This is a genomic window from Acidimicrobiales bacterium, from assembly GCA_035540975.1.
Taxonomy (GTDB): Bacteria; Actinomycetota; Acidimicrobiia; order Acidimicrobiales.
On record DATLFN010000029.1, the window covers coordinates 1 to 54,181 of the forward strand.

64 protein-coding genes are annotated in these 54,181 nt (G+C 73.5%); 35 read left to right on the top strand and 29 right to left on the bottom strand.

Translation table 11 applies throughout. From position 1 onward, the window contains the following. Positions 1-1,988 (top strand): heavy metal translocating P-type ATPase (locus tag VM242_03555; protein HVM04228.1); only part of this gene is annotated, 1,988 nt, incomplete at its 5' end. Between the two features lie 54 nt (positions 1,989-2,042). On the opposite strand, the gene VM242_03560 is transcribed toward VM242_03555, so the two are convergent. Both VM242_03560 and VM242_03565 read right to left on the bottom strand, forming a co-directional pair. Next, the gene (locus VM242_03560; protein HVM04229.1) at positions 2,043-2,411 is read right to left on the bottom strand and encodes a hypothetical protein; all 369 of its coding nucleotides are present in this window, start codon (positions 2,409-2,411) and stop codon (positions 2,043-2,045) included. A gap of 96 nt (positions 2,412-2,507) precedes the next feature. Next, entirely contained in the window at positions 2,508-3,536 is a 1,029-nt protein-coding gene (locus tag VM242_03565; GenBank protein HVM04230.1) for an FAD-dependent oxidoreductase, read from the bottom strand. A 140-nt stretch (positions 3,537-3,676) separates the two neighbouring features. On the opposite strand from VM242_03565, the gene VM242_03570 reads away from it, so the two are divergent. Next, on the top strand, positions 3,677-4,762 hold the full coding sequence (locus tag VM242_03570; protein HVM04231.1) for an S-(hydroxymethyl)mycothiol dehydrogenase: 1,086 nt from the start codon (positions 3,677-3,679) through the stop codon (positions 4,760-4,762). 13 nt (positions 4,763-4,775) lie between these two features. Further along, entirely contained in the window at positions 4,776-5,384 is a 609-nt protein-coding gene (locus tag VM242_03575) for an MBL fold metallo-hydrolase (GenBank protein HVM04232.1), read from the top strand. Positions 5,385-5,487: 103 nt separating this feature from the next. Here VM242_03575 and VM242_03580 read toward each other — a convergent pair whose 3' ends face one another. Beyond that, positions 5,488-5,706, bottom strand: a complete 219-nt coding sequence (locus VM242_03580; GenBank protein HVM04233.1) for a hypothetical protein — start codon at positions 5,704-5,706, stop codon at positions 5,488-5,490. Continuing rightward, entirely contained in the window at positions 5,703-6,578 is an 876-nt protein-coding gene (locus tag VM242_03585) for a formate dehydrogenase accessory sulfurtransferase FdhD (GenBank protein HVM04234.1), read from the bottom strand. The genes VM242_03580 and VM242_03585 overlap by 4 nt, the downstream gene beginning before the upstream one ends. A 68-nt stretch (positions 6,579-6,646) precedes the next feature. On the opposite strand from VM242_03585, the gene VM242_03590 reads away from it, so the two are divergent. Together VM242_03590 and VM242_03595 are read left to right on the top strand one after the other, a co-directional pair. Continuing rightward, positions 6,647-7,447 (top strand): hypothetical protein, encoded by an 801-nt coding sequence (locus tag VM242_03590; GenBank protein ID HVM04235.1) that lies wholly within the window; start codon positions 6,647-6,649, stop codon positions 7,445-7,447. A 13-nt stretch (positions 7,448-7,460) separates the two neighbouring features. Then, positions 7,461-7,892 (top strand): Rieske (2Fe-2S) protein, encoded by a 432-nt coding sequence (locus tag VM242_03595; GenBank protein HVM04236.1) that lies wholly within the window; start codon positions 7,461-7,463, stop codon positions 7,890-7,892. A gap of 5 nt (positions 7,893-7,897) precedes the next feature. Here the strand turns inward: VM242_03595 and VM242_03600 are convergent, their stop codons facing one another. The 3 genes from VM242_03600 to VM242_03610 all read right to left on the bottom strand — a co-directional run bounded on the left by VM242_03600 (position 7,898) and on the right by VM242_03610 (position 10,002). After that, entirely contained in the window at positions 7,898-8,713 is an 816-nt protein-coding gene (locus tag VM242_03600; protein ID HVM04237.1) for a GAF and ANTAR domain-containing protein, read from the bottom strand. 141 nt (positions 8,714-8,854) lie between these two features. After that, positions 8,855-9,877 carry an LLM class flavin-dependent oxidoreductase gene (locus VM242_03605; GenBank protein ID HVM04238.1) on the bottom strand — a complete coding sequence of 341 codons (1,023 nt, stop codon included), beginning with the start codon at positions 9,875-9,877 and terminating at the stop codon, positions 8,855-8,857. Further along, positions 9,874-10,002: a hypothetical protein gene (locus tag VM242_03610; protein ID HVM04239.1), complete on the bottom strand. Its 129-nt coding sequence runs from the start codon at positions 10,000-10,002 to the stop codon at positions 9,874-9,876. Before VM242_03610 ends, VM242_03605 begins: the two co-directional genes overlap by 4 nt. 100 nt (positions 10,003-10,102) lie before the next feature. Here VM242_03610 and VM242_03615 point away from each other — a divergent pair, with 100 nt between their 5' ends. Continuing rightward, a complete protein-coding gene (locus VM242_03615) occupies positions 10,103-10,624 on the top strand; it encodes a GNAT family N-acetyltransferase (GenBank protein HVM04240.1) in 522 nt (173 codons plus the stop codon). Between the two features lie 10 nt (positions 10,625-10,634). Here VM242_03615 and VM242_03620 read toward each other — a convergent pair whose 3' ends face one another. After that, positions 10,635-11,207, bottom strand: a complete 573-nt coding sequence (locus VM242_03620; protein ID HVM04241.1) for a molybdenum cofactor guanylyltransferase — start codon at positions 11,205-11,207, stop codon at positions 10,635-10,637. Positions 11,208-11,394: 187 nt separating this feature from the next. Here VM242_03620 and VM242_03625 point away from each other — a divergent pair, with 187 nt between their 5' ends. Continuing rightward, positions 11,395-11,616, top strand: a complete 222-nt coding sequence (locus VM242_03625) for a hypothetical protein (protein ID HVM04242.1) — start codon at positions 11,395-11,397, stop codon at positions 11,614-11,616. Between the two features lie 67 nt (positions 11,617-11,683). Here VM242_03625 and valS read toward each other — a convergent pair whose 3' ends face one another. Beyond that, positions 11,684-14,197, bottom strand: coding sequence for a valine--tRNA ligase (valS, locus tag VM242_03630; protein HVM04243.1), 2,514 nt, complete (start codon positions 14,195-14,197; stop codon positions 11,684-11,686). Positions 14,198-14,217: 20 nt separating this feature from the next. Here valS and cysS point away from each other — a divergent pair, with 20 nt between their 5' ends. Then, positions 14,218-15,579: a cysteine--tRNA ligase gene (gene cysS / locus VM242_03635; protein HVM04244.1), complete on the top strand. Its 1,362-nt coding sequence runs from the start codon at positions 14,218-14,220 to the stop codon at positions 15,577-15,579. Between the two features lie 126 nt (positions 15,580-15,705). Further along, positions 15,706-15,906 carry a cold-shock protein gene (locus tag VM242_03640; protein HVM04245.1) on the top strand — a complete coding sequence of 67 codons (201 nt, stop codon included), beginning with the start codon at positions 15,706-15,708 and terminating at the stop codon, positions 15,904-15,906. A 103-nt stretch (positions 15,907-16,009) separates the two neighbouring features. Here the strand turns inward: VM242_03640 and VM242_03645 are convergent, their stop codons facing one another. Then, positions 16,010-17,497, bottom strand: a complete 1,488-nt coding sequence (locus VM242_03645; protein HVM04246.1) for a sigma-70 family RNA polymerase sigma factor — start codon at positions 17,495-17,497, stop codon at positions 16,010-16,012. 276 nt (positions 17,498-17,773) lie between these two features. Between VM242_03645 and VM242_03650 the strand changes: the two genes are divergently transcribed. Continuing rightward, positions 17,774-18,994: an acyl-CoA dehydrogenase family protein gene (locus VM242_03650; GenBank protein HVM04247.1), complete on the top strand. Its 1,221-nt coding sequence runs from the start codon at positions 17,774-17,776 to the stop codon at positions 18,992-18,994. A 146-nt stretch (positions 18,995-19,140) separates the two neighbouring features. Here the strand turns inward: VM242_03650 and VM242_03655 are convergent, their stop codons facing one another. The 3 genes from VM242_03655 to VM242_03665 form a co-directional block, all read right to left on the bottom strand. Then, positions 19,141-20,310, bottom strand: a complete 1,170-nt coding sequence (locus VM242_03655; protein HVM04248.1) for a hypothetical protein — start codon at positions 20,308-20,310, stop codon at positions 19,141-19,143. 312 nt (positions 20,311-20,622) lie between these two features. After that, the gene (locus tag VM242_03660; GenBank protein ID HVM04249.1) at positions 20,623-21,189 is read right to left on the bottom strand and encodes a dihydrofolate reductase family protein; all 567 of its coding nucleotides are present in this window, start codon (positions 21,187-21,189) and stop codon (positions 20,623-20,625) included. A gap of 110 nt (positions 21,190-21,299) precedes the next feature. Beyond that, a complete protein-coding gene (locus tag VM242_03665; protein ID HVM04250.1) occupies positions 21,300-21,878 on the bottom strand; it encodes a helix-turn-helix domain-containing protein in 579 nt (192 codons plus the stop codon). Positions 21,879-21,951: 73 nt separating this feature from the next. Between VM242_03665 and VM242_03670 the strand changes: the two genes are divergently transcribed. After that, entirely contained in the window at positions 21,952-23,541 is a 1,590-nt protein-coding gene (locus VM242_03670; GenBank protein ID HVM04251.1) for a bifunctional NAD(P)/FAD-dependent oxidoreductase/class I SAM-dependent methyltransferase, read from the top strand. 151 nt (positions 23,542-23,692) lie between these two features. Here VM242_03670 and VM242_03675 read toward each other — a convergent pair whose 3' ends face one another. From VM242_03675 to VM242_03685, 3 genes are read right to left on the bottom strand one after another with little or no spacing between them, the layout of a single operon-like run. Beyond that, on the bottom strand, positions 23,693-23,953 hold the full coding sequence (locus VM242_03675; protein HVM04252.1) for a DUF5985 family protein: 261 nt from the start codon (positions 23,951-23,953) through the stop codon (positions 23,693-23,695). Next, on the bottom strand, positions 23,950-24,207 hold the full coding sequence (locus tag VM242_03680; protein HVM04253.1) for a DUF5985 family protein: 258 nt from the start codon (positions 24,205-24,207) through the stop codon (positions 23,950-23,952). Before VM242_03680 ends, VM242_03675 begins: the two co-directional genes overlap by 4 nt. A 1-nt stretch (position 24,208) precedes the next feature. Then, entirely contained in the window at positions 24,209-24,502 is a 294-nt protein-coding gene (locus tag VM242_03685) for a hypothetical protein (GenBank protein HVM04254.1), read from the bottom strand. A gap of 302 nt (positions 24,503-24,804) precedes the next feature. On the opposite strand from VM242_03685, the gene VM242_03690 reads away from it, so the two are divergent. Beyond that, positions 24,805-25,167 carry an inorganic diphosphatase gene (locus tag VM242_03690; protein HVM04255.1) on the top strand — a complete coding sequence of 121 codons (363 nt, stop codon included), beginning with the start codon at positions 24,805-24,807 and terminating at the stop codon, positions 25,165-25,167. A 109-nt stretch (positions 25,168-25,276) separates the two neighbouring features. Here the strand turns inward: VM242_03690 and VM242_03695 are convergent, their stop codons facing one another. Continuing rightward, positions 25,277-25,696: an NUDIX domain-containing protein gene (locus VM242_03695; GenBank protein ID HVM04256.1), complete on the bottom strand. Its 420-nt coding sequence runs from the start codon at positions 25,694-25,696 to the stop codon at positions 25,277-25,279. Positions 25,697-25,800: 104 nt separating this feature from the next. Here VM242_03695 and corA point away from each other — a divergent pair, with 104 nt between their 5' ends. Beyond that, the gene (gene corA, locus VM242_03700) at positions 25,801-26,769 is read left to right on the top strand and encodes a magnesium/cobalt transporter CorA (protein HVM04257.1); all 969 of its coding nucleotides are present in this window, start codon (positions 25,801-25,803) and stop codon (positions 26,767-26,769) included. A 76-nt stretch (positions 26,770-26,845) separates the two neighbouring features. Here the strand turns inward: corA and VM242_03705 are convergent, their stop codons facing one another. Continuing rightward, positions 26,846-27,529 (bottom strand): hypothetical protein, encoded by a 684-nt coding sequence (locus VM242_03705; protein ID HVM04258.1) that lies wholly within the window; start codon positions 27,527-27,529, stop codon positions 26,846-26,848. Further along, positions 27,526-28,335: an alpha/beta hydrolase gene (locus tag VM242_03710; GenBank protein ID HVM04259.1), complete on the bottom strand. Its 810-nt coding sequence runs from the start codon at positions 28,333-28,335 to the stop codon at positions 27,526-27,528. Before VM242_03710 ends, VM242_03705 begins: the two co-directional genes overlap by 4 nt. 45 nt (positions 28,336-28,380) lie before the next feature. Between VM242_03710 and VM242_03715 the strand changes: the two genes are divergently transcribed. Then, a complete protein-coding gene (locus VM242_03715) occupies positions 28,381-29,028 on the top strand; it encodes a winged helix-turn-helix transcriptional regulator (protein ID HVM04260.1) in 648 nt (215 codons plus the stop codon). Positions 29,029-29,104: 76 nt separating this feature from the next. Here the strand turns inward: VM242_03715 and VM242_03720 are convergent, their stop codons facing one another. Further along, positions 29,105-29,341, bottom strand: coding sequence for a hypothetical protein (locus VM242_03720; protein HVM04261.1), 237 nt, complete (start codon positions 29,339-29,341; stop codon positions 29,105-29,107). Here VM242_03720 and VM242_03725 point away from each other — a divergent pair. From VM242_03725 to VM242_03745, 5 genes are all read left to right on the top strand, one after another. Then, positions 29,253-29,963: an AraC family transcriptional regulator gene (locus VM242_03725; GenBank protein HVM04262.1), complete on the top strand. Its 711-nt coding sequence runs from the start codon at positions 29,253-29,255 to the stop codon at positions 29,961-29,963. The two genes, VM242_03720 and VM242_03725, sit on opposite strands and share 89 nt — an antisense overlap. A 526-nt stretch (positions 29,964-30,489) precedes the next feature. Then, positions 30,490-30,993 carry a hypothetical protein gene (locus VM242_03730; GenBank protein ID HVM04263.1) on the top strand — a complete coding sequence of 168 codons (504 nt, stop codon included), beginning with the start codon at positions 30,490-30,492 and terminating at the stop codon, positions 30,991-30,993. After that, positions 30,939-31,370: a hypothetical protein gene (locus tag VM242_03735; GenBank protein HVM04264.1), complete on the top strand. Its 432-nt coding sequence runs from the start codon at positions 30,939-30,941 to the stop codon at positions 31,368-31,370. The genes VM242_03730 and VM242_03735 overlap by 55 nt, the downstream gene beginning before the upstream one ends. A gap of 315 nt (positions 31,371-31,685) precedes the next feature. After that, a complete protein-coding gene (locus tag VM242_03740) occupies positions 31,686-32,060 on the top strand; it encodes a DUF6027 family protein (protein ID HVM04265.1) in 375 nt (124 codons plus the stop codon). Positions 32,061-32,268: 208 nt separating this feature from the next. Then, positions 32,269-32,607, top strand: a complete 339-nt coding sequence (locus VM242_03745; GenBank protein ID HVM04266.1) for a TfoX/Sxy family protein — start codon at positions 32,269-32,271, stop codon at positions 32,605-32,607. A gap of 74 nt (positions 32,608-32,681) precedes the next feature. On the opposite strand, the gene VM242_03750 is transcribed toward VM242_03745, so the two are convergent. Beyond that, on the bottom strand, positions 32,682-32,999 hold the full coding sequence (locus VM242_03750; GenBank protein ID HVM04267.1) for a hypothetical protein: 318 nt from the start codon (positions 32,997-32,999) through the stop codon (positions 32,682-32,684). 349 nt (positions 33,000-33,348) lie between these two features. Between VM242_03750 and VM242_03755 the strand changes: the two genes are divergently transcribed. Beyond that, positions 33,349-33,618, top strand: a complete 270-nt coding sequence (locus VM242_03755) for an antitoxin (GenBank protein ID HVM04268.1) — start codon at positions 33,349-33,351, stop codon at positions 33,616-33,618. An 84-nt stretch (positions 33,619-33,702) separates the two neighbouring features. Here VM242_03755 and VM242_03760 read toward each other — a convergent pair whose 3' ends face one another. Further along, entirely contained in the window at positions 33,703-33,879 is a 177-nt protein-coding gene (locus tag VM242_03760; protein ID HVM04269.1) for a KOW motif-containing protein, read from the bottom strand. 186 nt (positions 33,880-34,065) lie between these two features. Here VM242_03760 and VM242_03765 point away from each other — a divergent pair, with 186 nt between their 5' ends. The 3 genes from VM242_03765 to VM242_03775 all read left to right on the top strand — a co-directional run bounded on the left by VM242_03765 (position 34,066) and on the right by VM242_03775 (position 36,180). Next, complete coding sequence (locus VM242_03765; GenBank protein HVM04270.1) at positions 34,066-35,463, top strand: hypothetical protein; 1,398 nt, start codon at positions 34,066-34,068, stop codon at positions 35,461-35,463. 159 nt (positions 35,464-35,622) lie between these two features. Then, positions 35,623-35,970 (top strand): hypothetical protein, encoded by a 348-nt coding sequence (locus VM242_03770; GenBank protein ID HVM04271.1) that lies wholly within the window; start codon positions 35,623-35,625, stop codon positions 35,968-35,970. 54 nt (positions 35,971-36,024) lie between these two features. Beyond that, positions 36,025-36,180 carry a hypothetical protein gene (locus VM242_03775; GenBank protein ID HVM04272.1) on the top strand — a complete coding sequence of 52 codons (156 nt, stop codon included), beginning with the start codon at positions 36,025-36,027 and terminating at the stop codon, positions 36,178-36,180. 51 nt (positions 36,181-36,231) lie between these two features. Here VM242_03775 and VM242_03780 read toward each other — a convergent pair whose 3' ends face one another. Further along, complete coding sequence (locus tag VM242_03780; GenBank protein HVM04273.1) at positions 36,232-37,020, bottom strand: VOC family protein; 789 nt, start codon at positions 37,018-37,020, stop codon at positions 36,232-36,234. Between the two features lie 194 nt (positions 37,021-37,214). Between VM242_03780 and VM242_03785 the strand changes: the two genes are divergently transcribed. The 3 genes from VM242_03785 (at position 37,215) to trxA (ending at position 39,780) form a co-directional block, all read left to right on the top strand. Further along, positions 37,215-37,619, top strand: a complete 405-nt coding sequence (locus VM242_03785; GenBank protein HVM04274.1) for a hypothetical protein — start codon at positions 37,215-37,217, stop codon at positions 37,617-37,619. A gap of 28 nt (positions 37,620-37,647) precedes the next feature. After that, on the top strand, positions 37,648-39,324 hold the full coding sequence (locus VM242_03790) for an AarF/UbiB family protein (GenBank protein HVM04275.1): 1,677 nt from the start codon (positions 37,648-37,650) through the stop codon (positions 39,322-39,324). A gap of 84 nt (positions 39,325-39,408) precedes the next feature. After that, entirely contained in the window at positions 39,409-39,780 is a 372-nt protein-coding gene (gene trxA / locus VM242_03795) for a thioredoxin (GenBank protein ID HVM04276.1), read from the top strand. Between the two features lie 66 nt (positions 39,781-39,846). Here the strand turns inward: trxA and VM242_03800 are convergent, their stop codons facing one another. Continuing rightward, positions 39,847-40,899 carry a winged helix DNA-binding domain-containing protein gene (locus VM242_03800; protein HVM04277.1) on the bottom strand — a complete coding sequence of 351 codons (1,053 nt, stop codon included), beginning with the start codon at positions 40,897-40,899 and terminating at the stop codon, positions 39,847-39,849. Between the two features lie 55 nt (positions 40,900-40,954). Here VM242_03800 and VM242_03805 point away from each other — a divergent pair, with 55 nt between their 5' ends. Continuing rightward, positions 40,955-41,836 carry a hypothetical protein gene (locus VM242_03805; protein ID HVM04278.1) on the top strand — a complete coding sequence of 294 codons (882 nt, stop codon included), beginning with the start codon at positions 40,955-40,957 and terminating at the stop codon, positions 41,834-41,836. Between the two features lie 125 nt (positions 41,837-41,961). On the opposite strand, the gene VM242_03810 is transcribed toward VM242_03805, so the two are convergent. Next, on the bottom strand, positions 41,962-42,468 hold the full coding sequence (locus VM242_03810) for a DinB family protein (GenBank protein HVM04279.1): 507 nt from the start codon (positions 42,466-42,468) through the stop codon (positions 41,962-41,964). 299 nt (positions 42,469-42,767) lie between these two features. Here VM242_03810 and VM242_03815 point away from each other — a divergent pair, with 299 nt between their 5' ends. Further along, on the top strand, positions 42,768-44,192 hold the full coding sequence (locus tag VM242_03815) for a glycosyltransferase (protein HVM04280.1): 1,425 nt from the start codon (positions 42,768-42,770) through the stop codon (positions 44,190-44,192). Then, positions 44,189-45,643 (top strand): polysaccharide deacetylase family protein, encoded by a 1,455-nt coding sequence (locus tag VM242_03820; GenBank protein HVM04281.1) that lies wholly within the window; start codon positions 44,189-44,191, stop codon positions 45,641-45,643. The genes VM242_03815 and VM242_03820 overlap by 4 nt, the downstream gene beginning before the upstream one ends. Before the next feature lie 347 nt (positions 45,644-45,990). Here VM242_03820 and VM242_03825 read toward each other — a convergent pair whose 3' ends face one another. Next, positions 45,991-46,212, bottom strand: a complete 222-nt coding sequence (locus tag VM242_03825; GenBank protein ID HVM04282.1) for a hypothetical protein — start codon at positions 46,210-46,212, stop codon at positions 45,991-45,993. A gap of 125 nt (positions 46,213-46,337) precedes the next feature. On the opposite strand from VM242_03825, the gene VM242_03830 reads away from it, so the two are divergent. From VM242_03830 to VM242_03850, 5 genes are all read left to right on the top strand, one after another. Next, complete coding sequence (locus tag VM242_03830) at positions 46,338-47,237, top strand: rhomboid family intramembrane serine protease (protein ID HVM04283.1); 900 nt, start codon at positions 46,338-46,340, stop codon at positions 47,235-47,237. 94 nt (positions 47,238-47,331) lie between these two features. Then, positions 47,332-48,762 carry an FAD-binding oxidoreductase gene (locus tag VM242_03835; GenBank protein ID HVM04284.1) on the top strand — a complete coding sequence of 477 codons (1,431 nt, stop codon included), beginning with the start codon at positions 47,332-47,334 and terminating at the stop codon, positions 48,760-48,762. Between the two features lie 67 nt (positions 48,763-48,829). Then, the gene (locus tag VM242_03840) at positions 48,830-49,966 is read left to right on the top strand and encodes an AI-2E family transporter (protein HVM04285.1); all 1,137 of its coding nucleotides are present in this window, start codon (positions 48,830-48,832) and stop codon (positions 49,964-49,966) included. An 88-nt stretch (positions 49,967-50,054) separates the two neighbouring features. Next, positions 50,055-50,249, top strand: a complete 195-nt coding sequence (locus VM242_03845) for a hypothetical protein (GenBank protein ID HVM04286.1) — start codon at positions 50,055-50,057, stop codon at positions 50,247-50,249. 97 nt (positions 50,250-50,346) lie between these two features. Beyond that, entirely contained in the window at positions 50,347-51,411 is a 1,065-nt protein-coding gene (locus VM242_03850; GenBank protein HVM04287.1) for a sigma-70 family RNA polymerase sigma factor, read from the top strand. 27 nt (positions 51,412-51,438) lie between these two features. Here the strand turns inward: VM242_03850 and VM242_03855 are convergent, their stop codons facing one another. The 3 genes from VM242_03855 to VM242_03865 all read right to left on the bottom strand — a co-directional run bounded on the left by VM242_03855 (position 51,439) and on the right by VM242_03865 (position 53,350). Next, positions 51,439-52,077 carry a phosphoribosyltransferase gene (locus VM242_03855; protein HVM04288.1) on the bottom strand — a complete coding sequence of 213 codons (639 nt, stop codon included), beginning with the start codon at positions 52,075-52,077 and terminating at the stop codon, positions 51,439-51,441. Positions 52,078-52,336: 259 nt separating this feature from the next. Continuing rightward, positions 52,337-52,942, bottom strand: coding sequence for a cation transporter (locus tag VM242_03860; protein HVM04289.1), 606 nt, complete (start codon positions 52,940-52,942; stop codon positions 52,337-52,339). Between the two features lie 114 nt (positions 52,943-53,056). Next, a complete protein-coding gene (locus VM242_03865; protein ID HVM04290.1) occupies positions 53,057-53,350 on the bottom strand; it encodes a hypothetical protein in 294 nt (97 codons plus the stop codon). A 394-nt stretch (positions 53,351-53,744) separates the two neighbouring features. On the opposite strand from VM242_03865, the gene VM242_03870 reads away from it, so the two are divergent. Beyond that, positions 53,745-54,181: low temperature requirement protein A (locus VM242_03870; protein HVM04291.1), on the top strand; the 437-nt coding region annotated here is incomplete at its 3' end.

A 54,181-nucleotide genomic window follows, 5' to 3' on the forward strand; every position in this document is an offset into this window, starting at 1 on the left:
CCCACGCCGCCCACGCAACCCACGGGGACCATGCGGCGATGTTCCGCACGCGGTTCTGGGCGAGCCTGGCGCTCACCATCCCGGTGGTGCTCTACAGCGAGATGCTGATGGACCTCACCGGGTGGATGCCCCCGGCGTTCAGCGGAGACCGGTGGGTCGCCCCTGTCCTCGGCACGCTCACGTTCCTCTACGGCGGCCCCGTGTTCCTCCGCGGCGGCCTCGACGAGCTGCGGCGCCGCCGGCCGGGGATGATGCTCCTCGTCTCCATGGGCCTCCTGGTCGCCTTCGGCGCCTCGGCGGCCACGCAGCTCGACCTGCTCGACGTCGACCTGTGGGCCGAGCTGGCCACCCTCACCACCGTCATGCTGCTGGGCCACTGGCTCGAGATGCGGGCCCTCGGCCAGGCCAAGGGTGCCCTGGCGGCGCTCGCCGCCCTCCTCCCGGACGAGGCGGAGCGCGTGACGGGAACCGGCACCGAGACGGTGGCGCTGGCCGACCTCCGGGCCGGGGACGTCGTCCTCGTGCGCCCCGGCGGCCGTGTCCCCGCCGACGGCGTGGTGACGGAGGGCGACGCCGAGCTCGACGAGTCGATGGTCACCGGCGAGTCGCGGCCCGTGGCCAAGCGCCCGGGCGACCGGGTCGTCGCCGGCACGGTGGCGACCGACTCGTCCATCCGCCTCCGGGTGGACGCCGTGGGCGAGGACACCGCGCTCGCCGGCATCCAGCGCCTGGTCGCCCAGGCCGAGGCGTCCCGGTCGCGGGCCCAGGCGCTGGCCGACCGGGCCGCCGCCCTGCTGTTCTACGTGGCCGCCGTCGCCGGCACGGCGACCTTCCTGGCCTGGTACCTCTCGGGCGACACCGAGCACGCCTTCGTGAGGACGGTCACCGTCCTGGTGATCGCCTGCCCGCACGCCCTCGGCCTGGCCATCCCGCTGGTGGTGAGCCTGTCCACGTCGATCGCCGCCCGGGCCGGGATCCTGGTGAAGGACCGCCTCGCCCTCGAACGGATGCGCACGGTCGACGCCGTGCTGTTCGACAAGACCGGCACGCTGACCAAGGGCAACCACGGCGTCACCGGCGTCGCCACCACGACCGCCGCCGCGGCCGACGAGGACGAGCTGCTCGGCCTGGCCGCCGCCGTGGAGTCCGATTCGGAGCACCCGTTGGCCAAGGCCATCGTCGCCTTCGCCCGCACGCAGGGGGTCGCACCCCGCACCGCATCCGGCTTCCGGTCGATCACGGGCCGGGGCGTGGAGGCGATCGTCGACGGCGAGCGGGTGGCGGTCGGGGGCCCCAACCTCCTCCGCACCCGCGGCGTGGACGAGCCGGCCGCCCTGGCCGCCACCACCGACGGCTGGCGGGCGCGGGGGGCGGCCGTCCTCTACGTCCTCCGGGGCGACGAGGTGGCCGGCGCCCTGGCGCTGGAGGACGAGATCCGGCCCGAGTCGCGTGAGGCGGTCGACGCCCTGCACCGGCTCGGCGTCAAGGTGGTCATGATCACCGGCGACGCCCGCCAGGTGGCCGACGCCGTGGGCGCCGAGCTCGGCATCGACGAGGTGTTCGCCGAGGTGCTGCCCGAGGACAAGGACTCGGCGGTCACCGGCCTCCAGGCCCGGGGGCTGCGGGTGGCCATGGTGGGTGACGGGGTGAACGACGCTCCTGCCCTGGCCCGGGCCGACGTCGGCGTCGCCATCGGGGCGGGGACCGACGTCGCCATCGAGTCGGCCGGGGTCGTCCTCGCCTCGTCCGATCCCCGGGCCGTCCTCGGCGTCATCCGCCTGTCGCGGGCGAGCTACCGCAAGATGGTCCAGAACCTGGTGTGGGGCGCCGGGTACAACCTGTTCGCCATCCCCCTGGCGGCCGGCGTCCTGGCGTGGGCGGGCGTCACCCTCGCCCCGGCGGTGGCGGCGGTGCTGATGAGCGCGTCGACCGTGGTCGTCGCCGTCAACGCCCAGCTGCTGCGCCGGGTCGACCTGTCGCACCGCTGACCTCCCGGCTCGTGCGGCGCCGGCCCTTCGGGCGGCCGGCGCCGTACCGGCGCGTCAGGGCGACAACCGGTCGAGCAGCCAACGGGGGCCGACGACGCCCGCCCCCACGGCGCGCACGCGGGCCGCCAGGGCCCGGTCGGCGGACACGACGGTCACCACGCCGGCCGGAGCCGCCGAGGCGGCGGCGGCGATGGTCTCGTCGCCCTCACCCGGCGCGTGGACCACCCGGACGCCGTCCTCGTCGCCCTCCTTCGCCCCGCCCCGGGCCGCGCCCTCGAGGACGACCACGACCGGTGCGCCGACCCGCCCGTCGGCCACCGCCACCCGCACGGCGTGGACGAGCCCGGCGGCGGCCCCCGCCCGGTCGCGCCACCACCCGTCGGGCCGGGAGCCGACCACGTTGGCGGCGTCCACGACGAGCACCGGCTCAGGTTCGCGCGTGCACGGCGACGACGGCCGGTGCCGGTATCCGCCCGGTGACGTGCCGGCACGTGACCACCGCCCGGCGGGTGGCGGCCGCTACGACGACCGGCGGGCGCCGCCCGCCCCCCGATCCGCCGTCTTCGGCATGCGCACGACGAGGTCGGACGGTGCCGTGGGGTCGGCGTTGCCCCGCTGGGCCCCGAGCGGGCGCTCCAGCCGGAACAGGGCGGGCATGCCCTCCTGGTGGGCGACGGGGGAGAACAGGTCCCGGGCGACGAAGCGGGACCGGATGGCGGCCAGGGTGGCCGGGTCGGGGACGTGCTTCTGGTTGAAGTAGTGCTCCTGGTAGATGAACTCCTCGGCCGCGCCCATGTCGGAGAGCGCCGTCGCCATGTCCTCCGTCATCGCCCCGTTCCCGCACAGGTAGAAGCGGTTGCCCCCGAGGGCGGGGAGCAGAGGCGGGACGGACTCGGTGAGCCTTCCCCGCAGCCCACGCCACGCCGGGGACGGCTGCGACAGCGAGACGTGGTACGAGAAGCCCGGGAAGCGGCGGGCCACCTCGTCGAGGTCGTCGGTGAGGCAGATGTCGTCCTCCAGCCGGAGCCCCCAGTAGAGGGTGACCCGGCGCCGGAAGCCGGCGTCGGCCAGGTAGGAGACGAGGGCGTGGAACGGACCGACGCCCACGCCGGTGGCCAGGAGGACGAGGTCCCGGTCCTCGTCGCGGGGCACCATCGCTCGCCCCGTCGGGGCCCGGAAGGCCAGCACCTCGCCGGGCTGCATCGAGCCGAGGTAGCGGGACACCGGCCCGTCGGCGACGACCCGCACGATCAGCTCGAACGTCCCGTCGTCGCCCGGAGGAGAGAAGATGCAGTACGGGCTGCGGGCGTACCCGACCCCGTCGACGTGGTACTCGACGCCGACGAACTGGCCGGGCAGGTGCTCGAACGGGCCGCCGTCGACGACGCGGAAGCGCAGGCGCACGGTGCCCGTGGGCGCCACCGTGGTGGCGGACAGCACCTCGGCCCGGCGGTCGTAGCGGCTCTTCCGGCTCCACCCGCCGGCCACCGCGGCGGCCGCGGCCTCGCTCGGCGTGAGGCGGCCGGGAACGGACGCCGGCGGTGTCACGGGACTGGTCCTCCTCGGCGAGCGGGGTCCGCCCTTCCCGCCGATTCTACCCGCCCTGCCCGCGAAATCCCGGTCGGGACGCCGGCGGGCGTGCCCCGCGCGACGATGGCCGGGACCCGGCGAGCGAGGGGAGCGGCGCGATGGCACGCGAGGTGCGAGGGGTGGTCGCCCGGGCCAAGGGCGAGCCCGTCTCGGTGGAGACGATCGTCGTGCCCGACCCCGGCGAGGGGGACGTCGTGGTCCGGGTGCAGGCGTGTGGGGTGTGCCACACCGACCTCCACTACCGGGACGGCGGGATCGCCGACGACTTCCCGTTCCTGCTGGGCCACGAGGCGGCGGGCGTGGTCGAGCAGGTCGGACCGGACGCCGGGGACCTGGCGCCGGGTGACTACGTCGTCATCGCCTGGCGGGCGCCGTGCGGGACGTGCCGGTCGTGCAGCCGGGGCCGGCCCTGGTACTGCTTCGCCAGCCGCAACGCCTCCCGGCCCATGACGCTCGCCGACGGCACGCCGCTCAGCCCCGCCCTCGGCATCGGCGCCTTCGCCGACCTCACGCTGGTGGCCGCCGGGCAGGCGGTGAGGATCGACCCCCGTGCCCGCCCGGAGGCGGCCGGGCTGATCGGCTGCGGCGTGATGGCCGGGTTCGGCGCGGCGGTGAACACCGCCGGCGTGGGCCTGGGCGACACGGTGGCCGTCATCGGCTGCGGTGGCGTGGGGAGCGCGGCCGTCGCCGCCTCGGCCCTGGTCGGGGCGCGGAGGGTGATCGCCGTGGACGTCGATCCCCGCAAGCTGGAGTGGGCGACGCGCTTCGGTGCCACCGACACCGTCGACGCTCGCAGCACCGACCCGGTGGAGGCGATCCGGGCGCTCACCGACGGGTTCGGGGCGGACGTGGTGATCGACGCCGTCGGCCGGCCCGAGACGTTCCAGCAGGCGTTCTACGCCCGGGACCACGCCGGGGTCCTCGTGCAGGTCGGCGTCCCCACGCCGGCCATGCGCCTCGACGTGCCCCTCGTGGACGTGTTCAGCCGGGGCGGGGCCGTCAAGCCGTCCTGGTACGGCGACTGCCTGCCGTCCCGTGACTTCCCCCGCCTCATCGACCTCTACCTGTCGGGGCGGTTCGACCTCGGCGGCTTCGTCACCGAGACCGTGAAGATCGACCAGGTGGAGCAGGCCTTCGAGAAGATGCACGCCGGCGACGTGCTCCGTTCGGTCGTGGTCCTCTGAGGCGGCCGCCGGCGTGAGGATCGACCTCGTCCGCACCGCCGGCGTGTTCTCGCTCGACGGCGAGGACTTCGACGTGGAGAACAACGTCTGGGTCGTGGGCGACGACGAGGAGTGCGTCGTGGTCGATGCCGCCCACGACCCTTCGCCCATCGTCGACGCGGTGGGCGGCCGGCGGGTGGTGCTGCTGGTGTGCACCCACGGCCACAACGACCACGTCAACGCGGCCCCCGGCGTGGCGGACGCCACCGGCGCGCCCGTCGCCATCCACCGGGACGACCGCATGTTGTGGGACGCCGTCCACCCCGACCGGGAGCCCGACGTCGACCTGGCCGACGTGCCGTCGATCGATGTCGCCGGCGCCCGCCTCGAGGTCCTCCACACGCCCGGCCACTCGCCCGGCGGCGTGTGCCTGCACGTGCCGGCCGAGGGCGTGGTGTTCTCGGGCGACACGCTGTTCCAGGGCGGGCCGGGCGCCACCGGGCGGTCGTTCTCCGACCGGGGCACGCTCGTGGCGTCCATCCGGTCGAGGCTGCTCGTCCTCCCGCCCGAGACGGTGGTGCACACCGGCCACGGGCCGTCGACCACCATCGGGGCGGAGGCGCCCGGGATCCCGGGCGGTTGACGGTCGGCTCCCGTGCTTCTTTGTCGAGAAACCGACCTGGGAGGTGGAAAGGTGACCGAAGAAGCGCGGGCCGCCCTCGCCGCCTGCCCGACTCAGATCAGACTCACGCCGCCCGGCGGGCGCCGGTGCGCCACTCCCAGGCGTCCACCACCGCCGAGGCGCGGACGAACACGTCCGTGCCGGCGGCGAAGAGCCACACCGTGCCCGGGGACGGCCGGGCGGAGACGAGCGTGGCGTCGTCGATGCGTGACCCGTCGGCCAGGGAGACGCCCACCTGGCGCCCCTCGAGGGTGCGGAGATCGGAGATCCGGCGAGGCGTCATGGCTGTCCTCCCTCGTTCCATAGCAACGTAGGTCCGTCGCCGGAGGGATGCGCGGATGGCCCGTCCTGATACGGCGCATCCGAGAACGGCGCCGGCGCGTAGACGTTCATCGACGACGGGCGCAGGAACCCGACGAGGGTGAGGTTGGCGCGCCGGGCGGTCTCGACGGCCAGCGACGACGGGCCGCTGACGGCCGCCACCAGGCCGAACCCGGCCGCCCATGCCTTCTGCACCATCTCGAAGGACGCCCGGCCGCTGACGAACAGCGCCGCCCCGCCCGCCGGGAACCGGCCGTCCAGCAGGAGACGGCCCACGACCTTGTCCACGGCGTTGTGCCGGCCGACGTCCTCGCGCACGACGCCCACGTCGCCGGTCGCGGGGTCGAAGGACGCGGCGGCGTGCACCGAGCCGGTGGCCTCGAACAGCGACTGGGAGGCGCGCACGGCGGCGGGCACGGCGGCCAGCACGACCGGGTCGGCGGCAAGGGGGGCGGGCAGCGGGGCGAGGCGCGCCGCCAGCGACTCGATCGACGCGTGGCCGCACAGGCCGCAGGCGGCGCCGACGGTGCCGAGCCTCGCCGGCGCGGCGGGGGCGACGCCGCCCGTGTCGACGTCCACCACGTTGAAGCCCGTCCCCGCCGCCGGTCCCGTGGCGCAGTACCGGACCCGGCGGACGGGCGCCCCCGCCAGCAGCCCCTCGGCGGACAGGAAGCCGACGGCCAGCTCGAAGTCGTGGCCCGGCGTGCGCATGGTCGTGGCGACGAGGCGGCCGTCGAGGCGGACCTCCAGCGGCTCCTCCACGATGACCGAGTCCGGCCGCACGCCCCTGCCGGGCGTCGAGACGAGCACCTCCCGGCGACGGCCCCGTGCCACGCCGCCCACCGTAGGGGACCTCCGACGCCGCGACCGCCCGCCCCGGGCAGCGCGTTATCGTCGGCCGAGTGAACGACCGCGAGGTGATCGACGCCTTCCTGACCGGCGGGGCGAAGCGGGCCTTCGGCCCCTCGCTGCACATCGAGAACAACTCGTTGATCCTCAACGGCTGGTGGCACGCCGCGCTGCGGATCGCCGACGGCGTCTACGTCGTCCGCAACGAGGAGCCACGGGAGGACCGCGCCCCGCTGGACGAGCTGCTGGGGGCCCTCGTCGGGCTCGGGCTCTCGCAGGTGGCGCTCGACCATCCGTACATCCAGCCCATCACCTACACCGAGATCTCCCTCGGCCAGGTCTCGTGGTCGCTGTGGGCCACCGACCTGGCCACCGGCGAGGCGGCGCTGGCGGACCGCGCCTCGGCCGAGACGTTCTTCACCGACACCGACACCGACAGCGCCTTCTTCGACGCCTCGGGCGATCCCAGGGACGCCGACTTCAGCGCCGAGCTGGGGGGCGCGCGCCGGGTGGCCGGGCTGCCCGCGGCCCTCGTGCTCACCGTCGGCGTCGAGCGCGAGCGGGCCGAGCAGCTGGGCGCCGAGCTGGACGACTGCCGGATCGTCACCAAGTCGTTCGCCGAGTTCCCGCCCAGCGCCTGTGGCGCCCTCATCCCCGGCGTGGTGGTGGTCGACGCCAGCGACCGCACCGGCATCGAGTTCATCATGGAGCTCCGGGCGGAGGCGTGCGGTCGCTACGTGCCCGTGGTGGCGCTCACCGAGACGCCCGAGCTGCCGCTGGGCGCCGATTCGGTGGTCGACCTGCGCCAGCCGCCGAGCGCGTGGGCCGAGCCGGTCCGGGCCCTGCTCCCCTGAGGGCTCGGCCGGCGTGACGCCCGAGCCGCGCTGGGAGGCGGTGCTGCGCAGCGGGGACTGCGTCGCCGGCGACGACGACGGGCCCGCCTTCGCCGCCGTGCGGGTGGGCGACGCCGACCTGCTCGTCGCCCGGCTGCCCGGCGGGGAGGTGGTCGCCTTCGCCGCCGAGTGCCCGCACCTGTCGACCCCGCTGGACGGGGCCACGCGGCGAGACGGGCGGCTGCGCTGCGCCCGGCATCTCTACGAGTACGACCTGCGCACCGGCGAGAACGTGGTGCCGGCGCGCGACGCGCCGCCGGCGTCGCTGTGGAGGCTCAGGCCCGGCTACCTGTCACGGCACCGGGTGCAGGAGCGCGACGGGTGGATCCTGGTGGCGGACCGCCCCGAGCCGCCGCCCGCCGCCTACGACGCCGGCCTCGAACGGAGCCCGACCCGGGCGGGGTGACGCGATCAGCCGGCGAGGCCGGCTCGGCCGACGTGCGAGCTGTCGGCGTTGCGCCGGTCGACGATGGAGCGGGCCACCTCGCTGAGCTTGCGGTTGGACCGCTGCGACGCCCGCCGCAGCACGTCGAACGCCTGGTCCGACGACACGTTCTGGCTCGCCATGATGATGCCCTTCGCCTGGCCGATGATGTCCCTGTTCTCCAACGCCTGGGTCAGCTGCCGGGCCAGCAGCTCGGCCCGTTGGAGGGCGCACGCGTTGGCCAGCGTGATGGACGCCTGGTGGCCCAGGAGGCACGCCTGCTCCTCCGCGTCACCGAGCGCCCGCTCCCGGCGCGAGTAGAGGTTCAGCGCGCCCAGCGCCTCGTCGGCCACCGCCAGGGGAACGGACAGGGAACCGGCGATGCCGCTGGCGGCGGCCGGGCCGGCCAGCTCCGGCCAGCGCTGGTCGGTCGCGAACGAGTCGACCCGGACGACGTGGCGCTGCTGGACGGCGTCGAGGCAGGGGCCCTTGCGGGCCGCGTACTGCGCCCGGTCGAAGTCGACGGCGGCCGCAGCCGACGAGACCGACGTCGACACGCGGCCGTCCCGGGCGAGGGTGACGCTCGCCGCGTCGCACCCGGGGATGGCGGCGACGGCGACGGAGGTGACGCTCTCCAGCATGCGCTCGACGGTCGTCTCGCTGAGGAGCACGCCGGCCAGCTCGCGGAGCCCGCGTTCGAGGGGCCGGTCGTCGCATGCGGACGCCGGCGACATCCGCCCGTCGCTCTCCGGCCCCGGCGCCCGGCCCTCGGGGAGGTGCTGCGGTCCCGCGGGAATGGCCACTCCGTGGCGGTACCCACCTCGGGTCCGTTCCTATCGACTCAGCGGTCCCGCACGGTGCCGGTCACTCTGCGTAGCCGGTGGCCCAGCCCCTCGTCGACGTCCCGGTCGGGCTCCCTGGCCGGCGCCGTGCCCGCCGGCTCGTCACCGGGAGCGCAGCCCGGCGGCCGAGGCCAGCAGCTCGTAGGAGCGCAGGCGGGCCGCCGGGTCGTGGCAGACGGTGACGACGAGCACCTCGTCCACCCCGAACGCCGCCGCCAGGCGGGCCAGCTGGCCGACCACCCGGTCGGGCCCGCCGACCACGAGGCGGCCGCGGTCCTGGGCCAGGCGGGCGCGGCGGGCCGGGTCGAGGGCGGCCACCGCGGCCTGCGCGTCGTCCACCGAGGGAACCGGCCCCCGCTGCTCCTCGGGCGAGAGGCGCCACACCAGGCCGCTCAGGGCCAGCCGCTCGGCCGCCTCGTCGGTGTCGGCGCACACGGCGGCCACCGCCACGTTCACCCGGGGCTCGGTATCGGCGGCCGACGGGCGGAAGTTGCGGCGGTAGCGGCCGACGACCTGCGGCCCGAAGTCGGGGGTGATGAAGTGGGCGAAGGAGTAGGGGAGGCCCAGGGCGGCGGCCAGGCCGGCGCTGTGGGGACTCGACCCCAGCAGCCAGACGTCGGGCCCGTCGCCGGGGCCGGGCATGGCCCGCACGGCGGCGGCGGGATGGCCGGGCTCGAGGCCGCCGCCCAGCCACCCGAGGAGGTCGACCACCCGGCGGGGGAAGTGCTCGTCGCCGTACGCCGTGGGGCCGGGCCGGAGGGCGGCGGTGGCCACCGGGTCGGCGCCGGCGGCGCGGCCGATGCCGAGGTCGATCCGCCCCGGGAACAGGGCCGACAGGACGCCGAAGGCCTCCGCCACCTTCAGCGGGCTGTAGTGGGAGAGCATGACGCCGCCCGAGCCGACCCGGATGCGGGAGGTGGCCGACGCCACCTGGGCCGCCAGCACCTCGGGTGCGGTGCCGGCCAGGCCGACGACGCCGTGGTGCTCGGCCAGCCAGTACCGCGAGTAGCCCAGCTCGTCCGCCGCCCGGGCCAGGTCGACGGTGTGGCGCAGGGCGGCGGCCGGCGTCGTCCCCGCCGGCACCGGCGACTGGTCGAGGACCCCGAGGCGCAGGGGCGCCGTCAGGAGGCGGGCTCGCTGGGCAGCCGGGCCCGGATGGCGGCGTCCACCAGCCGGCGCGCCCGCCCGGCGCCCGCCAGCGCGGGAGGCAGCTCCAGGCGACGGGTGTTCGACGTCACCTCCGCTTGCACGTCCGCCAGTGTGGCCGACCGCAGCGCGTACGGGCGCCCGCCGACCGGTGCCAGAGCGGCGCGGCTGCCACCCGGGCCGCCCATGGGCCACGCTGGCGCGGTGGTCGCCGAGCGCGCCTCGCCCCGCTTCACCGTCCGACGGGCCACCGCGGCCGACGTCGAGCCGCTGGTGGACCTGTTCGTCGCGGTCGCCGCCGAAGGCCGCTGGATCGGCCGTGAGGTTGTCGACCGGAGCGAGCGTCACGCCGAGCTCATGGCCGCCCTGGCGTCCCCCGACGACGGCGTGTTCGTGGCCGAGGCGGCGGGCGGCGTGATCGGGCACCTCGGGATCGTCCGGCGCCGCTACGGCGTGGCCGACCTGGGGATGATGGTCGCCGAGGGATGGCGGGGCCGGGGAGTCGGCTCCGCCCTGCTGGCCGCCGGCCTCGGGTGGGCGCGGGAGGCCGGTGCCCACAAGGCCGCCCTCCGGGTGTGGCCCCACAACGAGGCGGCGCGTCGCCTCTACCGCAGGTTCGGCTTCGTCGAGGAGGGCCGGCTGCGCCGGCACTACCGGCGTCGCAACGGCGAGCTGTGGGACGCCGTGGTGATGGGGCTGGTGCTGGACGAGGGCCCTCGCGGGTGAGGGCGGCGGCTCAGCCGGTCGGCGCACGCAGGCGGGCCCGCTCCAGGTCGTCCGCCGTGTTGACGTTGAACAGCTCGTCGCCCTCGACGGCCACCGTCGTGGCTTCCAGCTCGTCCAGGAGGGTGGTCATGCGGCGGACGCCGCGGGCGATGAGGCGCTCGCACGCGTCGAGGGCGGCGGTGCGCGGGTAGCGGGCGCACAGGGGCTGGGGGCGGGCGTCGGCGGCGGCGACGGCCAGCCCGGGCGGCACGGCGAGCAGCCGGTCGAGGACGGGGCCGGCGAAGGGGAGGTCGCAGGCGAGCACGAGCACGTCTTCCGCGTCCACCTGCGACAGGCCGGTGGCCAGGGCGTTCATCGGGCCCCGTGCCCCTTCGCGGTCGAGCACCACGGGAACGTCCAGGGTCGGCAGGAGGACGCCGGGCCGGGACACCACGACGACGGGTTCGCAGCGGGCGCCCACCGCGTCGACGGCCCGCTCGACCAGGGTGCGTCCCCGCATCACGACGCCGGCCTTGGCGCGGCCGAGGCGGGTGCCGCCGCCCCCGGCCAGGACGAGCCCCGCCACGGGTGGGTCGGCTGCCATGGCCGCGACGGTAGCGAAGGGCCCCGGACGGGCGGGCGACCCCCGGGGGATCGCTGGCTCGGGGCGGCCGGGGGGTCTAGGGTGCGGCCGAGCAGCGTTGGTGGCGCTGTCGACCGGATCACCGGGGCATCGGGCCGCGGCACGACCGGCTGGCTGCCCTGCCCGCGAACCGTCCGGAGGCCCGACCGTGAGCACCGCAGTGCAGCCCATCGAGCCCCCGGCCGGCCGCCGCCCCTTGCCCTGGGCGCCCATCGCCGCCGTGGTCCTCGTCGTGCTGGCACTTCTCCTCGCCATCCCCATGGCGCCGCCGCCCGACGACCGGCCCCGCCCGGCCGCCTCGGTGGGCGGTCCCGCTGCCGGCGCCGGCGCCGCGCCGGCGCCCGCCGTGCGTCCCGCCCCCACTCCCTGACCCTCGGTGGTCGGCAGCCGGAGGGGGCCCGGCTGCGGCGGCGAGCGGGGCCCACGGGCCCTGGCCGTCACGTGGTCGGCTGGGAAACCGCCGGAGGGGCGAGGGTCACGTCCAGGGACGGCTCCTCGGCCTCCTCGAACCGCAGCTCGGCCAGCGACCCGGCGTCGCGCAGGTCGCCCTCGGCGGCACGCAGGGCGGCCAGCCGGTCGGGCCGGTCCCGCACCACCAGCAGCTCGACGCCCGCCCGCTGCGAGAGCTTGGCCTCGCTCTTGGCCTTGCGGAGGGCCCGCAGGGCGGCGCTGGCGGTGTCGAGGACCGACGGGTCGGCGCCGTCGCCGGCGGACAGCTCGGCCGCCTCGGGCCAGCGGGCGCGGTGGACCGACCCCTGCTGCCACCAGGACCAGACCTCCTCGGCGACGAAGGGCAGGAACGGTGCGAACAGGCGGTGGAACACCGACAGGGCGAGGCGCAGGGTGGCCGTGGCCGAGGCCCCGTCGGCGCCACCCCGGTAGGCGCGGTTCTTCACCAGCTCCACGAAGTCGTCGCAGAAGGCCCAGAAGGCGGACTCGGTGCGCTCCAGGGCGCGGGCATAGTCGTAGCCCTCGAAGGCGGCCGTGCAGTCGTCGACCAGGCGGGACAGCCCGCCCAGCAGCGCCCGGTCGACGGGCGCCGCCGGGTCGCCGCCCCCGTCCGGCAGCGACAGGACGAACTTCGAAGCGTTGAGGACCTTGATGGCCAGGCGCCGGCCGTTCTTCATCTGGTTCTCGTCGAACGCCGTGTCGGTGCCCGGCCGCCCGCTGGACGCCCAGTAGCGCACCGCGTCGGACCCGTACTTCTCCAGCAGGGCGATGGGCGTCACGACGTTGCCCTTCGACTTGGACATCTTCTTGCGGTCGGGGTCGAGGATCCACCCCGAGATGGCGGCGTCGGTCCACGGCAGCGACCCGTGCTCGTGCCACGAGCGGACGACGGTGGAGAAGAGCCAGGTGCGGATGATGTCGTGGCCCTGGGGGCGGACGTCGTAGGGGAACACCATGGCGAAGAGCTCGTCGTCGTCCCCCCAGCCTCCCGCCAGCTGGGGGGTCAGCGACGAAGTGGCCCACGTGTCCATCACGTCGGGGTCGGCGGTGAAGCCACCGGGCGCGTCGCGCTGGTCCTCGGTGTAGCCGTCGGGCACCTCGGTGGACGGGTCGACGGGCAGGCGCCCGGCGGCCGCCGGCAGCGGAGAGGAGAAGTCGGGCTCGCCGTCGTCGCCCACCGGGTACCAGAGGGGGAAGGGGACGCCGAAGAAGCGCTGCCGGCTGATGAGCCAGTCGCTGTTGAGCCCTTCCACCCAGTTCTCGTAGCGGGCCCGCATGAACCCGGGATGCCAGCGGAGGTCGCGGCCCAGCCGCTGCAGCGATTCCTTGTGGTCGAGGACGTCGATGAACCACTGGCGGCTGGTGACGATCTCCAGCGGCCGGTCCCCCTTCTCGAAGAACTTGACCGGGTGGGTGATGGGCCGGGGCTCGCCGATCAGGTCCCCGCTCGCCTTCAGGCGCTCGACGATGCGGGCGCGGGCCTGCTTGATGCTGGCGCCGGCCAGCTCCTGCCACGCCTCCCCGTCGGGGACGCCGTCGGGCGGCGCGGCGACGACCCGGCCATCGCGCCCGACCATGCTGCGCACGGGGAGGCCGAGCTCGCGCCACCACACCACGTCGGTGACGTCCCCGAAGGTGCAGATCATGGCGATGCCCGAGCCCTTCTCGGGGTCGGCCAGCTCGTGGGCCAGGACGGGGACCTCCACGCCGAACAGGGGCGTGCGGACGGTGGAGCCGAACCGGGGCCGGTAGCGGGCGTCGTCGGGATGGGCGACCAGGGCGACGCACGCCGGGATCAGCTCCGGCCGGGTGGTCTCGATCTCGATGTCGTCGAAGCGGATGCGGTGGTACGCCCCCGGCTGCTCGCGGTCCTCCAGCTCGGCCTGGGCGACGGCGGTCTGGAAGTCGACGTCCCACAGCGTGGGCGCCACCTGCTGGTAGGCCAGGCCCTTCTCCAGCAGGCGCAGGAACCCGAGCTGGGCGACCTTCTGGGCCCGTTCGCCGATGGTGGTGTACGTCGTCGTCCAGTCGACGGACAGCCCGAGGCGCCGGAACAGCTCCTCGAAGGCCCGCTCGTCCTCGGCCGTGAGCCGGTGGCACAGCTCGACGAAGTTCGGCCGCGACACCGGGACGGCGTGCCGGGCCGACGGCCCCGGCGGCTCCAACGCCGCGTCGTAGGGGAGGTGGGGGTCGCACCGGACCCCGAAGTAGTTCTGGACGCGGCGCTCGGTGGGCAGGCCGTTGTCGTCCCAGCCGATGGGATAGAAGACCTGCTTCCCCCGCATGCGCCGGTAGCGGGCGACGGTGTCGGTGTGGGTGTACGAGAAGACGTGGCCGACGTGGAGCGACCCGCTGACCGTGGGCGGCGGCGTGTCCACCGCGAACACCGCGGCACGGGGCCCGCGGCGCTCGAAGCGGTAGACGCCCCGCTCCTCCCAGTGCGCGGCCCAGCGCGCCTCCAGGCCTTCGAGGGACGGTTTTTCGGGGACGTTGGCGGCCATGATGGGGTTACCGTACCCGGGTGCTCCGGCTCCACGACACTGCATTCGGCGCCGCACGCGAGCTGGCCCTGCGCGATCCGGGCAAGGTGTCGATGTACGTCTGCGGGCCAACCGTGTACGGCCTGCCCCACATCGGCCACGGCCGCCAGCTCCTCGTCTACGACGTCCTGCGGCGGTACCTGGAGTGGTGCGGGTTCGAGGTCCACCACGTCTCGAACATCACCGACGTGGACGACAACATCATCGGGCGGGCCAACCGCGAGGGACGCACCGAGCCCGAGGTGGCGGCCGAGTTCGAGAAGGCGTGGTACGACGCGGTGGACGCCCTCGGCGTCCTCCGGCCCCACGACGACCCCCACGCCACGGCGTACGTCCCCGAGATGGTCGAGCTGATCGGGCGGCTGGTCGAGGCCGGCATCGCCTACGAGACGAGTGACGGCGTGTACTTCGGCGTCGAGTCGGTCGACGGCTACGGCCTCCTCGCCGGCCAGTCCCTCGAGTCGATGCGCGCCGGCGAGCGGGTCGAGGTGGTGGACGAGAAGCGCTCGCCCGCCGACTTCGCCTTGTGGAAGAAGGCCAAGCCGGACGAGCCGTCGTGGCCGTCTCCGTGGGGCGACGGGCGGCCCGGGTGGCACACCGAGTGCGTGGTGATGTCGCTCAAGCTCCTGGGCGACGGGTTCGACCTGCACGCCGGCGGCATGGACCTGCGATTCCCCCACCACGAGAACGAGCGGGCCCAGGCCGCTGCCCTGGGCAAGACCTTCGCCCGCCACTGGATGCACCACGCCTTCGTGGAGATGGGCGGCGAGAAGATGTCGAAGTCGCTCGGCAACTTCGTCACCCTCACCGACCTCGTCGAGCGCACCGACCCGCGTGCCTACCGCCTGCTCGTCCTCCAGTCCCACTATCGCTCGCCCCTCGAGGTCCTGCCCGGCACCGTCGAGCGGGCCGAGCGCACCCTCGCCAAGCTGGACGACCTCAACCGGCGGTGGGAGTCGCTGGGCGACCGCCGGCCGGCGGCGGAGCCGGACCCGGCCGCCCTCGACCGCTTCCGCGCCCTGATGGACGACGACCTCGCCACGCCGGCGGTCACCGGCCTGCTGTTCGACCTCGTCGGCGCGGCCAACGTCTCCCTGGCCGCCGCCGATGTCGCCGCCGCCGCCCCCACGGTGGCCGCCGTGCTCGAGATCGCCGGCGCCCTGGGGCTGGCGCCCCGGGCCGCCGACACGCTGGTGGACGACGAGACGGCCCGCCTCGTCGCGGAGCGTGACGAGGCCCGCGCGGCGCGCGATTTCGCCCGCAGCGACGCGCTCAGGGAGCGCCTCACCGCTCTCGGCTGGGTCGTCCAGGACACCCCGGGGGGCACGACGGTCCACCGCTGACGACCGTTTGCCTCGGCGGGCGCGGCTGCTAACGTCTTTCGCTGGAGACTTGCTGCATCGCACGACGCAGTCGCACGGAGGGCATTCTCCTCACAAGCAGTCCAACAAGTAAGGAGGATCGCCATCGTGGCGACCGGAACGGTCAAGTGGTTCAACGCCGAAAAGGGCTACGGCTTCATCTCGCAGTCCGAGGGCGCAGACGTCTTCGTTCACTTCAGCGCCATCCAGACCAACGGCTACCGCTCCCTCGAGGAGGGCCAGCAGGTCGAGTTCGAGGTCCAGGAAGGTCCCAAGGGCCTTCAGGCAGCCAGCGTCCGTCCGCTCTGACCCGCCGCCCCCCGAGCGCGGGGCATCTCGGAGCAATTTCGAGCGTTCGAGCCTCCGGCCAAGCGGCCGGGGGCTCTTTCGCGTGCACTCCCGAGCCGCCTCTCTAGTCCCGTAGGTCGAGGCCGCTCGGCGCGCTGGCGGGGGGCTCGACGGCCCGGCCGGTGGCCTCCACGGCGGAGACCACGGCGTCCGCCGGGGGAACGGTGTTCCCGCTCGGCGGCGACGCGCAGGCGACGGGGATGCCGAGCACCCGGATGTCGCGGCACGGCTGGCGCTGGTCGGCCAGGTCCACGTCCACCACGGCGGCGTCGGTGGCGACCTTGACCCGGCCCTTGCCGAGCGCCTCGAGGTCGGTCCCCGCCAGCCGCTGCAGCTCGTCGGGCAGACCCTCGATCTGATCGGCCAGAGCGGCCAGGTCGACGGCTGCGCCGGCATCCGCCCCGCTCGCCCCCGCAGCGGCGTGGGCCGAGGCCCTCGCGCCGGCACCCGACGTGGACGTGCTGGCGGTGGCGGCGGGGGCGGCGATGCTGGTCGGAGGCGGGTTGGCACTCCGCCGGTCGGCGATCGCCCCCGCGCCCACCACGCCGGCCACCAGCAGAGCGGCGGACGCGATGGAGGCGACGAGCGAGCTCGACGCGGTGACGGCGCCCGCGCCGACACCCACGCTCGCCACCGGAGCGGCCGTCCCAGCCGCACCCGCCGTGCCGGTGGCGCCGACGCCGGCGGAGGCCGACGCGCCCGAGGTGACGCCCACGGAGGCGGACGCGGCGCCCGTGGACGGCGCCGCCAGCTCCCACTCGGCCAGGGCCAGGGCGGCCAGCCCGGCGGGCAGCGGCAGCACCGACCGGCGCAGCGACGGCGCCAGGTCCTGAAGGTCGGCGAGGCGGGCCCGGCACGGGTCGCAGCCGGCGAGGTGCTGGTCGACCTTGGCGACGTCGCGCGGCGCCAGCCCGCCGGCGGCGTACGCGCCGAGGCGATCGACGGTGTGGCGGCAGCCCAACCGCACGTCGTTCTGCCGGAGGTGGGCCTGGAGGTAGCGCTCCCGAAGCCCCGCCCGGGCCCGGACGGCGAGCTGAGCGACGCCGTTGGGCGACACGCCGAGCAGCATGGCGGCGTCCCGGGCGGGGATCTGCTCCACCTCGGTCAGCCACAGGACCGACCGCCAGCGTTCGGGAAGGCTGCGGAAGGCCCGGGCGACCATGCTGGCGTCCTCGTCGGCCAGCAGGAAGTCGACCGGACCGCCGTTGAGCGTCGGCCATTCGCGATCCTCGGCCGCCTCGCTCGGTTGTTGACGCCCGCCTCGACGGAGGACGTCGATGGCCGCGTTCCGAACGGCGGCGAGCAGGTACGGGAGGAAGTGGTCGGCCGCGTAGAGGCGCTCCGGGAGGGCCTGGAACACCCGGGTGAAGGCGTCGCTGACCGCGTCGGCGGCATCGTCGGGGTTCGTGGTGACCGCCAGGGCCACCCGCCAGGCGGCGTCGACATGGCGGCGGTAGAGCTCTCCGAAGGCGGCGAGGTCGCCGGCGGTGGCGCGGGCGACGAGCGACGCGTCGGTCGCCTCCTGTTCCGCCGTCTGTCCTCGCTTGCGCATCCGCTCTCTTCTCACAGGTCCCACCCGGACCGGACCGCCCTTGATCGCCAGAGTACCGGGCCGTAGGCCCGAATTCGACCGGTACCGCGCGCGGGTCGCGCCCCTCGCGCCAAGGGGGTCGAAAGCCCCTCTACCGGGCCGTCGCGGCGAACCAGGTCGGTCACGGCAACGGGCGGCTGGTCCTCCCGCGGGCGGCCGGCGGTCGGCGGCCGGCCGGTCACCCCGCGGCGGTCGCCTCGACGGCGACCCGGGCGCCGGGCCGTGCGAGAGTGGCCCATGGCGCCGTTCTCACTCGAGCTCGACGAGGACCAGCTCCAGGTCCGGTCCTGGGTACACGGGTTCGCGGCCGACGTCGTGCGGCCCGTGGCGTCGGAATGGGACGAGCGGGAGGAGACGCCGTGGCCGGTGATCGAGCAGGCGGCGGACGTCGGTCTCTACTCGCTCGACTTCCTGGCCAACGCCTTCGCCGACCCCACCGGCCTCACCGTCCCCCTCGTCATGGAGGAGATGGCGTGGGGCGACGCCGGCATCGCCCTCGCCATCTTCGGCACGACCCTGGGCGTCTCCGGCCTCATGGCCAACGGGACCCCCGAGCAGGTCGCCGAGTGGCTTCCCCTGTGCTTCCGCGACGAGCAGGGGAAGGTCGCCGTCGCGGCCTTCGCCGTCTCCGAGCCCGACGCCGGGTCCGACGTCAGCTCGCTGCGGACGCGAGCGGTCTACGACGAGGCGACCGACGAATGGGTCCTCGACGGCACGAAGACGTGGATCACCAATGGCGGCATCGCCGCCGTGCACGTGATCGTGGCGTCGGTCGACCCCTCGCTCGGCTCGCGCGGCCAGGCCAGCTTCGTCGTACCGCCGGGCACGGCCGGGCTCTCCCAGGGGCAGAAGTTCAAGAAGCTCGGCATCCGCGCCTCGCACACGGCGGAGGTCGTCCTCGACGGGTGCCGCCTACCCGGGCGCTGCCTGCTCGGCGGGCGGGAGAAGCTCGACGAGCGCCTGGCCCGGGCCCGCGAGGGCCGCAGCACCGGGCGCAGCCAGGCCGCCATGCGGACGTTCGAGTCGTCACGCCCGGCCGTCGGAGCCCAGGCCGTCGGCATCGCCCGGGCCGCCTATGAACACGCCCTCGAACACGCCAAGAACCGGCGGCAGTTCGGCCGGTCGATCGTGGAGAACCAGGCCATCGCCTTCAAGCTGGCCGACATGAAGACGCTTATCGACGCCTCCCGGCTCCTCGTCTGGCGGGCGGCGTGGATGAGCAGGCAGAGCAGCGGGTTCCCGAACGGCGAGGGGTCGATGGCGAAGCTCTTCGCCGGTGAGACGGCCGTGAAGGTGACGGACGAGGCGATCCAGGTCCTCGGCGGGTACGGCTACGTGCGCGACGAGCCCGTCGAGCGCTGGCACCGGGACGCCAAGATCTACACGATCTTCGAGGGCACGTCCGAGATCCAGCGCCTCATCATCGCGAGAGCCATATCCGGCAGGCACATCCCGTGATCCGGCTGGGCCGACGCCGCGGGAACGGCCGTTCCGGTCCGCCCGGAACCGTTCATGCGGCAGGAACGGGCGATATCCGCCCCTTCTTGCCGCACGAACAACGCCGACCCGTCGGGGAACTCGCCAGGCGACCGCTGGGGTCGACGTCACTCGACGACGAAGGTACCAAGACCCGCTGACACGGCACTGTTGGGGGAGCGTTCGATTCCTCGTCCTGACCCATCGGCGCAGTTGACCTCCCGGTACGTGGTCTGCGTCAGGGTGGCGTAGAAGCGGTACAAGCCCGGGCTGACACGCCTCCCGTCCTCATCGCGGCCGTCCCATCGCACGGTGAGGTCATTCGCGCCGACCGACAGCGGAGTCTCCACAGGGATCCCGCGGATCGCGCTCCCTGGCCATGGTGCGTCGATCGGAGCGATCTCGAAGAGGAGCCCGTGGACCTCCGTGTCCGGCCTTTGCATCGCCCGGATCGCGACGGTCACACCCTCGGGCCCAACGGTGAGCTGCCATTCGTTGCCCGGTCGGCCAACGACTTCGAACGTCACCGCCGGCGGCGGCGGGGGTGCCTTGGTTCCGACGCACTCTCGATCCCGGTTCGACGGAACCGTCGTGGCGGTTGGCCGGATGGACGCGACGATGCGCTCCACGGCGGCTCGGTCTCCGGCAGAGACGTTCGTGCCGAACCACACCATCACCCGGTAGCCGTCGTCACCTCCCAGCGTTACCCGGACGCCGTGACTCGGTGCCTGTGGAGGATGAGCCTCCGAAGGCGTCGAGGCGGTCCAGTCGACGGCGAGCGGGAAGGCCGTGTCCGGTTCGGCGGGGTGGAACGACGGCCTCAGCCTCATGTGGCTCATCTCGACGGCTCCGAAGGTGTCGGGCACCCCGCCGAGGTCCCACGACGTGGTGCACGGCGGCGGCTCGTGGAAGCGGAGCGCGCGGTCCAGATTGGTCACCACGGTGCCCGAGAAGCCGACCCGGCACTGCCCGGAGAAGTGCTGCACGGTCCAGCCCGCGGGATGCTCGAAGCGCCAGCCGAGTGCGGAGCTGGTCGCCGCCACCCACCCGTCGGCGGCCTCGCGGGGCCCGGCGACGACGCGGCGGTCGTCGGCGCCGTCGCCGGCACGGACCGCAGCGGCAGCGGCCACAACCGCGACGACCACAGCAGCGGCGGCCGCAAGACGACGGGTCCTCCGGCGCCGATCGTGAGATGCCAGCCGCTCGTCGACCCTGTCGCGGAGGTTGGGCGGCGGTGGAAACCGGCGGGCGGCGTGATCGAGGCTGTCACGCAAGCAGTGTTCGAGCTCAGTCGTCATCGTCGTGCCCTCCGAGGATGTCTCGTAGCCGTTCCAGGCCGCGTGCCGTCGTGGACTTGACCGTTCCGACGGGTATCTCGAGGATCTCCGCCACAAGTTCTGCGTCGACGGGCCTCACCACCTCTCCAGATGCCGGCTGGCGGTCACAGGTTCCATGAGTCCGGCGTCCTCCAGTGTGCTCAGCCGTCCGGGGTGCTCGTCGGGGCCGAAGCCTCAGGGCGAGCGCGTCCCCGAGCCGGCGTTCGGGGTGCGCCTGGGTCGACCTCGGCTTGTGGCGGAGTAGCCGGGCCTGCGTGCCCGGGACCAGACCCCTCAGGCCGTGGCTCGACTGGGCTGGTAGCGCAGAGCGACCGCCCCGGCCCGGAACTCCTGGCGACCCACGAGCTCAAGCTCCAGCCGCTCCCTCAGGCCGGCGAACAACGTCGGCCCGTGGCCCGCCACGATGGGGTGGACGACGACCTCGTACTCGTCGATCAATCCCAGGTCGGCCAGGGCCAGCGGGAGGGTCACGCCTCCCACGTACAGGCCCCGGCCGGGCTCATGCTTGAGCTCCTGAACGGCCGTCGCCAGTTCGCCGCGCAGGAGCTCGGCGTTCCAATCGACGTGGTCCAGGGTGCCCGACACCACGTACTTCTTCGCCCTGTCGATCGCCCGGGCGAAGGGGACCATCCAAGCAGCCATCCACTCGGGCCCCGTCCCGGTCGCCGACTGCCGCCACGCCGCCTCCATCATCTCGTAGGTCACCCGGCCAAGGAGCAGGGCATCGGCTCGCTCAAGCCCGTCGGCGAAATGGCGATGCAACTCCTCGTCCGGGCTCATCACCCGGTGATCGCAGCAGCCGTCGAGGGTGACGTTGATCGAGTACCGGAGCGGTCTCATGGTTGCTCCCCCTTGCTGGGATCGAAGGCGTCACACCCCGAGGACGGTGCACCCGTAGCACCGGAGGACGGTTGCGGCAACCATGATCCCGGTTGTGAACCCGGCGAGGACTACACCGCCGATCGGCCGTCGGTCTCGTGATGGACATGGGCGCGTTGGCCGTCGCGGTCGAAGATCATGATCAGCTCGGCTGGGCCGTCGATGGCTGCGAAGGCGTGCGGCGTCATCGTGGCGAACTCGGCTGCTTCGCCCGCCTCGACGACGATGTCGCGCTCGCCGAGCGACAAGCGCACCCGCCCCTCGGTGACGAAGAACCAGTCATGACCCGGGTGGACGCGTTGCGTCGTCTTCCTGCGGGTCGGTTGGAACCGCATCTTGACGGCGATGGTTCTGCCGGTCGGTCGGCTCAGCATCCAGGTCGTGCGCGTACCCGACGTGCTGGGTGTCGGGCGGATGACGACGTCGTCGTCGCTGCGGAGGTCGAGCAGCGCATCGAGGTCGACCTGGAGGGCACCCGCCAGCGGCAGCAGGATGTCGAGGCTGATCGTGCGCTTGCCGGTCTCGACCCGGCTGACGGTGGAGGCGCTGAGGTTGGCGCGCTCGGCGACCTCGTCGAGCGACAGCCCAAGCGTGGTCCGGAGGCTCCGTAGCCGAGTCCGTACCGTCTGCTCGACTTTGTCGGGCCTCATGTCGCTCCTCCCCGTCTTGCAGATTCTGCAAGATCCCATGCGCTGTTGTGCGGTACACCGTACTGTTGCGACCATGAGCGGTCACGCTCCCCGTACCGTCGAGCGGCACACCGACGTCGCCGTGATCGGTGGGTCCGCCGCCGGGCTGTCCGCCGCCCTGCAGCTCGGCCGCCAGCGCCGGTCGGTGATCGTCGTCGACGCCGGCGAGCCCCGGAACGCCCCTGCCTCCCACATGCACGGCTACCTCGGCCGCGAAGGCGAGCCACCGTCGGCGCTGCTGGCCGCCGGTCGTGAGGAGGTCCGTAGCTACGGTGCCGAGGTCCTCGACGGCCGTGTGACCACGGTGACCCGGACGGACGAGGACCGCTTCCGCCTTGCGCTCGTGGGCGGTCATTCGGTCGTCGCTCGCCGGGTGCTCGCCGCGACCGGTCTGGTGGACGAGCTGCCGGACATCGAAGGCCTCGCCGAGCATTGGGGCGGTGATGTCGTCCACTGCCCGTTCTGCCACGGCTACGAGGTCCGCGACCGACGCATCGTGCAGCTCGTCACCCATCCGATGGGTCTGCACACGGCGCCGTTGTTCCGCCAGTTGAGCGCCCGGCTCACCGTCGTCGTACACGGCGACCTGGACGTGAACCGCGGCGAGCTGGACGCACTCCGCGCCGGTGGTGCGGACATCATCGACGGTCCGGTGCGTCGCATCGTCACCGGTGCCGACGGGCACGTCGCCGCCGTCGATGTGGACGGCGACGTTCGCATCGACGCCGACGTGGTCGTGGTCAGTCCGCGCTTTCGCGTCCGCGCCGGACCCTTCGTCCCGCTCGGTCTCGAACTGACACCGCATCCGAGCGGCCTCGGCGACGCCGTCACGACCGACGCCACCGGCGCTACGAGGGTGCCGGGCCTCTACGCCGCCGGCAACGTGACCGACCCGAGCCAGCAGCTGGCGCAGGCCGTCGCCAACGGCAGCCGGGTCGGCGCCATGATCAGCTTCAGCCTGGCCGACGACGACCTTCGGGGCCCGGACCGGCCGTCCGCCGGTTCGACCGACTGGGATCAACGCTACGGCGACGTCCCGATGTGGAGCGGGAACCCGAACGGCACGTTCGTCGACGAGGTCCGTGGCATCGCCGCGGGTCGCGCGCTCGACGTCGGTGCCGGTGAAGGAGGGGACGCGCTGTGGTTGGCCGAGCACGGTTGGGACGTGACGGCGAGCGACATCTCGCGACGCGCTCTCGAGCGCGTCGACGCCGAGGCCACACGCCGCGGGCTACGCGTCGAGTGCCGGCATGCAGATGCCAACGGGCTCGACCCGTTCGAAGCAGGCGCGTTCGACCTCGTGTCCGCGCAGTATGCGTCGATCCCCCGCACCCCTGACGACCGCGGTGTCTGCAACCTTCTGAACGCGGTCGCGCCGGGCGGCACGTTGCTCGTGGTGAGCCACGACCTCGGGCCCATGCGGGCGCCGATCGACACGTCGACCCACAGCCGGGCGTTCGACCCGGATGCCTACGTCCGCGTCGACGACATCGTTGCCGCGATCGCCGACTCGTCGGCGTGGGACATCGAGGTTCACGGGACGAGACCTCGGCCCCTCGGAGCGGCGTCAGCGTCGCACCACGTCGACGACCTCGTGTTGCGGGCCCGACGCCGAATCAGCTGAGAAGAGACCCGGACCCGATCCTGCGATGTCGGCCGGGACCGCCGGCTGTGAGCCGGACGCTGCCGCTCGCCAGCCGGCGGACCGCTGACCGGGCGGGCGCTGGCCGGCGGCCGGTGGGGCCGCGGCCGTGGCCGGGCCGGGGCCGGGCCGGCTAGCCCCGGTGCGACCGGTTCTTGTCCACGACGGCGCCCAGGATGAGCACGAAGCCCAGCAGGCGGACGACGTAGAGGGCGACCCGCGGGTCGGCGCCGGGGTCGCTCAGGGCGAGCGCCACCGCGTTCGCGGAGAAGACGGCGAAGGCGGCGGCGAACAGCGCGAACAGCCGGTCTCCCGAGCGTCGCCAGAACTTGAGGAACGACAGGGCGGCGACGAGCGATCCCATGGCGATGACGCCGGACAGCAGTTGCCTCATTCGGCGTCCCACACCAAGCCGTAGACGAGCAGGACCATGCCGGCGGCCGCGGGTACAAGCCGCCACGTCGACAGGTCGGCGTCCGGGACCACGATGAGGTCGACCACCAGCACGACGTTGTTGAGCCCGAGGCCGGCGAAGCACAGCCCGCTCCACAACAGGAGGCGGGTCCGAGTCCGGAGGTAGGCCCGCAGCAGCAGCACGGCGCAGGTGACGCTCGTCACGGCGCAGAGGAGGTAGACCGCTTCTGCCATCTCAGTCCTCGTCTCTCAAGCGGAAGGCGTCGGAGAAGTCGCGGATCGGCCCGCTCGGCCTCGAGAAGATGATCGAGACGATGGCCACGCGATAGGTCGGGTAGAGCTCGGCCAGGCGCGCCACGAGCTCGGCGTCGCCGGCGCGCCTCGGGCGGAGACGGAAGGCCTCGCCCTCCCGGGCGAGGAGGCCGGAGCGGGCGAGGTGGCCGAGGGCGGCGGCCGCCTGTTCGGGCTCCACCCGGAGCTCGCGGCCCACGGACGCCGCCGTCCACGTCATGTCGGGCTGGCCGTGCACCAGCAGGAGGACCTCCAGCTGGACGGCGCTCGTGAAGCACCGCTCGACGAAGGAGCGGAGATCGGCCGGAAAGTCCCCCTTTGCGATCGACGGACGCTACCGGGCGGGCGGCCCCGTGGGGTGGTCCTCGGGCCTGACGTCACGGCATCACCGGATGGTCTCGATCGACGGCCTCGCGACCGAGTCCCCGAGCACGGGGCACCACGTGCCGGTGTCGCCGATTCACGGAGTCGGAGGCAGCTGGCGGCGTGCGAACGGCGTGCCGGCGCGTTCGATCCGTCCGTGCGTTGCATCATCGGGTCGTGAGCGATCCCATCCACGTTGGCCGGCTGGATCCAGCCGAGTGGCTCGGCCGATCTGTCCGCGTGGTCATTGATCGGTCGCTCAGGTCCCTGCATCCGAGCGGCACATTCCGGTACGAGCACAACTACGGCTTCATCCCGGGGTTCATCGCCGCGGATGGCGAGGAGCTCGACGCGTACGTCCTTGGCCCGACGGAGCCCCTCGACGAGTATGTCGGCACCGTCATCGCCGTCGTTCTCAGGGACGACGACATCGACGACAAGCTCGTCGTGGGCGACGCGCGCGACTGGACGGCAGACATCGTCACAGTCGATCAGGTTCCAAGAGCAGTTCTTCGGCTCGACCGTCTCACCGGGGCTTGAGCACCCCGGCTCGCACCGGACGCGGCACGAGGACGCCTGCCTCGCCGGCCCGCGCGCCGGAACGGCGGTTCTTCACCGGCCCAGAACCACACGCATGACCGCTTGCACGTCACCTGCCAAGGAGGCGCTCGAGCTGGTCGGCGAGGTCCTCGGGGAAGACGGTTTCGCCCGTGCTGCGGAGCTCCTCGACGGACCACCACCGATGGCTCCGGAACGTTGCCAACTCGGTGGCCGTCCATCGGGTGAGGGCCGGTTCGAACGTCGGCGTGCGGACGAGGAAGAACCACTCCTCCTGGTCGTACTCCGTTCCTTCGAACTCCCAGGCGAACATCCTCGTGAAGACGACGGGCCCCGGCTCCTCTACCACCAGGCCCGTTTCCTCGAACACCTCACGAATGGCGGCGTCCTCAGGCGTCTCCCCCGCTTCCACGGCGCCGCCGACGGGGAACCACCACGCTGGTCGGTCGGGCTTGGTGCGGTCGATTCCGCTGAGGAGAAGAACGTGCCGGCGATCGTCGACGAGCAGCACCTTGGAGCTGTGTCTTCGAACGCCCACCGCCCCTCATTCTCGCCGACGACCCGGCGTTCCGGCGACGTCCGTAGCGGTTGCAAGCCCCTGCAAGACTGGCCACCGTGATCGTCGATTGTGCCGTGTACAGAAACGGGAAGCGTGCTCCCGAGCCGCTCGACCTGAACAACGCGCTCAACACCGCCCGAGCCGATGGCGGGTTCGTGTGGATCGGGCTCCACGAACCGACCGGCGACGAGTTCTCCAGCGTCGCCGAGGCGTTCGGCCTCCACCCCCTGGCCGTCGAGGACGCCATCCACGCCCAGCAAAGGCCGAAGCTGGAGCGCTACGGCGACAGCCTGTTCATGGTGTTCAAGCCAGCACGGTACGTGGACGCCGAAGAGGTCGTCGAGGTCGGCCAGATCATGGTCTTCCTCGGGTCGGAGTTCGTGGTCACGGTGCGCCACGGCGAGTCGACGGAGCTCGCTGACGTGCGCCGGATGCTGGAGGAGGACCCGGCCCGCTTGGACTGGGGGCCAGGGGCGGTGCTCCACGCCATCGCCGACAAGGTGGTCGATGACTACGCGGCCGTGATGGTCGGCCTCGACGACGACATCGACCAGATCGAGCAGCACGTGTTCGCCGGACCGAAGGCCACCCACGCCGAGCGGATCTTCAAGCTCAAGCGAGAGCTACTCGACTTCCGGCGGGCGGTCGACCCTCTCGAAGCACCCCTCGCCGAGCTGGCGGCCGGGGTGAAGCCCGTCGACGAACGCTCGTCGAACTACTTCCGCAACGTCCACGACCACGTGCTTCGGGCGTCAGAGCACCTCGCCGGCCTGGACGCTCTGCTCGACAGCGCGCTCAATGCCAACGTCGCCCAGGTGGGAATGCGACAGAACGAGGACATGCGCAAGATCTCGGCGTGGGTCGCCATCATCGCCACGCCGACCTTGATCGCGGGCATCTACGGCATGAACTTCGAGCACATGCCGGAACTGGAGTGGGTCGTCGGCTACCCGGTCGCGCTGGCGGTGATGGTCACGGTGTGCATCCTCTTGTACCGGAACTTCAAACGGCGGGAATGGCTTTGAGCGACGGCCCTTTGGGGACCAATGCTTCGGAACGCGGGCGCCTCCGCCTCGGTTCCCTGGCAGCGGACGACGAGCCTCAAGTGCGAACGAGCCGCAGCGAGTGGATCCGGATCCACACGAGGGTCGGGATGGGGAGAGGCCGGCAGAGCCGCGGCGTGACGCGGCGGACGGTGCCGATCGGTACCCCATCGAAGGACTGATAGGAGGTGATCACCTGGGCGGCGCGCGCCCAGGTCCCGAACGCCGTTGCCGTGTAGTCATGTCGACGGATGAGCCCGTCTCGGCCGATGTGCAGCGTGTGAACGCGGCCGTGACCGGCGATCGTGTCCGGGAGCGTGATCCGGAGCCGACGGAGAGCACCGGCGTCGGGAGGGCGGTCGACACGCTCGGCCCGAGCGAGGAGGAGTGGCAGGGTCATGTAGGTCCACATGGCGGCTGAGGCGAAGGTGCCGAGATCTTCGGGCTGCCACCGGAACCGACGTGAACCGGAGCGCAGGCCGGCGAGCCGCGACTTCAGTTCCTCGCTGCTGGTGACGTTGACCGTCCATGGCCTGGGACCGTCGGCGGTGAGGGCAATCTCTTGGCGGACCGGGCTCAGGCGCGCCTCGACATGTGCCAGTGCGTGAGCCTGTCGTTTGGCGGCGAAGGCGAGCCCGCCACTCGAGAACGAGACGTCGATGTAGTCGGCAGCGGCCATGGACGCAGCGCCGTGCGCGTCGGCCACTTCGCGTGCGAGGTCGAGCGCGGCGAGGGCGATCATCGGCTGACTGCGGTGGCCAACCCGGCGATCTCGTCAGCGAGCTCGGTCGGGCACTCGTGTGGAAGGAAGTGGCCCACGCCCTCGAAGATGCGCAGGCGGCCGTTCGCGGCAGCGGCGGTGCGCTCGGCCTGTTCCACCGGGAAGAAGGGATCTCGGTCGCCCCACCCGACGAGCACCGGGACCTCGACGGACTCCAGCGCCGCGGCGACCGGCGCGTACAGCTCGGGCAGGCTCGAGAGCGCTTCGGAGAAGATTGCCGCGATGGTTCGCCGCTGGGGCCTGTCGCCGACGTAGACGTCGGCATCGGGTGGCGGCGATCCCGGCCCGGTTCCTTGACGGAGCATGAGCCGGAGCGAGGGAGCCGTGAAGAGCAGTCGCGAGAACAGCCCACCCAGCATCGGGGCGTTGGCCAGCGACAACGGGAACGGGATCGGTGTGTCGGGGAACATGTTGCCCGAGAGCAACGACAAGGCGGCGACGAGATCTGGGCGGCCTGCCGCGAGAAGGGCGCTCACGGGGGCACCGAAGTCATGTCCGACGACGGTTGCCCCACGCACCCCGACGTCGTCGAGCAGGGCCGCGACGCCGGCCGCCTGCGCCGCGGGGCCGACGGCGTCGATGGTGGGGCTCGTCGGGCCGTCGCTCGCGCCGAACCCGACGAGGTCGGGCGTGACGACGTCGAACGAACCGTCGAGCGCAGCCTCCACCCGCGCCCACGCCCGGCCCTGCCCGGGAATGCCGTGCAGCAACACGACCGTGGGCCCGCTGCCGCTTCGTCGATAGGCCAGCCCCTCGCCTGCACGCATGCCGCCCTCCTCATCTACTCCATATAGTGTAGTAGACTCCACCGGGTGGGCGAACGCAAGTCCTACGGTCAGTTCTGTGGGCTGGCTCGCGCTCTCGACCGGGTCGGGGACCGTTGGAGCCTGCTCATCGTGCGCGAGCTGCTGATCGGAGACCGCACCTTCCGAGCACTGGAGAGCGCCCTCAGCGGGATCAGCCCGTCGCTTCTCGCCAAGCGCCTCACCGCACTCATGGACGACGGACTCGTCGTTCGCAACGACGCTCCTCCCCGTTCCAAGAGCGTCGAGTACCACCTCACCGACGCCGGCCGGTCTCTCGAACCCGTCATCATCGACCTGATCCGCTGGGGTACCAGGTGGATGCTGGGCGGGCCCGGTGACGACCTGGTCGACCCGAGGTGGGCGCCCCTCGCCCTCCGGGCGCTGCTCGAGGACCAACCAGCTGGTCGCGGCCGCGTGCACCTCGACGTCGACGGCATCGAGGTGACGGTCAGCGCCTCGAATGGGCGACGCCGGGTGACACCGGGGCATCACGGGCTTCCGGACGCCACCGTCGCCGCACCGCTGCCCGCGCTCTTGGCGATGGCCGCCGGCGCCGTGACACTGCAGCGCTCGACTGTCGCGGTCTCCGGTGACGCAGCTGTTGCCGACGAACTCCTCTGTGCTCCCGTGGCGGGGGATCGCGACGGTCGTTGAGGTGATGGTTCGATCACCGTGCGCCGTGCGGCGATGAGATCCAGGTGGCGGGGAGGTCCGATCATGCGCAACGTTGTCAGACCGGGAGTTCGATGCTGCCGCCGGCGTTGAGAGGGTCGCGCAGCAGTCGGCGGAGCGACATGCCGAGGCCGTACGTGTTGATCCCCCTGGTCGGGGTGATGCGCAGGAAGCAGCCACGGGCATTGTCGAGCTCGCCGTGACCGGTGATCGAACGCAGTTGGCCGTTCGCGAGCAGCCCGACGATCACGGGGTCGTCGTTGTCGAGGATCGCTGCTCGCGCCTGGAAGAACACCGACGACGGCGGCCCGACCGGGAGCCTCCGGACCGGATGTTCACGCCGACCCGCGGGTTGGCGGCGATGTTCACCGCCTTGCGGCTCGTACGCAGCGTGTTCACGTACAGCGTGGTGCCTATGGCCGGAGATCGTGAAGGACGAGCCGGGCCAGGAGGCCATCCTCGACCGGCTGCTCGATCTGTTCCTGATCGCCGCGCTGCGGCGGTGGTTCGCCGGCCTCGGTGCCGAGGCGCCGGCCTGGTACCGGGCCCACGGCGATCCCGTGGTCGGCCGGGCACTCCGCATGCTGCTCAACAACCCGGCGCAACCGTGGACCGTGGCCGCGTTGGCGCGCCACGCCGGGGTCTCGCGGGCGGCCCTGGCCCGTCGGTTCACCCTGCTGGTGGGGGAGCCGCCCATGACATTCCTCACCGCGTGGCGGATGGCGCTTGCCGCCGACCTGCTGCGAGAGCCGGGGGAAACCGTCGCCTCGGTCGCCCGCCACGTCGGGTACGGCAGCCCCTTCGCTCTGAGCACCGCCTTCAAACGGGCGCGTGGCATCAGCCCGCACCAGTACCGGGCTCACGCCCGTCAGGGCCACCCCCCGAGGGGCCCTCTCGGCCCGCCGGGCGGCGAGTGACCCGCCCGGGGCGACGCGGCGATGACGTCGGACCGACGGTCTCGGTCCGGTGCGGGAAGGAGCGGAGACGGCGCGTGGTGCATGACCGGCCCTCGAGTGCCATGTCGCAGGCCCCCCTGGGCTTCGGCAAAGCCGCCGTAGCCGTCAGCGAACCGTAGGTGGCTCCATGCCACGAGCGTGCGCACCGCGGCGTGGACAAACGGCCAGACCGCACGTCGGCGGCACCACTCGCCGCTGCGAGGCGGACGCAGCCGGCGAAGGATGCCGGCGATGGCCTCTGTCGGTTGGCTCGCCGATGCATCCGAGGAGTCGCTCGGGTCGGCGCGGGCCGAAGCCATGCCCGAACTGGCCGGGCCTCCGACTCTGCGCGAGGGCGCTCGGCCGGTCTGCGGAGGACGAGGCCGTCCCTCGCTGTGCCCGACGTCGTGGCCGTCACCCGGCATCCGGCGCTCGTGGCGACCGCCTCGTGCAACGAGTCCCTCTGGGGGGCTTCACGGCTACGAACCACTTGTGGGAGCGAAACGCCATGGTCCTCGCCGCGGTGGTCGACTTCGAGGAGAGCGTTGCGGCGGACTTCCACTTCGACGTCCGTTACCTCCCCGGCAACGCCCGCACCCTGGACCTGCTCCTCGCACCGCCAGGGTGTACGAACGGCGGTCCGGGCGCAAGGTCGCACCGGGGCGGGTCATGGCGTGGAACGCTCTCACCGTCCGCGGCGACGCCCGGGGGCGACGGTCGCCTCAGCGGTGCAGAGTGTATGGTGAGTGGTATGGCGACGAAGAAGGTCACCGTGACTCTCGATGAACAACAGGTCGAGAGGATCCGGCGGCTCGTGGGAGCGGGCAAGGTGGCGACCGTGTCGGGTTTCGTCCAGCACGCCGTAGCCGTCTCACTCGACGATGTCGCCGGGTGGGGGGCGATGCTCGCCGAGGCCCTGGCCCAGACGGGCGGCGACCTGACCGACGAGGAGCGGGCGTGGGCGGACCGGATGCTCGGGACGGGCACGAAGGCAGGGTCGACGGCCGCATGACTCAGGGGATCACCCTCGACGCCGGAACCCTGATCGCCGTCGACCGGGACGATCGGTCGGTTGTCGTGATCCTCGCCCGGGCCACCGAGGTCGGGGCTCGGCTCACACTGCCAGCAGCAGCGCTGGCCCAGGCGATCCGCCGGCCCGAGCGCCAGGTCCGGCTTGCCCGCTTGATCCGCCAACCGAACGCGGACGTCGTGGCGCTCGACCGGGTGGACGCGACGAACGTCGGGCGCCTGCTGTCGGCCTCCGGTACGGCCGACGTGGTCGACGCTCATGTCGTCATCTGCGCCCGTCGGGCAGACCAGAGAGTGCTGACATCGGATGCGAGCGAGCTCCGCCGCCTCGATCCACAGCTCGAGGTCGTCGAGGTCTGACGGCGCCCCGAGAGGCGCTCAGAAGCACGAGCGCCACACGGTGACAAGGCCCATCGTCGCGGTCTCCTCGATGGGCGCCACGAGCACCCCCTCGTCGAGGTCCGCGACCGTCTTTGAACGCACGCATGGTCGAGCGCCGTCTTCGCGGGCCACCTCGGCGCGACGAGGAGATCATGCGCAACCGCTCATCCCAGCGGGGCCGCAGCCGAAATCCTCCTTCGGCATGAGCCTGCCTACGCCCACCCCCGACAACAGGTCCTTCCGTACGAGGCTCCGTCGCGCGTCGCGCGTCGCGCGTCGTGGCACGATCGCGCGATGGACGACGAACCCGAGGTGCGGCTCGTCAGGTGGGCCGGTCCGTGGAGCGAGACCGACCCCGACGCCAACCTGAAGGCGGACATCGCCTTGTACAGCAACGTCGACCCGCTGGCCACGGTGGGCAACCTGGCCGCCTCCGTCGACGTCCCGGTCGGCGCCGTCGTGCGCTACGTGCTGGCCCGCTGGGCGTCGGCCGGTTCGGAGGGCCTCCTTGCCGCCGGGCCGTCCGTCGTCAATCGCATGTGGGCGACCTGCGCGGAGGCCGAGGCGGCCGGCGACGACGAGGCCCGGTTGGCGGCCTACGCCGAGCTGCGGCAGATGGTGGCCTGGTTGCGCGTGCCGCTGGAGGGCGAGGCGGGCTATGGGGTGTGACGGCCACAGCGGGCCGGGGCGACCGCCGTGGCCGCGTGCCGGGTCGCCGGTAGCCGGCGGTCGCCGACCAGCGACCGGTACAGGCGCCGACCGGGGGCACCGCCGGTCCGAAGGGCGGTGCCGCCCGCCGATCTCGGGTCCCCGACGACCGTGCCGCTGTGGAGCCCCCTTGCACCTGCTCGGTCGGGGAAGTGAGACCATCACCACGATGGCATACGACGAGAAGCTCGCCCGACGCATCCGTGACGAGCTCGCCGGGCGGCCGGGTGTCACCGAGATGAAGATGTTCGGTGGGCTCGCGTTCTTGATCTCGGGGAACATGGCGGTGGCGGCGAGCGGCCAGGGTGGCCTGTTGGTCCGGGTCGACCCCGAGGAATCCGAGGCCCTGGTCGCCAGCGGGAAAGCCCGACGGATGGAGATGAGGGGCCGCGAGATGGCGGGTTGGCTGCGGGTCGATGCAGACGACGTCCGCACGGACGGCGACCTCTTCCAGTGGGTCGGGCTCGGTGCGGCCTACGCAGGGTCGTTGCCGGCGAAGAAGCGGTGATCGTCGGTCCCCGCGCCTTCACGGCGACCGCTCCGGCGGCCCACCCGGCCTCGGTCGACCAGCCCGGTCGCCCGTCACCGGAGGAACGCCCCGGACCACCGACGGACGCCGTCGAGCTCGGTCGCCTGACCGAGGGCGACCCAGAGGGCGAGCCGCGCCTTGTGGGGGCTCAGGTCGCCGCCGAGGATGCACCCGAGGGCGGCGACCTCGTGGCCGCCGCCGGGCCCGCCGTAGGTGGGCGACACGGAGCCGGTGGCGCAGCGGGTGGTGACGACGACTGGGACGCCCTCGCCGAGGGCGCGCCGGATGCCGGGCACGAGGTCGCGGTGAACGTTGCCGGCGCCCGTCGCCTCTGACGGCACCTGCCCCGGGCGCCGGCGTCGAAGTGCCATCCGATGACGCCGCCGTCCACGCCGACGTGGGAACGCACCTCGGCCACGGCCGTCACGGCCGGTCGCCCGCCCGCGGTGGCTCCGGCGGGACGGCCGAGCCGCCGACGGAGCGGAAGGCGTCGTCGGCCGTGGTGTCGGTCTTCGTGGCCCACCGGGCATGGTGCGTGGCGCGCCCGAGGAGGACGACGGGCCCTCCACGCCTCCCGAGCCGGCGAGGGCGAGCGCCGCCCGGAGGTTGCCGGGCCGTGGGCGCCACCGCCGGCGGGCGACGATGATCGTCCGCCCCTGCGCCCCGTAGTCGCCCGGCCTGCATCACCATGGAGGCATCTCATCCTGACAGGAGGCCACGATGGATCTCGGGAAGCTCGCCAAGAAGGCGAAGGCGGTCGTCGGCACGAAGGGCGACAAGATCGCCTCCGGCATCGACAGGGCCACCGATCTGGTGGACAAGAAGACCAAGGGCAGGTACCACGACAAGCTCCAGAAGGTGGACGAGCTGGTCGAGAAGCTGGACAAGACGAAGGACCGCCCGGCGGCGGGGCCCGACGCATCCGACGCGCCGGACGCGCCCGACGCGCCCGACGCGCCCGAGCGCCCCGGCGAGGCCCCGAGGCCGTAGTCACGGCGACGCCTCCGTTGGTCGGCCGCCGGATCGACGCCCGTCGGTGAGCCGCGACGGGTGCGGCCCGTCGCCCGTCGCTGGTCAGTCGTCCTCGACCTTGTTCACGTGCGCTTCGTGCGTCCGGATCTCCCGACCGTTCTCGCCCAGCGCGACGGTGAGCTCGTCACCGATGATGTCCTTGTCGACGATGACGCCCCACCGGCCGTCGAAGTCGCCCTCGGTGATGATGACCTTGTCACCCTTCTTGAAGCGAGTCATCCCGCCATGTTGGCATCGCCGGAGGGCGGAGCCGGGCGAGGCAGGGTCGGGGCCATGTGATCGTTCCCGGTGGGGCGGGTCCCGCCCGGGCCGGCGTATCGAACCGACGGTGCGTGGGTAGGGCTCGGCCGTGATCGCCGGCCCGGTCCCGCCCGCCCGTGTGACGACCGCGGCCGGCCGGCGTCGATGATCGACCACACCGCGGAGGACGTCGTCCTCATCAGCGACCTCCACCTCGGTCCCGGCGCCCTCCATTGCGTCGAGACGTTCTTCCACGACGCCGAGCTGTGCCGCTTCCTCGACTCGCTGATCGTCCGATCGGACCGCGAGGGCCGCCGATGGCGACTGGTGATCCTGGGTGACTTCCTGGACTTCCTGCGCTGCGAGCTGGTCACCCATCCCGACGGCGGGGCGCCGACCGAGGAGGTCGCCCTGGCGACGCTCGACCGCATCGTCGAGCACCACGGCGACGTGTTCCGGGGCCTGGCCCGGTTCCTCGCCGCCGGGTTCCCGGTGGAGATCGTGCTCGGCAACCATGATGCGGAGCTGGTCCGCCCGGCGCTCCAAGAGCGCGTGCGGCGCGTGCTGGCCGACGCCGGCGCCGGCGCGGCGGCGACCGACCACGTGCGCTTCCATCCGTGGATCTACTACCTGCCGGGCGTCGTCTATGCCGAGCACGGGAGCCAGCACGACGGGTTCAACTGCTTCAGCACCGTCCTCCACCCCTACGCCGAGGGGGCGCCCGGGCCGTTGGAGCGCCCCATCGGGACCTACCTGTTCGAGGCCGTCGAGCGCCTCGTCTACGACATCGACCCGTGCCCGGACCATGTCAGCTCGCCGCTGCGCTACTACCGGCTGGCGGCCCGTCGCGAGCCCGGGCCGGCCGTGGGCGCCCTCGTGCGCCAGGCGCGCCTGTTCACCGATCTGGTCCACCACGCCCGCTCGATCTCCGGCCCGCGATGGGCGGCGCGGCGGGCGGCGTACAGGGAGGGCGCGCTGGAGCCCTACGCCGAGGAGATCGGCCTGTCGCCGGCGGCGGTCGCCACCATCGACGAGATGTCGTCGGCGTCGGAGAGCCCCATCGCGCTGCTGGCGAAGGAGGCGGTGAAGATCAACACCCGCCGCTCGGGCCCGGCGGTGGCGCTGTTGTCACTGGCCTACCTGGCCATCCGGCGCGGCAGCATGCGCAGCGTCATCATGGGAGGGGCGGCAGCCGGCTCGCTGTCGTTCGTGCGCAAGGGCCTGCCGCTGTCACCCACCGGCCGGCACGTGATGTACCTCCAGCGGGCGGCGGCGCGGATCGACGCGCTGCTGGCGGCCGAGGGCAGGGCGGTGCCGGCGTACGTCTTCGGGCACACCCACGCCGCCCAGCACCTCCCGCTCCGCTTCGGGCCCGGCGCGCCGCAGTACCTGAACACCGGCACGTGGGCGTGCCTGGCCCCACCGGCGGCGGAGACGCTGCGCACGATCCGCCCCACCTTCGTCCACCTGACGGCCGCCCGCGAAGGGGCACCGCGAACCGCCCGCCTGCTGGCGTGGCACGCCTCGTCGGAGTCGGCCGAGACGCTGCGGTTCCAGACGTAGCGCCGCGTCGACGAGGCGACCCGGGCGGTGACGCCGGCCGGCGACCGCCGCCGTAGCCGGCCACGTGCGGCACTAGGGTCGCCGGCGTGGTGCGGTGGCAGCGCTGCTCGGCCCCGATGGCGAGCCGCTGGTGCTGCTCGCGGCGCTAGGGTCGCCGACGTGGTGCGGTGGCAGCGGGTGGCGATCCTCGGCGTGGTTGCCTGGCTGGTTGCCGTCGTCATGTGGGCGAACCGGTCGTGGACCGAGACGGTCCCGGTGGTGACGCCGGTCGGAGCTTCGGCCCAGTCCCGGACCTTCGTGTGCGGCGCGCCGCTCGGCTCGAACACCGTCACCGAGCGGACGCCCCCGTCCGACCTGCCGCTCGACGGCCGCCCCTGCGAGGAGCACGGGGAACGACGGGTGCTCGCGGTGGTCGACGTCGGTGTCGGCGTCGTCCTGATCGCCGGGCTGGCCTACCTCGGCCGGCGCTCGGCCGCCCGCCACGACGAGGACGCCCTGGTCGACTGACGTCAGGCCGGCGGCCGCGGTGGCGAAAGCCCCGCCATGCCGTACCCTCCGGGCGTGTTCAAAGCGCTCGTCGTGATCGGCCTGCTGGCGGCGGTGGCGTGGTACGCGTTCGACATGCTCCGCCAGACCGACCCGGACCGCCTGCCGCAGCCGACCCAGGTCGTGGTCCCCGACCCGCCCGACGTCAGCTTCGACGTCCCCACACCGTGAGCGACAGGCGTCGGCGGCGGCCGGCGGGCGAACGCCCACCGAGCCTCCACCTCACTTGGCGGGCATCTGCTCGTTGGGCGCGACGAGCTTGAACCGGGCGCCGAGAGGGTCGGTGGCGGCCGCCAGGCGGCCGTACGGCGTGTCCATGGCCGCCTCGACGGTGGTGCCGCCGAGCTGCTCGATCCTGGCCAGGGCGGCGTCCGTGTCGTCCACGCCGAAGTAGACGGACCAGTGGGCGGGGACTCCCTCCGGCAGGAACGCGGTGGCGTCGAAGATCCCGGCCGTGGCGGCGTCACCCGACCCGAGCGTGGTGTACCGCATCTCCTCGGTGTCGCTGAGGGTGGCGGTGTCCCAGTGGAAAACGTCACGGTAGAAGGCGACGGACCTGTCGTAGTCGCGCGTGTGCAGCTCGAACCAGGCGGGCGCGCCCGTCTCGGCCAGGACACCGAAACCCTGGTACCGGTTCGGCTGCCAGATGCCGACGAAGGCTCCGCCGGCGTCGGTCACCCCGGCCATCGTGCCCAGGTCGCCGACCTCCATGGCGTCGACCTGCACGGTGCCGCCGTTGGCCGTGGCCGCCTCGAGCGTCTTGCGGGCGTCGTCGGTGGCGAGGTACACGCTCCAGACGTCCTGCACGCCCATCCCCGGCTGGGCGGCCATGCCGCCCGCCACCCGAACGCCGTTGCGGGTGAAGTTGAAGTAGCCGCCGAACTCCGGCGCCGGCTCCTCGGCCTCCCAGCCGAACAGCTCGCAGTAGAAGGCACGACTGCGCTCGACGTCCGAGCTGGCGAGATCGACCCAGCAGGGCGCACCGATGGGGGCGGTGTCTCGTGTCGGCATGTGCTCTCCCTCGTGTGGTCTCGTGAACCCGTCACCGCTTCGACGGGCGGCATGGCGCGAACTCATCGGCGGTCGTGAGCGACGCCCTCGAAGGGGAACAGGCCCGAACGGTACGAGCGCCGGCCACCCGCCGCCGGGTGGCGGTGATACGCGACGCCGACCCGTGCCGTAGGACGGGGGTGACTCCCTCGGAGGTGAGCGCCCGTGCCCTGGCCGTCCTCCTGGCGGGGATGGGGACGTTGCACCTCGTGACGCCGGCGCCCTTCGAGCGCCTGGTGCCGCGCTGGCTCGGCTCGCCCCGGGCGTGGGTGGTCGCCACCGGCCTCGCCGAGATCGCCTCCGGAGCCGCCCTCGTGCCGGCGGCGACACGGCGGGCCGGGGCGTGGGCCGCCGCCGCCACGCTCGTCGTCGTGTTCCCCGGGAACGTCCAGATGGCGGTCGACGCCGGTGCGCCGACGACCCCCGTGACGGTGGCCCTGTGGTTGCGCCTGCCCCTCCAGGCGCCCCTCGTCGCCTGGGCGCTCCGCCACACCCGCCGCCCCGGCCCGCCCGGCGCGGCGCCGGATCGGGCCCGCCGAGGCCGGTCCGCCGGGGGTTGACCCGGCCGGCGCCGGGTACACGAGGGGCGTGGCGCTCTCATTGCGCCCCCAACACGTGGGGCGGTACCGGGACATCGTCCGGCTCCTGGTCAAGTACGGCCGATCGGACCTCGTGCGCGAGGCCGGCCTCGACGACCTCGCCGAGACGGACGGTTCGGCCGACGGACAGCCGCCCGCCCGGGCCGAGGAGCTGGCCGAGGACCTCGAGGCGCTCGGGCCCACGTACATCAAGCTCGGCCAGCTGCTGTCCACCCGGGCCGACCTGATCCCCCCGGCGTACGCCGCCGCACTGACCCGGCTCCAGGACTCGGTCGAGCCCTTCCCGTACGAGGACGTCGAGCGGATCGTCTCGTCCGAGCTCGGGTTCCGCATCTCGAAGGGCTTCTCCTTCTTCGACCACGAGCCGCTGGCCTCGGCCTCGCTCGGCCAGGTGCACCGGGCCCGGATGCGCGACGGGCGCGAGGTGGTGGTCAAGGTCCAGCGGCCGGGGATCCGGGAGCGGATCGCGGCCGACATGGAGGCGCTGTCCGAGGTCGCCACCTTCGCCGACGCCCACCTCTCCGCCGGCCAGCGCTACGGCTTCTCGGACCTGCTCCAGCAGTTCCGCCGCTCGCTGAGCCGGGAGCTGGACTACCGGCGGGAGGCCGCCAACCTCACCACGCTGGGGCGCATCCTGCGCACCTACGACCGCCTGGTGGTGCCCGAGCCGGTGGACGACTACACCACGTCGGTCGTCCTGACGATGGAGTACGTGCCCGGGCGCAAGGTCACCGAGCTGGGGCCGCTCGCCCGCATGGAGATGGACGGCTCGGTGCTGGCCGAGCAGCTGTTCCAGGCGTACCTCGACCAGATCCTGGTCGAGGGGTTCTTCCACGCCGACCCCCATCCCGGCAACGTCCTCCTCACCACGGACGGCCGGCTGGCCCTGGTGGACGTGGGGATGGTCGCCCGGGTGCCGCGCACCATGCGGCACCAGCTGGTGAAGCTGCTCCTGGCCATGAGCGACGGGAACGGCAAGGGAGTGGCCGAGGCGGCCATCGCCCTGGGCCGCCCGCTCGACTGGTTCGACCCGGAGGGCTTCTGCTCCCGGGCCACGGAGCTGGTCGAGAACGCCGAGGGCCTCAGCATCGACCAGATCGACACGGGCTCGCTCGTCATGGAGCTGATGCGCATCTCGGGCGACAACGGGCTGCGATTGCCTCCGGAGCTGTCGATGCTGGGCAAGGCCCTGCTCAACCTCGACCAGGTCGCCCACACGCTCGATCCCGCGTTCGAGCCCATGGAGGCCATCGAGGAGCACACCAACGAGATCATGCAGAGCGAGATGCGGACCTCGTCGGGGAGCATGTTCTCGTCGCTCCTCGAGGCCCGTGACTTCGTCGAGCAGCTGCCGGGGCGGGTCAACAAGGTCATGGACGCCGTCGCCGACGGCAACTTCGAGCTGAAGGTCCACGCCATCGACGAGGCCGAGCTGATGCGCGGGTTCCAGAAGCTCGCCAACCGGCTCACCATGGGGATGCTTCTCGCCTCCCTCGTCCTCGGTGCGGCCATGCTGATGCGCGTGGAGACCGACTCCACGCTGCTCGGGTACCCCGCCGTGGCGATCATCTGCTTCCTGGCGGCCGCCGGTGGCGGCATCGCCCTCATGGCATCGATCCTCCACTCGGACCGGAGAGCCCGGACCCATCCGGCCCGCAAGCCGTGAACCCGGCCCTGAACCGTGGCGCCGGAATACCCTGCCGGGTATCGACGTTCCCACAGTGACGCAATCTCCCCCACAGGAGGCCCCGTGGCAGTCACCGAGCTGACCGAGTCGACGTTCGCCGACGTCCTCGCCGAGAACGAGATCGTCTTCGTCGACTGGTGGGCGGAGTGGTGCGGGCCGTGCCGTGTGTTCGCCCCGGTCTTCGAGCACGTCGCCGAGCAGAATCCCGACCTCGTGTTCGCCAAGGTCGACACCGACGCCAATCCGGCGCTGTCCAGCTCGGCCGGCATCCGGTCGATCCCGACGCTGATGGTCTTCCGAGAGCAGGTGCTGCTGTTCTCCCAGCCCGGCGCCGTGCCGGCCGCCGCCCTCGAGGACCTGGTCGAGCAGGTGCGCTCCGTCGACATGGACGAGGTGCGCAAGGCGATGGCCGACCACGCGGGCACGGGATCGTGACCTGGTCCCCCGGCGCCTGACATCTGATCGGCCGCAGGGCCGCCCCGGCAGCGACTCGCTCGGGGGTCAGCGGTGGAAGGCGGCGACCCGCTCGGCCTCGTCGTCGACCCGGCGCCGGACGCCCCTCGGCAGCGGCTCGAACGGTTCGGTGCGGACGGTGTCGCCGTCGAAGCGCCAGGTCCCCGCCACCCGCCCGTCCACCAGGAAGCTGGGCGACGACTGGGGGCTCCTGGTCGAGAACAGGAAGGGCCGGTGCTGGTCGGCCAGGACCTCGGCCCGGCGGGCGTGGGCCAGCAGGACGGCGTCCCAGGTGGGCAGGAACCGGACCGGCGCCTCGGTCTCGGGAGCGGGGAGCGGGGCGCCGGGAAGGTCCAGCAGCTGGCGGCGCGAGGCGTCGCGGAAGCGCCGCAGCTCGATCGTGGCGGCCACGGCGGCGAACGCCCTGACGGGCACGCCCGCCCAGTCGGCCGCGTCGCGCAGCGGCGCCGGCCCGAAGGCGCCCAGGTAACGGCGCAGGAGCAGCTCGAGGCCGGCGCCGTCGGTCGCCTCCGGCGGCGGCGGCCCGATCCAATCCTCGGCCAGCGCGTAGAGGTCGGCGCTGCGCCGCTCCCACGTCCCCGACGGCGGCACCCGCACGAGGTCGAGCCACAAATTCACGCCGTTCCACACCGCGCTCTCGAGCCCCAGCCCGGCCACCAGGTCGCGCCGCCGCCGAGGCCCGCCGGCGAGTGCATCCCGGACCCGTTCGGCCGCCGTCTCGACCCGGGCCTCCATCTCCGGGCCGCCGCGGTGGGCACGGAGGTACCAGCGGCGGCGATGGGCGCGCACGGCGGCCGAGGCGAACCACCAGTCGTCGGCCGCCACCAGGTGGATCGTGGCCCGCAGCAGCGTGCCCTGGACCGCCGTCCGGTCCTCGAGGGCCCGCGTGACGTCCGCCCGCCGGAGCCCGGCCAGCCGGGACCACAGGCCCACGTACATCGACGGTGCGTACTGGGCCTGGAGGAAGCCCATGGCCCGGAGGGCGTCGGGCACGGCCAGGTCGGCCCGATCGAGGAGGAGCTGGCGCGACAGCAGCGCCCGGTTCAGGGCGCGTGCGCCGAGGACGCCGTTCCCGGACACGCGGCAACGGTAGCGACGGGGGGAACCGGGTGCCGCCGCCTACCGTCCAACGATCATGCGTCGTTCGGTCGCCCTCCTCCTCGCCGTGCTCGCCGCCGTCCTCGCCGGGTGCAGCGACGATCCGACGACCGTCGAGGCGGGCGACGAAGGGGCGGGCACCGGGCCCACCACCACGTCCGGGCCGGCGGCGACCGTCCCGCCGGCGGGCGCCGGAGCGGTGCTCCAGATCACGACCGGCGGGGGGTTCGTCCCCGCCGAGATCCACTTCGCCAACCTCCCGCAGTTCACGATCTACGCCGACGGCCGGGTCGTCGTCCCCGGCCCGACCACGCTCGAGTATCCCGGCCGGGCCCTGCCCAACCTGCGGACGGGCTCGGTCGGCGCCGACGAGGTCCGCCACGTGGTCCAGGCGGCCGAGGCGGCCGGCGTCGGGAAGTCCCTCGACCTCGGCCGGCCCCCGGTGGCCGACGCGCCGACCACGACGTTCGTGCTCGTCGACGGCGAAGGGACCCACCGCACCGACGTCTACGCGCTCGACATCGACGACGGCCCCGGCCTGTCAGCCACCCAGCTGGACGCCCGCCGCCGGCTCCTCGACCTGGTGGCCGAGACCGGGCGCCTGGGCGACACCGCCGCCGGGCCGTACCGGGCGACGGCCGTGTCGGTGCTGGTGCGGCCCTACGCCGAGGTGGACCGGAGCGGGCTGCCGGGCGAGCCGGCGCCCGCCGAGGTGGAATGGCCCCTCGCCGACGTGGCCAACGGTGGGCGCGAGCAGTTCGGCGGGCGCTGCCTCGGCTTCACCGGCGACGACGCCGAGCGGGTCCTGTCCGCCGCCGCCGACGCGCGGGCCGACGCCCGCTGGCGCTCGGGAGCGACGTTCTGGTGGCTCGCCTTCCGTCCCGAGCTTCCCGGCGCCGAGCCCTGCGCCGACCGCTGACCGTCGGGGCGACCGGTTCCGGCGGCAGGAAGGGGCGCTATGCGCCCGAGTTTGCCGCCGGAACACCGGCACCGGAGCTGCCGGCGCCGAGCCCCTCGCCGGCCGTGGCGGCGCTCCGCCCGTCCTCAGGCGCCGAGGAGGCCCCGGACGTAGGCGGCCTGGCCGACGTGCTGGAGGGCGTCGTCGGCGATGCTCACCAGGCGCACGCCGAGGGTGACGGGTGGGTCCCAGCGGCGGTCCACGATGCGGTCGAGGTCGGCGGGGGACAGGTCCTCCAGCATGGCGACGGTGCGCTCGTGGACGGCGCCGAGGTACTCGAGGAGCGCCTCCGAGGACTCCGGCCGGACCGCCGCCACCTGCTCGGCCGTGTGGCCGTAACCGTTGTTGGCGGGGTCGGGCTCGAGGCCGAACCGCCCCGCCCAGTCGCCGCCCACCCACAGCTGGTCGGCCCCCAGGATCTCGGCGACGTGGTCGTCGGCCACCCGGGCGACGTGCCACACCAGCCAGCCGACGGGGTTCGCGCCGACACCGGGCGCTTCTGTCAGGCGGGCGGGGTCGAGGCCGTCCACCGCCGCCCGGGCCAGAGGCGGGATGCGGCCGTACAACTCGACGAGCAGCGCAGAGACGTCCATCAGGCGCGATTCCACCACGCCGGACCGATGGACGCTCGCTCGACGCCGCCGGCCCGTGGGCGCCCAGCACGGTGGCCGCATTCGGCCGGCCGGCCGCCGGGCCACCCCAGCGCTCAAGGGGCGGCCGCCGGACGCCGATGGACTCCGGGTCCCAACGGTGGCCTCTACGGAGGAGGGTCGTCATCCTGGCGTCGAACGCTCCGAGCTCCTTGCCCTCGGGCTCGCCGGCCGGCGAACCCGACGTCGCACGCCCGGCCCCCCGTTCTGCGGGACAGCGGGCCCTCGCCGCCGCTCGCGCCGTGCTGCGCGGCGCCCTCAAGCTCGCCATCGTCGCCTACGCCGCCGTCATCCTCGGGTTCGTCTGGCTCACCAAGGACCTGACCTTCGCCACGCTGGCCCGCGACCCGCTGTTCGCGACCTACTCCATCGCCGTCGTCCTGTACGTCCTCGGGCGCTTCGTCGTGGCGCTGTTCTACCGGTCCGTGCCCGACCGCGGCTTTCGCCCCACGGTGTCGATCATCATCCCCGCGTTCAACGAGGAGGACGGGATCATCGGGACGATCGCCTCGTGCCTCGCCGTGGACTACCCGGCCAGCCGCCTCCAGGTGATCGCCGTCGACGACGGGTCGTCGGACCGCACCTGGGAGCGGATCCAGGAGGCCAAGCAGCGCTGGCCACAGCTGTACGCGGTGACGCTCGGGCGCAACTACGGCAAGCGGGGCGCCATGGCGGAGGGGATCCGGCGGGCGACAGGCGAGATCCTCGTGTTCGTCGACTCCGACTCCTACCTCGACGCCGACGCCGTCGTCAACCTCGTGCAGCCCTTCGCCGACCGCCGGGTGGGGGCCGTGGTCGGTCACGCCGACGTGCGCAACAGCGGCGTCAACTGGCTGACCAAGATGCAGCAGGTCCGGTACTTCTCGGCGTTCCGGGTCATCAAGGGGACCGAGTCCCTGCTGTCGGGCACCGTCACGTGCGCGTCGGGGTGCTGCGCCGCGTACCGGCGCAGGGTCGTGCTCCCGCTCCTCGAGGGCTGGGAGTTCCAGACGTTCCTCGGCCGGCCCGCCACCTTCGGCGACGACCGGGCCCTGACCAACCGCATCCTCACCGGCCACCGGGTGGTGTACCAGGCGTCGGCTCGCGCGGAGACGGTCGCCCCCGAGCGGCTGCGCGTCTTCTTCCGCCAGCAGCTGCGATGGAAGAAGTCGTGGCTGCGGGAGTCCATGCAGGTGCTGCGCTACTTCTGGCGCAAGAACCCCGCCGCCGCCGTCTTCACCTACGCCTCCATCGCGTTCCCGTTCATGGCGCCATGGGTCGTCCTGCACGCGGTGGCGGGCCGGCTTCTCGGCGGGGAGCCGGGCGGGCTGTGGTTCTACGTCGTCGGCACCTACGCCATGGCGCTGCTGTACTCGCTCTTCTACGCTTTCAAGCGCCAGGACGGGCTGTGGTTCCACGGCATGACGTTCGTGGCGCTCTACATGAGCGTCCTGGTGTTCCAGACCTACTGGGGCATCCTCACCATGCGGGACACGAGGTGGGGCACACGGGCGTCGACCGTCGAGCACGCCCGCATCGACCAGGGCCTGGTGGTCGCCCTGCCACCCGACGTCCGCCGGCCTCCCCAGGCGATGGGGGCCCGCTTCGGCCGGCCCGACGACTACCAGCACGGTCGGCGGGAGGGCGAATCGGCCGCCGCCGACCACGCGCCGGTCCTCGAGCGATGAGTCGGCCGCGGCACCTCCGGCCCCGCACCGGCTGGCTGCGCACCGCCGGGATCCGCCAGTTGGTGACCGGCCTGGTCGCCCTCCCGCTGTCGGCGCTGCCATTCGCCGCCTACCTGAACCTGACGCCCGAGGGCCGCCTGGTGCGCGACCGGGCGCTGGTCGCCCTGGCCCCGCCCTCGTTGCCCGACCTGACCGCCGCGCAGCAGGCCGCCGCGGTCAGGGCTGCGCCGCGCTACGAGGGCGCCGTCATGGCGCTCGCCTACCACGGGATCGGGTCGGCCTCGGACGGCGAAGGCGGGTTCGTCATCCCGCCGGGGCGCTTCGCCGAGCACCTGGCCACCCTGAAGGCGGCGGGGATGCGGACGGTCACCGCCGCCGAGGTCGCCGCGGCGTTCGACGGGGGTGCTCCCCTGCCGGAGAAGGCGGTGATGCTCTCGTTCGACGACGGCCGCACCGACGCCATGATGTTCGCCGACCCGCTCCTGAAGGAGGCGGAGATGTCGGCGACCATGTTCGTCATCACCGGCGCCGCCTCCGAGCCCGGCATCTACTACGCGTCCTGGGACAGGCTCGAGTCCTACGCCCGTTCCGGGCGGTGGGACCTCCAGGCCCACACCGCCGAGCTGCATCGCGAGCACGAGGCCGCCGGCGGCGGGAAGCTGCCGGCACTGACGAGCCTGTACGAGGGCGAGACCCTCGAGGAGTACCGGGCCCGGGTCCGGGCCGACCTGGCCAGCTCCAGCACCGCCATCGAAGACCACACCGACCGCCGGGCCGTGGCGTTCGCCTACCCCTTCGGCGCCTACGGGGCGGAGCGGACGAACTCCCCGGAGGTCCGTCGGGTCCTCCGCGACGAGGTCGACCGGCGGTTCGCGATCGCGTTCCACCAGGACGAGCAGGAGTCGATCCCGCTGGCGACGCCGCAGGACGACCGCCTCGGTCTGCGCCGGCTCGAGGTGCAGGACTGGAGCGGCGTGGAGCTGCTGCGGCGCATCGCCGCCGCCGCCCGCCGCACCGGCCCGTCCCCGGTCGAGCCGCCGCCGCGCCCGGCGCCCGTCGTGGTGCCGGTGCCGGAGACGGTGGCGCCGGCCATCACCGATCCCGACCTCACCATCCCGCCCGTCGCGACGGTGCCCCCCCGTCCCACGCCGTCGACGACCGCCGGTCCCCGGCGCCCGCCCGCCGCGGCGGTTGCACCGCCGCCGCCGACCACGGCGCCGCCGCCGCCAGCGCCGCCTGCGCCGCCTGCGCCGCCGCCGCCGACCACGCCGACGCCTGTGCCACCGACCGCGGCCCCCACGACCGCGGTACCGCCCGCCACCACGACGACCACCCGACCGCCGGCCACCACCACGACGACGACGACCACGACGCGGCCCGACCCGACGACCACCACGACGGCCCCCAACGGGTGCCGCTCGCGGGGCCAGGGGAGCATCTGCAAGAGCTGACCCGGCGGCCAGCCGGCCGCTCCCGCTGCCAGCCGCGCCGAGGGCGTGTCGGGGTCAGGCTGCCTTCTTGCCCGCCTCGATATGGGCCGGGAGCCGGCTCGTCTCCACGCCGCTCTCGACGAGGACCTGCACGGCCCGCCCCGTCATTCGGTGAGCACGCGGAGCACGACGTGGTCCGGGGTGTCCGGCCGGACCGCCGCCGTACCGCGTGGCGCAGCGCCGGCTCCAGCGCCTTGGTGGGCCCGGGCGTGAAGGGCGTGCGGCACGGGGCGGCGACGAGCCGGTGGCCGAGGTCCCGGGCCGAGACCACGACGGCGCCGGGCTTCGAACCGCTCGAACACGATCGCCTACCTCCTCCTCCGGGAGCCGGCGTGCTTCTTGTGCACCGCCTGGCGGCTGACGCCGAGGACCTCGGCGATGTCCTGCCACGACCAGCCCATCGACCGGGCGTTGGCCACCTGCAGATCCTCGAGCGTGTCCAGCAGCCGGCGCAGCGCGGCGACCGCCCGCAGGCCCACCACCGGGTCGGGGCTGCCCGCCTCGGCCGCCAGCTCCGTCGCCTCGCTCACGGCGTCATCCTACGTTGACGCCGCCGAGCTGTCAACCGAGATTGACGGCGGTTGACGTCGGCCCGGGCCGGCCGAGGCTGTCGGGCGCTCCCCGCCGTCCGGGGGCGGCCCGTATCGTCGCGATCATGGAGGGCCGGTGCTTCCACCACGCCGACCGTGAGACGGGGCGGTCGTGCACCCGATGCGACCGCCCTGCGTGCGCGGACTGCCTGACGCCGGCGCCCGTCGGCTCCCACTGCTGGCAGTGCCTGAAGGCGGCTCGGCCGCCGGTGCGCGAGCGGGCCCGGCGCTGGAACGCCCGGACGAACCTCTTCGTCACGCACCTCGTGATCGCCGCCAACCTCACCGTGTTCGTGCTCGGCCTGCTCGACGGGGCGTCGGCCGTAGGCGACCGCGGGGGGTCGCTGTTCGGTGGCGTCGAGAGCATCCACCGCAGGCTGGCGCTGTACGGGCCGGCCGTCGAGGGCGGGGACTGGTACCGGCTCGTCACCTCGGGCTTCGTCCACTACGGGCTCCTCCACCTCGGGCTCAACATGGTGGTGCTGCACCAGCTGGGAGGCCTGCTCGAGCCCGTGCTGGGCCGGGTCCGCCTGGCCGCCCTCTACACCGCTGCCCTGCTGTCGGGGTCGTTCGGCGCCGTCCTGCTCCGGCCCGAAGCCCACACGGCGGGAGCGTCGGGCGCCGTCTTCGGGCTCCTCGGCGCGGCCGCCGTGGGGCTGCACCTGAGGGGCGCCAACGTGTGGCGCACGCCCATCGGCACCCTGGTCGTGGTGAACGTGCTGATGACGTTCGCCCTTCCTGGCATCTCGATCGGCGGCCATCTGGGCGGGTTGGCGGGCGGCGCCCTGGTCGGCGCCGTGATGCTCCGCGAACCGGCGACGAGGGCGTCGATCCTGCGGGGGGCGGCCGCCGCCGGGCTCGTCGCTGCCGTGGCGGTCGGAGGGGCGCTGGCGACGACGAGGGAGGGGGAGGAGGAGGCGCGCTCGCGTGCGACGGAGCCCGTCACCGCCGTGTCACCGCCGTGATCCTCGTCGAGAGCCTGCGGGACCGGACCGGGTGGGCCTGTTCCGGCCGACCGGTCGTCGGTACAGTCTGGGGGGGCTACAGGGGAGGGATGCCATGAGCACGGAGGCGATCGACGTCACCGGTCTGGACGGCGGGACGGTCTCGTTGTCGGCTGCGGACCTGGACGCGTTGGCGGGCGGGCTGGACGGGCCGGTGCTGCGCGCCGGCGACGACGGGTGGGACGACGCCGTCCGCATCTGGAACGGCATGGTGGCCCGGGTGCCCGCGGTCGTCGTGCGGCCGACGAGCGCGGCCGACGTCGCCGCCGTGGTCCGCTTCGCCGCCGGCCACCGCCTGCTGACGAGCGTGAAGGGCGGTGGCCACAACATCGCCGGCACGTCCATCGCGCCCGGTGGGCTCACCCTCGACATGTCGCTGATGCGCCAGGTGGACGTGGACGTCGAAGGCCGCGTCGTCCACGTCGGTCCCGGCTGCATCCTGCGCGACGTCGACACCGTGACCCAGGAGCACGGCCTGGCCGCCATCCTGGGCTTCGTGTCCGAGACGGGCGTGGCCGGCCTCACGCTCGGCGGTGGCTTCGGGTACCTCACCCGCCGGTACGGCTGGACCGTCGACACCCTGCGGGAGGTGGAGGTGGTCACTGCCGACGGACAGGTCCTCGCGGCCGACCACGACCGCGAGCCGGAGCTGTTCTGGGCGCTGCGGGGCGGCGGCGGCAACTACGGGATCGCCACCCGCTTCACGTTCTCGCTCTTCGACGTCGGGCCGACGGTCACCGGAGGGCTCATCGCCTGGCCGGGCGCCCGGGCCGACGAGGTCCTCCGCGCGTACCGGCAGCTGACGGGCTCGGCACCCCGCGAGCTCACGGCGGTGTGCAGCGTCCGTCTCGCTCCGCCCGCCCCGTTCGTGCCGCCCGAGTGGCACGGGAAGCCGATCGTGGCCATGGTCCTCTGCTACACGGGCGCCGACGCCGGGACCGACCTCGCACCGGTGCGGGCCCTCGGCGACCCGATCTTCGACCTCGTCATGGAGAAGCCGTACGCGGCCCAGCAGCAGATGCTCGACGCCACCCAACCCAAGGGCCCGCACTACTACTGGAAGACCGAGTTCGTCCCGTCGCTGCCCGACGAGTTCCTCGACACCTTCCGGACCGCCGCCGAGAAGGTGACGTCGCCGATGTCTCAGTCGATGATCTTCCATTTGGCGGGTGCCCTGAACGAGCGGCCGGAGGACGACGGCGCGGTGGGCAACCGCGACGCCGCCTACGTCACCGGCTTCGCCGGGTCGTGGCCGCCCGGGGACCCGCGGTCGGGCGACCACCTCGACTGGGTGCGCAGCTCGTGGGAGACGATCCGGCCCTTCTCGACGGGAGGCAACTACGTCAACTTCCAGCTGGCGGACGACGACGCCGACCGCACGGAGGCCGCCTACCGCAACAACTTCGAGCGGCTCCGCAAGGTGAAGGCGGAGTACGACCCCGACAACCTGTTCCGGGTGAACCGCAACATCGCCCCGCCGTCGTAGGCGTCGCTGCGGCGCGCCAGGTGCGGCCGGACGATGGCGGCCGCGCCTTCCGGGGAAGGGGTGCAGCATGACCGAGATCGACCACGACGAGCCGCGCCCGGCGCCCGAGCGGCGTCCCCGCCCGGCCGTCCCGGCTGGCCTCGAGCGCGCCGCCGCCTGGAGCTGGCGACTGCTGGTCGTGGGTGCCGCCGCGGTGGCTGTCCTGGCCCTGCTCGGGCGCCTGCGCCTGGTCCTCTTCCCGCTCGTCCTGACGCTGCTCGTCACCCGCGTGCTGTGGTCGCCCGCCCGGTGGCTGCGACGCCGGCGGTGGCCCGCCGGGCTGGCGGCGGCCGTCACGGTGCTCGGGTTCCTGGCGCTGGTGACGGCGGCGTTCTCCGTGGTCGGGGCCGTGGTGGCCGACGAGGCCGGGGACCTCGGCCCCACCCTGGGCGACGCCGTGGACGACGTGGAGCGGTGGCTGGTCGAGGACAGCCCCTTCGACGTGAGCCGGGAGGACGTGGCCCGGTTCCGCGCCGACCTGGGGGACACCGTCCGGGCGGCGGCCGGGTCCTCGGGCGGCGCCGTGGTCTCGGGGGCGATCGCCGTGGTGGAGGCCGTCCTCGGGGTGGTGCTGGCCCTGATCATCACCTTCTTCGCGCTCAAGGACGGCGACCGCTTCGTGGCGTGGGGGCGCAGGATGGTCCCCGCCGACCGGCGCGACGTGGCCGGGGTGATGGCCGCCCGGGCCTGGGAGACGGTCGGCGGCTACCTGCGGGGGGCCGCCCTGCTCGGCTTCGTCGAGGGTGTGGCGATCGGGATCACGCTCGCCCTGGTCGGGGCCAGGCTGGCGGCGCCGGTGGCCGTGCTCACGTTCATCACCGCCTTCGTGCCCTTCGTGGGTGCCATCGTCTCCGGAGTGGTGGCGGTGCTGGTGGCGTTGGCGACGGGCGGCGTCGAGGCCGCGGTGGTGGTCGCCGTGGTCGCCGTCGTCATCCAGCAGTTCGACAACGACCTGCTCGCCCCCCTGGTGTACGGGCGGGCCCTCAACCTCCACCCCGTCGTCGTGCTGCTCGCCATCACCGCCGCGGGCGCCCTGTTCGGCCTGGCCGGGAGCATCCTCGCCGTGCCCGTGACCGCCGTGGTGGTGAACGTCGTCGGTGCCGCCCGGGGCCACGAGGAGGGCGGCGGACCGGGGGACGGGGAACGGTCGCCGGCCCCGGCGTGACCTGTCCGATTCGTCGGGAGGTTGAGCAACCCGGGGTTGCGGGGGCACACTTGACCCGGACGGGCACAGGTGGGTGCAAGGGGGCCAGATGCGACACAGGCTGGTGGGCGACCTTCGAGCGCTCCAGGGGCGGCGCGTGAGCGTGGCGCTGACGGACCAGTCGTGCATCCACGACGGGTTCCTCCTCGGTGTCACCGCCGAGCGGGTGTGGCTGGACAGCTCGGGCGAGGAGACGTTCGTGAGCCTCGCCGACGTGGTGGACTTCTGGGAGACGCGCGGGTAGCACCGGCGCTGCGGTGGGCCGTCCCGGCGGGCCGGCCGAGAGATTTCTGACCTTCGGACCTGTTGCGCGGCCCCGAACCGGCCGAACGTATACATCGATGACCACACCCGTCGTCGATCGCGATGTGGACCGGCGCATGGCCGACCTCGTTCGCCGCGGTGCCAGACGGGGGACCGTCGCCCTGTCGCGGGTCGAGAGGCTCATCGACGCGCTGGCGCTCGACGACGAGGGCGTCGACGCGCTCTACCGGCGCCTGGACGGAATGGGCGTCGTGGTGAGCGACGACTGCGGCCGGCGACGCGGTCGCGCCGCCCGTGCCGACGACGAGGTGGTGCACTTCACCACCGACAGCCTGCGCCAGTTCCTCGACGAGATCGGGCGCCACCCCCTGCTGACCGCCGAGGAGGAGATCGAGGTGGCGCGGTGGGTCGAGGCGGGCGACGCCGGAGCCAGGCAGCGCATGATCCTGGCGAACCTGCGCCTGGTGGTGTCGATCGCCAAGCGCTACCAGGGCCACGACATCGCCCTGCTCGACCTGGTCCAGGAGGGCATCTTCGGCCTGGTGCGGGCCGTCGAGAAGTTCGACTGGCGGCGCGGCTTCAAGTTCTCCACCTATGCGACGTGGTGGATCCGCCAGGCGCTCCAGCGGGCCGTCCAGAACCAGGCGCGCACCATCCGCATCCCCGCCGGCGTCGCCGACCGCGAGCGCGCCATCGGCGCCGCCCGCCGCGAGCTGACGGAGGTGCTCGGCCGCTCGCCCAGCGACGAGGAGCTGGCCGACGCCACCGGTCTGACGGTGCACCAGGTGTTCGCCGTGCGCGACGCGGCACGCGTCGTGGTGAGCCTCGACCAGCCGGTCGGCCAGGAGGGCGAGGAGACGACGATGGGCGAGTACGTGCCCGCCGACGCCCCGGGCCCCGACGAGGAGATCTCGGTCAGCCTGCGCAACCAGGTGTTGCAGGCGGCGCTGGCGGCGCTGCCCGAGCAGCACGGCGCCGTCCTGCGGCTGCGCTACGGCATCGACCGGGGCGTCCCCCTCAGCGTCCGGGCCGTGGCCCGCGAGCTCGCCCTCCCCGGGCCGCTCGTGCGCCAGATGGAGGCCGAGGCGCTCGCCCAGCTGGCCGCCCGGCGGGAGATCGACGCCCTGCGCGACGCGGCCTGAGCCGGGGTTTGGCGGGCCCGCCGGCGGTCAGCGGCGGGTCGACTGGGCCAGGCAGGCGACGACCTGCTCGTCGGTGGTCTGCGAGAAGTCGCGGTACCACTGACCGATGGCGTGGAACGGCTCCGGGTTGGCGACGCAGGCCAGCTCGTCGGCGTCGCCCTCGAAGCGGGCCGCCCACCCGGGCGGCGCCACCGGGACCGCCAGCACGACGCGAGCGGCCCCCTGGGCCCGGGCGACCTGGCAGGCGGCGCGGGCGGTGGACCCGGTGGCGATGCCGTCGTCGACGACGACCACCGTGCGCCCGTCGACGGGGATCCTCGGCCGGTCGCCCCGGAACCGCTCGGCCCGCCGCTCCAGCTCGGCCCGCTCCCGCTGCTCCACCCTGGCCAGGTCCTCGGGCGAGACGCCCGCCACCCGCACGACCGATTCGTTCACCACCCGTATGCCGTCCTCGCCGATGGCACCCATGCCCAGCTCCGGCTGCGCCGGCACGCCCAGCTTGCGCACCACGATCACGTCCAGCGGCGCACCGAGGTGGTGGGCCACCTGGGCGCCCACCGGGACCCCTCCGCGGGGCAGCCCGAGGACGACGACGTCGGCGTCGCCGAGGTGCTCCACCTCGGCGGCCAGCCGGCGCCCGGCGTCCACCCGATCGGCGAAGAGCATGGTTCGACCTCCTCCTCATCCGTCCTTCCCCGGCGTCCGGGGCTGCGCACACCGGACACCGAGTCCGCGGGCGCGAAAGGACCAATGGCCCTGGTTCACCGGCCCGGGTGTCGCCACCTTTCCGGCAACGCCGGACGCAAGGGAGCCACGGTCCAGGGGGATGGTCCTCGAGCGGCTGGAGTGACCCGGCCACCCGCCCTTCTGTGGACACCCCCAACCGCAGGATCGGTGCCGAGGCTCCACAGAACGGATGGGCCTGTCAGGCCGCCTCGGCCCACGCCCGGCCGGCGCTGTGGGCGGCGACGCCGCCGATGATCATGGCGGCGAGCGGGTCCGCCCACCACCAGGCGAACGCCGCGTTCACCACCAGCGCGGCGAGGATGCTCGACGCCAGGCAGCCGTCGAGGAAGGTGATGGACGCCTCGGCCCGGAACGGGGCGCTGGCGAGGGCGGTGCCGACCCGTCGCTTCCAGCGCGCCAGCCCGAACATGACGGCGGCGGTGACCGCCAGGAACACGATGCCGGCCGGGGACTCGCCGGGCTCGTCACCGGCGACCAACTGGCGGGCGCCGGCGACGATCAGGCAGGCGGCGAGGACGCCGAAGGCCACGGCGACGAGGCGCAGCGCCCGCCGGTCGCGCCCGTCGGGCTCGCCCGGTGCCCCGTCGAGGTGCCAGACGACGACGAGGGAGGCGAACACCTCCACCAGCGAGTCGAGCCCGAAGGCGATCAGCGCCAGGGAGCCCGAGGTGACGCCGAGCCCGATCGTGACGAGGACCTCGACGCCGTTCCAGGCGACGGTCGCCCACTGGAGCCGGCGGCCGACCAGGCGCAGCCGCTCCCGGCCGATCGGCGCGACGGTCACGGACGGCGACGCTCGCCCAGTGCCGCAACCTCGAGGCCCCCGGCGGGCGAGGGCCGTCTCCGGCCGCGGTGCGGCGATCGGGCGGGCCGGCACGTCGCCGGCCCGCGTCGGTCGTCAGTCGCGGCCGATGGTGTCCTCGTCGCCGGTCCCCGGGTCGGGGACGCGGTCGCCGGAGACCTCGTCGCCCTCCGGGTTGACGGCATCGGCCACGCCGTGGCCGGCCGCACCGCCGGCGATGCCGCCCACCACGCCGCCGACCACCGCTCCGGGGGGACCGGCCACGGCGGCGCCGGCGACGGCACCGGCGGTGGCACCGGCCCCCGTCCCCGTGCCCGTCCCGACCGGGTGGTCGTCCCGGTCCTCGGCATTCCGGTCGTCGATGCGGCGGGAGTCGTCTCGCTGGTCCATCTCGTGCCTCCTCGTTGGGACAACCGGCACTCGTGCCCGCCGCCGGCGGCGGTCAAACGGCTCGGCCGTCCCGGGCGCCGACCGTTTCCCGACGGCGGCTGCCCGGTGCGTCGCACGCGCACGGCGGCCCCTCCGGCCAGCGGCGGCGCCCGACGATGACCGTCCAGCAACCGGATTCGACCGCCGCGGACGACGAGTCGGGGACCACCGGCGCCGTCCGCCCGCCCGTGCTGCGCACGGCCGAGGACAGCGACAGGGAGCGCCAGGCGACGTGGACGGAGCTGTTCTTCGACCTCGTGTTCGTCGTCGCCGTCAGCCGCACCAACGAGCTGCTGGCGGCCGACCAGTCGCTGCTCGGCGCCGTGTGGTTCGCCGGCGTGTTCGCGGCCGTGGCGTGGTCGACTTCGTCATGTACGCCGAGCGGTTCGACACCGACGACGTGGTGCACCGGCTGTCGAAGGCCGCGGCCATGTTCGCCGTCGGTGCGGTCGCCTTCGGTCCGCTCCGACGGTGCGGACCACCGGCGCGGTGGGCTTCGCTCTGGGCGGCGGTCGTGGCCGCCGCCCTGCTCGTGCTCTGCCTGTGGTGGCTGACGTTCGACTTCGTGGAGGAGGGCGCCCCGGGTGGGACGCGCGGGCTCGCCTACGTGTACTCGCACCTGCCCGTCTACGGGGGCATCGCCGCCCTCGGCGTGGGCATGCAGCTGGTGGTCGAGTCCACGGCCGACGCCCCTCTCGCCGGCCCCGCCCGGTGGGTCCTGTGCGGCGCGGGGGCCGGGTACCTGCTGGGCGTCGCCGGGATCCGGGCCAGCGCCGACCCCCACCCCCGTGC

Excerpts from the sequence above, each read along its gene's own strand:
- VM242_03705 (HVM04258.1), bottom strand. The coding sequence starts at position 27,529 with ATGATCGCCCTCGCCGCGCTCGACCTCGCACGCGAAGTGGCCGACGCG.
- VM242_03570 (HVM04231.1), top strand. The coding sequence starts at position 3,677 with ATGGCACGCGAGGTGCGAGGGGTGGTCGCCCGGGCCAAGGGCGAGCCC.
- VM242_03660 (HVM04249.1), bottom strand. The coding sequence starts at position 21,189 with ATGAGACCGCTCCGGTACTCGATCAACGTCACCCTCGACGGCTGCTGC.
- VM242_03780 (HVM04273.1), bottom strand. The coding sequence starts at position 37,020 with ATGCCGACACGAGACACCGCCCCCATCGGTGCGCCCTGCTGGGTCGAT.
- VM242_03710 (HVM04259.1), bottom strand. The coding sequence starts at position 28,335 with ATGCGTGCAGGCGAGGGGCTGGCCTATCGACGAAGCGGCAGCGGGCCC.
- valS (HVM04243.1), bottom strand. The coding sequence starts at position 14,197 with ATGGCCGCCAACGTCCCCGAAAAACCGTCCCTCGAAGGCCTGGAGGCG.
- VM242_03835 (HVM04284.1), top strand. The coding sequence starts at position 47,332 with ATGAGCACGGAGGCGATCGACGTCACCGGTCTGGACGGCGGGACGGTC.
- VM242_03655 (HVM04248.1), bottom strand. The coding sequence starts at position 20,310 with ATGACGACTGAGCTCGAACACTGCTTGCGTGACAGCCTCGATCACGCC.
- VM242_03855 (HVM04288.1), bottom strand. The coding sequence starts at position 52,077 with ATGCTCTTCGCCGATCGGGTGGACGCCGGGCGCCGGCTGGCCGCCGAG.
- VM242_03665 (HVM04250.1), bottom strand. The coding sequence starts at position 21,878 with ATGAGGCCCGACAAAGTCGAGCAGACGGTACGGACTCGGCTACGGAGC.
- VM242_03830 (HVM04283.1), top strand. The coding sequence starts at position 46,338 with ATGGAGGGCCGGTGCTTCCACCACGCCGACCGTGAGACGGGGCGGTCG.
- VM242_03755 (HVM04268.1), top strand. The coding sequence starts at position 33,349 with ATGGATCTCGGGAAGCTCGCCAAGAAGGCGAAGGCGGTCGTCGGCACG.
- VM242_03730 (HVM04263.1), top strand. The coding sequence starts at position 30,490 with ATGGTCCTCGCCGCGGTGGTCGACTTCGAGGAGAGCGTTGCGGCGGAC.
- VM242_03675 (HVM04252.1), bottom strand. The coding sequence starts at position 23,953 with ATGAGGCAACTGCTGTCCGGCGTCATCGCCATGGGATCGCTCGTCGCC.
- VM242_03865 (HVM04290.1), bottom strand. The coding sequence starts at position 53,350 with ATGGACCAGCGAGACGACTCCCGCCGCATCGACGACCGGAATGCCGAG.
- VM242_03645 (HVM04246.1), bottom strand. The coding sequence starts at position 17,497 with ATGCGCAAGCGAGGACAGACGGCGGAACAGGAGGCGACCGACGCGTCG.
- VM242_03750 (HVM04267.1), bottom strand. The coding sequence starts at position 32,999 with ATGGCACTTCGACGCCGGCGCCCGGGGCAGGTGCCGTCAGAGGCGACG.
- VM242_03765 (HVM04270.1), top strand. The coding sequence starts at position 34,066 with ATGATCGACCACACCGCGGAGGACGTCGTCCTCATCAGCGACCTCCAC.
- VM242_03740 (HVM04265.1), top strand. The coding sequence starts at position 31,686 with ATGGACGACGAACCCGAGGTGCGGCTCGTCAGGTGGGCCGGTCCGTGG.
- VM242_03745 (HVM04266.1), top strand. The coding sequence starts at position 32,269 with ATGGCATACGACGAGAAGCTCGCCCGACGCATCCGTGACGAGCTCGCC.
- VM242_03810 (HVM04279.1), bottom strand. The coding sequence starts at position 42,468 with ATGGACGTCTCTGCGCTGCTCGTCGAGTTGTACGGCCGCATCCCGCCT.
- VM242_03650 (HVM04247.1), top strand. The coding sequence starts at position 17,774 with ATGGCGCCGTTCTCACTCGAGCTCGACGAGGACCAGCTCCAGGTCCGG.
- VM242_03850 (HVM04287.1), top strand. The coding sequence starts at position 50,347 with ATGACCACACCCGTCGTCGATCGCGATGTGGACCGGCGCATGGCCGAC.
- VM242_03680 (HVM04253.1), bottom strand. The coding sequence starts at position 24,207 with ATGGCAGAAGCGGTCTACCTCCTCTGCGCCGTGACGAGCGTCACCTGC.
- VM242_03760 (HVM04269.1), bottom strand. The coding sequence starts at position 33,879 with ATGACTCGCTTCAAGAAGGGTGACAAGGTCATCATCACCGAGGGCGAC.
- VM242_03840 (HVM04285.1), top strand. The coding sequence starts at position 48,830 with ATGACCGAGATCGACCACGACGAGCCGCGCCCGGCGCCCGAGCGGCGT.
- VM242_03820 (HVM04281.1), top strand. The coding sequence starts at position 44,189 with ATGAGTCGGCCGCGGCACCTCCGGCCCCGCACCGGCTGGCTGCGCACC.
- VM242_03620 (HVM04241.1), bottom strand. The coding sequence starts at position 11,207 with ATGGCAGCCGACCCACCCGTGGCGGGGCTCGTCCTGGCCGGGGGCGGC.
- VM242_03580 (HVM04233.1), bottom strand. The coding sequence starts at position 5,706 with ATGACGCCTCGCCGGATCTCCGATCTCCGCACCCTCGAGGGGCGCCAG.
- VM242_03845 (HVM04286.1), top strand. The coding sequence starts at position 50,055 with ATGCGACACAGGCTGGTGGGCGACCTTCGAGCGCTCCAGGGGCGGCGC.
- VM242_03670 (HVM04251.1), top strand. The coding sequence starts at position 21,952 with ATGAGCGGTCACGCTCCCCGTACCGTCGAGCGGCACACCGACGTCGCC.
- VM242_03805 (HVM04278.1), top strand. The coding sequence starts at position 40,955 with ATGCGTCGTTCGGTCGCCCTCCTCCTCGCCGTGCTCGCCGCCGTCCTC.